47 protein-coding genes (1 of these 47 running past the window's edge) are annotated in these 57671 nt (G+C 69.4%); 24 read left to right on the top strand and 23 right to left on the bottom strand.

What is annotated here, in order from left to right; all coding sequences use genetic code 11:
• Positions 1-98: 98 nt before the first annotated feature.
• The 5 genes from ACT3T5_RS15200 to ACT3T5_RS15220 form a co-directional block, all read right to left on the bottom strand.
• Entirely contained in the window at positions 99-920 is an 822-nt protein-coding gene (locus ACT3T5_RS15200; protein ID WP_193118681.1) for a carbohydrate ABC transporter permease, read from the bottom strand.
• Position 921: 1 nt separating this feature from the next.
• Positions 922-1767, bottom strand: a complete 846-nt coding sequence (locus ACT3T5_RS15205) for a carbohydrate ABC transporter permease (RefSeq protein ID WP_444577532.1) — start codon at positions 1765-1767, stop codon at positions 922-924.
• Positions 1768-1910: 143 nt separating this feature from the next.
• On the bottom strand, positions 1911-3227 hold the full coding sequence (locus ACT3T5_RS15210) for an extracellular solute-binding protein (protein WP_443404179.1): 1317 nt from the start codon (positions 3225-3227) through the stop codon (positions 1911-1913).
• Positions 3228-3467: 240 nt separating this feature from the next.
• Positions 3468-4556 carry a Gfo/Idh/MocA family protein gene (locus ACT3T5_RS15215; protein ID WP_444577359.1) on the bottom strand — a complete coding sequence of 363 codons (1089 nt, stop codon included), beginning with the start codon at positions 4554-4556 and terminating at the stop codon, positions 3468-3470.
• Positions 4557-4612: 56 nt separating this feature from the next.
• Positions 4613-5794 carry a Gfo/Idh/MocA family protein gene (locus tag ACT3T5_RS15220; protein WP_444594799.1) on the bottom strand — a complete coding sequence of 394 codons (1182 nt, stop codon included), beginning with the start codon at positions 5792-5794 and terminating at the stop codon, positions 4613-4615.
• 99 nt (positions 5795-5893) lie between these two features.
• On the opposite strand from ACT3T5_RS15220, the gene ACT3T5_RS15225 reads away from it, so the two are divergent.
• Together ACT3T5_RS15225 and ACT3T5_RS15230 are read left to right on the top strand one after the other, a co-directional pair.
• Positions 5894-6559 (top strand): maleylpyruvate isomerase N-terminal domain-containing protein, encoded by a 666-nt coding sequence (locus ACT3T5_RS15225; RefSeq protein ID WP_444594800.1) that lies wholly within the window; start codon positions 5894-5896, stop codon positions 6557-6559.
• Positions 6560-6785: 226 nt separating this feature from the next.
• On the top strand, positions 6786-8357 hold the full coding sequence (locus ACT3T5_RS15230; RefSeq protein WP_444577355.1) for an aspartate:alanine exchanger family transporter: 1572 nt from the start codon (positions 6786-6788) through the stop codon (positions 8355-8357).
• 55 nt (positions 8358-8412) lie between these two features.
• Here the strand turns inward: ACT3T5_RS15230 and ACT3T5_RS15235 are convergent, their stop codons facing one another.
• From ACT3T5_RS15235 to ACT3T5_RS15265, 7 genes are all read right to left on the bottom strand, one after another.
• Complete coding sequence (locus ACT3T5_RS15235) at positions 8413-9492, bottom strand: Gfo/Idh/MocA family protein (protein ID WP_443336719.1); 1080 nt, start codon at positions 9490-9492, stop codon at positions 8413-8415.
• Between the two features lie 17 nt (positions 9493-9509).
• Positions 9510-10352 carry a ThuA domain-containing protein gene (locus ACT3T5_RS15240; RefSeq protein WP_444594801.1) on the bottom strand — a complete coding sequence of 281 codons (843 nt, stop codon included), beginning with the start codon at positions 10350-10352 and terminating at the stop codon, positions 9510-9512.
• Positions 10349-11560, bottom strand: coding sequence for a Gfo/Idh/MocA family protein (locus tag ACT3T5_RS15245; RefSeq protein WP_444594826.1), 1212 nt, complete (start codon positions 11558-11560; stop codon positions 10349-10351). The genes ACT3T5_RS15240 and ACT3T5_RS15245 overlap by 4 nt, the downstream gene beginning before the upstream one ends.
• Positions 11561-11885: 325 nt before the next feature.
• Complete coding sequence (locus ACT3T5_RS15250) at positions 11886-12698, bottom strand: carbohydrate ABC transporter permease (RefSeq protein WP_444594802.1); 813 nt, start codon at positions 12696-12698, stop codon at positions 11886-11888.
• A 1-nt stretch (position 12699) separates the two neighbouring features.
• Positions 12700-13563, bottom strand: coding sequence for a carbohydrate ABC transporter permease (locus tag ACT3T5_RS15255; RefSeq protein WP_444594803.1), 864 nt, complete (start codon positions 13561-13563; stop codon positions 12700-12702).
• 119 nt (positions 13564-13682) lie between these two features.
• Positions 13683-15011, bottom strand: a complete 1329-nt coding sequence (locus tag ACT3T5_RS15260) for an extracellular solute-binding protein (protein ID WP_444594804.1) — start codon at positions 15009-15011, stop codon at positions 13683-13685.
• Positions 15012-15193: 182 nt separating this feature from the next.
• Entirely contained in the window at positions 15194-16369 is a 1176-nt protein-coding gene (locus ACT3T5_RS15265) for an ROK family transcriptional regulator (protein ID WP_444594805.1), read from the bottom strand.
• Positions 16370-16570: 201 nt separating this feature from the next.
• Between ACT3T5_RS15265 and xylA the strand changes: the two genes are divergently transcribed.
• From xylA to ACT3T5_RS15285, 4 genes are all read left to right on the top strand, one after another.
• A complete protein-coding gene (gene xylA, locus ACT3T5_RS15270; protein ID WP_444577347.1) occupies positions 16571-17764 on the top strand; it encodes a xylose isomerase in 1194 nt (397 codons plus the stop codon).
• Positions 17765-18376: 612 nt separating this feature from the next.
• Positions 18377-19774: a xylulokinase gene (gene xylB / locus ACT3T5_RS15275; RefSeq protein ID WP_444594806.1), complete on the top strand. Its 1398-nt coding sequence runs from the start codon at positions 18377-18379 to the stop codon at positions 19772-19774.
• 269 nt (positions 19775-20043) lie between these two features.
• Positions 20044-22509, top strand: coding sequence for a beta-glucosidase (locus tag ACT3T5_RS15280; protein ID WP_444594807.1), 2466 nt, complete (start codon positions 20044-20046; stop codon positions 22507-22509).
• Positions 22509-23759: an endo-1,4-beta-xylanase gene (locus ACT3T5_RS15285; RefSeq protein WP_444577343.1), complete on the top strand. Its 1251-nt coding sequence runs from the start codon at positions 22509-22511 to the stop codon at positions 23757-23759. Before ACT3T5_RS15280 ends, ACT3T5_RS15285 begins: the two co-directional genes overlap by 1 nt.
• Here ACT3T5_RS15285 and ACT3T5_RS15290 read toward each other — a convergent pair.
• The gene (locus tag ACT3T5_RS15290; RefSeq protein ID WP_444577341.1) at positions 23710-24420 is read right to left on the bottom strand and encodes a DUF624 domain-containing protein; all 711 of its coding nucleotides are present in this window, start codon (positions 24418-24420) and stop codon (positions 23710-23712) included. The two genes, ACT3T5_RS15285 and ACT3T5_RS15290, sit on opposite strands and share 50 nt — an antisense overlap.
• A gap of 504 nt (positions 24421-24924) precedes the next feature.
• On the opposite strand from ACT3T5_RS15290, the gene ACT3T5_RS15295 reads away from it, so the two are divergent.
• The 4 genes from ACT3T5_RS15295 (at position 24925) to ACT3T5_RS15310 (ending at position 29839) form a co-directional block, all read left to right on the top strand.
• Positions 24925-26598, top strand: coding sequence for an ABC transporter substrate-binding protein (locus ACT3T5_RS15295; protein WP_444577340.1), 1674 nt, complete (start codon positions 24925-24927; stop codon positions 26596-26598).
• Positions 26599-26632: 34 nt separating this feature from the next.
• Positions 26633-27607, top strand: a complete 975-nt coding sequence (locus tag ACT3T5_RS15300; protein ID WP_444577338.1) for an ABC transporter permease — start codon at positions 26633-26635, stop codon at positions 27605-27607.
• Positions 27608-27615: 8 nt separating this feature from the next.
• Positions 27616-28542 (top strand): carbohydrate ABC transporter permease, encoded by a 927-nt coding sequence (locus ACT3T5_RS15305; RefSeq protein ID WP_444577529.1) that lies wholly within the window; start codon positions 27616-27618, stop codon positions 28540-28542.
• A 247-nt stretch (positions 28543-28789) separates the two neighbouring features.
• The gene (locus tag ACT3T5_RS15310; RefSeq protein WP_193118698.1) at positions 28790-29839 is read left to right on the top strand and encodes a LacI family DNA-binding transcriptional regulator; all 1050 of its coding nucleotides are present in this window, start codon (positions 28790-28792) and stop codon (positions 29837-29839) included.
• A gap of 66 nt (positions 29840-29905) precedes the next feature.
• Here the strand turns inward: ACT3T5_RS15310 and ACT3T5_RS15315 are convergent, their stop codons facing one another.
• From ACT3T5_RS15315 to ACT3T5_RS15325, 3 genes are all read right to left on the bottom strand, one after another.
• Positions 29906-31579, bottom strand: coding sequence for an ABC transporter substrate-binding protein (locus ACT3T5_RS15315; protein WP_444577337.1), 1674 nt, complete (start codon positions 31577-31579; stop codon positions 29906-29908).
• Positions 31580-32096: 517 nt separating this feature from the next.
• Positions 32097-33098 carry an acetylxylan esterase gene (locus tag ACT3T5_RS15320; RefSeq protein WP_444594808.1) on the bottom strand — a complete coding sequence of 334 codons (1002 nt, stop codon included), beginning with the start codon at positions 33096-33098 and terminating at the stop codon, positions 32097-32099.
• 24 nt (positions 33099-33122) lie between these two features.
• Entirely contained in the window at positions 33123-35243 is a 2121-nt protein-coding gene (locus ACT3T5_RS15325; protein WP_444594809.1) for a beta-galactosidase, read from the bottom strand.
• Positions 35244-35311: 68 nt separating this feature from the next.
• Between ACT3T5_RS15325 and ACT3T5_RS15330 the strand changes: the two genes are divergently transcribed.
• Positions 35312-35992: a hypothetical protein gene (locus tag ACT3T5_RS15330; protein WP_444577334.1), complete on the top strand. Its 681-nt coding sequence runs from the start codon at positions 35312-35314 to the stop codon at positions 35990-35992.
• Positions 35993-36384: 392 nt separating this feature from the next.
• Here ACT3T5_RS15330 and ACT3T5_RS15335 read toward each other — a convergent pair whose 3' ends face one another.
• The 3 genes from ACT3T5_RS15335 to ACT3T5_RS15345 all read right to left on the bottom strand — a co-directional run bounded on the left by ACT3T5_RS15335 (position 36385) and on the right by ACT3T5_RS15345 (position 40203).
• On the bottom strand, positions 36385-37386 hold the full coding sequence (locus ACT3T5_RS15335; RefSeq protein ID WP_443415707.1) for a LacI family DNA-binding transcriptional regulator: 1002 nt from the start codon (positions 37384-37386) through the stop codon (positions 36385-36387).
• 222 nt (positions 37387-37608) lie between these two features.
• The gene (locus ACT3T5_RS15340) at positions 37609-38505 is read right to left on the bottom strand and encodes an ATP-grasp domain-containing protein (protein WP_444577333.1); all 897 of its coding nucleotides are present in this window, start codon (positions 38503-38505) and stop codon (positions 37609-37611) included.
• Positions 38506-38562: 57 nt separating this feature from the next.
• Entirely contained in the window at positions 38563-40203 is a 1641-nt protein-coding gene (locus ACT3T5_RS15345) for a glycoside hydrolase family 30 protein (RefSeq protein ID WP_444577332.1), read from the bottom strand.
• A gap of 353 nt (positions 40204-40556) precedes the next feature.
• On the opposite strand from ACT3T5_RS15345, the gene ACT3T5_RS15350 reads away from it, so the two are divergent.
• Entirely contained in the window at positions 40557-42233 is a 1677-nt protein-coding gene (locus tag ACT3T5_RS15350) for an extracellular solute-binding protein (RefSeq protein WP_441461948.1), read from the top strand.
• Between the two features lie 6 nt (positions 42234-42239).
• Here the strand turns inward: ACT3T5_RS15350 and ACT3T5_RS15355 are convergent, their stop codons facing one another.
• Positions 42240-42887: a TetR/AcrR family transcriptional regulator gene (locus ACT3T5_RS15355; protein ID WP_444577331.1), complete on the bottom strand. Its 648-nt coding sequence runs from the start codon at positions 42885-42887 to the stop codon at positions 42240-42242.
• 50 nt (positions 42888-42937) lie between these two features.
• Here ACT3T5_RS15355 and ACT3T5_RS15360 point away from each other — a divergent pair, with 50 nt between their 5' ends.
• The 6 genes from ACT3T5_RS15360 (at position 42938) to ACT3T5_RS15385 (ending at position 48476) form a co-directional block, all read left to right on the top strand.
• Positions 42938-44143 carry a glycoside hydrolase family 5 protein gene (locus ACT3T5_RS15360; RefSeq protein ID WP_444594810.1) on the top strand — a complete coding sequence of 402 codons (1206 nt, stop codon included), beginning with the start codon at positions 42938-42940 and terminating at the stop codon, positions 44141-44143.
• Positions 44140-44595: a hypothetical protein gene (locus ACT3T5_RS15365; protein WP_444594811.1), complete on the top strand. Its 456-nt coding sequence runs from the start codon at positions 44140-44142 to the stop codon at positions 44593-44595. The genes ACT3T5_RS15360 and ACT3T5_RS15365 overlap by 4 nt, the downstream gene beginning before the upstream one ends.
• Before the next feature lie 6 nt (positions 44596-44601).
• The gene (locus ACT3T5_RS15370) at positions 44602-45165 is read left to right on the top strand and encodes an ABC transporter permease subunit (RefSeq protein WP_444594812.1); all 564 of its coding nucleotides are present in this window, start codon (positions 44602-44604) and stop codon (positions 45163-45165) included.
• A complete protein-coding gene (locus ACT3T5_RS15375) occupies positions 45165-46130 on the top strand; it encodes a carbohydrate ABC transporter permease (protein WP_441461954.1) in 966 nt (321 codons plus the stop codon). The genes ACT3T5_RS15370 and ACT3T5_RS15375 overlap by 1 nt, the downstream gene beginning before the upstream one ends.
• Positions 46131-46651: 521 nt before the next feature.
• Positions 46652-48289: a sodium:solute symporter family protein gene (locus ACT3T5_RS15380; RefSeq protein WP_444577527.1), complete on the top strand. Its 1638-nt coding sequence runs from the start codon at positions 46652-46654 to the stop codon at positions 48287-48289.
• 58 nt (positions 48290-48347) lie between these two features.
• Positions 48348-48476: a putative transporter small subunit gene (locus ACT3T5_RS15385; protein ID WP_444577328.1), complete on the top strand. Its 129-nt coding sequence runs from the start codon at positions 48348-48350 to the stop codon at positions 48474-48476.
• A 113-nt stretch (positions 48477-48589) separates the two neighbouring features.
• Here ACT3T5_RS15385 and ACT3T5_RS15390 read toward each other — a convergent pair whose 3' ends face one another.
• Positions 48590-49654, bottom strand: coding sequence for a Gfo/Idh/MocA family protein (locus tag ACT3T5_RS15390; RefSeq protein ID WP_444594813.1), 1065 nt, complete (start codon positions 49652-49654; stop codon positions 48590-48592).
• A 252-nt stretch (positions 49655-49906) separates the two neighbouring features.
• Here ACT3T5_RS15390 and ACT3T5_RS15395 point away from each other — a divergent pair, with 252 nt between their 5' ends.
• A complete protein-coding gene (locus tag ACT3T5_RS15395) occupies positions 49907-50266 on the top strand; it encodes a hypothetical protein (RefSeq protein ID WP_444594814.1) in 360 nt (119 codons plus the stop codon).
• Between the two features lie 156 nt (positions 50267-50422).
• On the opposite strand, the gene ACT3T5_RS15400 is transcribed toward ACT3T5_RS15395, so the two are convergent.
• Entirely contained in the window at positions 50423-51358 is a 936-nt protein-coding gene (locus tag ACT3T5_RS15400; protein WP_444577325.1) for an aldo/keto reductase, read from the bottom strand.
• A gap of 163 nt (positions 51359-51521) precedes the next feature.
• Here ACT3T5_RS15400 and ACT3T5_RS15405 point away from each other — a divergent pair, with 163 nt between their 5' ends.
• From ACT3T5_RS15405 to ACT3T5_RS15425, 5 genes are all read left to right on the top strand, one after another.
• Positions 51522-52784, top strand: coding sequence for an MFS transporter (locus ACT3T5_RS15405; RefSeq protein ID WP_444577324.1), 1263 nt, complete (start codon positions 51522-51524; stop codon positions 52782-52784).
• Positions 52785-52875: 91 nt separating this feature from the next.
• Complete coding sequence (locus ACT3T5_RS15410) at positions 52876-53325, top strand: DUF2871 domain-containing protein (RefSeq protein WP_444577323.1); 450 nt, start codon at positions 52876-52878, stop codon at positions 53323-53325.
• Between the two features lie 631 nt (positions 53326-53956).
• On the top strand, positions 53957-54949 hold the full coding sequence (gene glpX / locus ACT3T5_RS15415) for a class II fructose-bisphosphatase (protein WP_444594815.1): 993 nt from the start codon (positions 53957-53959) through the stop codon (positions 54947-54949).
• A 151-nt stretch (positions 54950-55100) separates the two neighbouring features.
• On the top strand, positions 55101-55790 hold the full coding sequence (locus tag ACT3T5_RS15420) for an NUDIX hydrolase (protein ID WP_444577321.1): 690 nt from the start codon (positions 55101-55103) through the stop codon (positions 55788-55790).
• 120 nt (positions 55791-55910) lie between these two features.
• On the top strand, positions 55911-57230 hold the full coding sequence (locus tag ACT3T5_RS15425) for a M20 family metallopeptidase (protein WP_444594816.1): 1320 nt from the start codon (positions 55911-55913) through the stop codon (positions 57228-57230).
• Here ACT3T5_RS15425 and ACT3T5_RS15430 read toward each other — a convergent pair.
• Positions 57214-57671, bottom strand: the final stretch of a protein-coding gene (locus tag ACT3T5_RS15430; protein ID WP_444594817.1) for an acetylxylan esterase. 571 nt of this gene lie beyond the right edge of the window; 458 of the gene's 1029 nt are visible here — the last part of the coding sequence; the start codon falls outside the window, past its right edge — the gene reads right to left on this strand; its stop codon occupies positions 57214-57216. The genes ACT3T5_RS15425 and ACT3T5_RS15430 overlap by 17 nt on opposite strands.

The following is a 57671-nucleotide window of genomic DNA, read 5'->3' on the forward strand; positions in this document are numbered from 1 at the left end:
CCGCACCCGGGGGGGCCCCCCGCCCACCGCCCCCGCCCCCCCCGCCGCACGACGTGGCCGGCTCCCGGACGCACGTCCACGGGAGCCGGCCACGAGTCCTACTTGCTGAAGCCGGCGGTGAGCCCGCTGATCAGCTGGCGTCGGCCGGCGATGTAGAGCACCAGGATCGGCAGCGCCGAGAGCATCACGGCCGCGAGCACGGCCGGGATGTTCGTGGTGAACTCGCCCTGGTATGCCCACAGCGACAGCGGCAGCACCCGCATCTCGGAGCTCTGCGTGAGCACCAGCGGGAACAGGAACCCGTTCCACACCTGCAGGGCGTCGTAGATGCCGACGGTGACGATCGCGGGCTTCGCGAGCGGCAGCACCAGGCGGCGGAACATCTGCATGTCCGAGGCGCCGTCGACGGTCATGGACTCGTACAGCTCCTTGGGCACATCGCGCAGGAAGTTCGTCAGGATCAGCACGGTGATCGGGATGGCGAACGCGACGCTGGGCAGGATCAGCGCCCAGAGGGTGTCGTAGAGCCCCAGCTGCACGATCAGGTAGTAGATCGGGATGATGGTCGCCTGCAGCGGGATCGCGATGCCCATGAGGAACAGGCGCTGGCTGAAGCGGGCCATCCGGGTGCGGCTGCGCACGATCACATAGCTGGCCATCAGGGAGGACACGACCACCGCCACGACGGTCACCACGGTCACGATGACGCTGTTGGTGAAGTAGCGCAGGAAGTCGTTCTCGAGCACGTAGCGGAACGGTTCGAGGGTGAACTCGCTGGGCAGCGACAGCGGGTTGGAGCTGAAGTAGTCCTCGCGCGGGCGGATGCTGGTGATCACGATGTAGTAGATCGGCACCATGATGACCAGGAGCCAGGCGAAGCCCAGGACGCCGCCGAGGACGTTCGGATTACGGGTTCTCATCTCAGGCGCCCTCCATCTGGCTTTCCATCTTGTCCGCGCCCGAGACCTTGTTCAGCCCGAGGGAGAGCAGCAGCCCCACGACGATGAGGATCACGGCGATGACGCTCGCGGGTCCCATCTGGTACGAGCGGAAGCCGGTCAGGTACATGTCCAGCGGGAGCACCCGCGTCGCATTGCCGGGACCGCCGCCGGTGAGGATGAAGATCAGGTCGAAGTAGGTCAGCGAACCCACCAGCATCAGCGTGGAGCTGGTGACGATCGTGTACTTCAGCTGGGGCAGGGTCACGGTGAAGAACTGCCGGGTGCGCCCGGCGCCGTCGAGCGTGGCCGCCTCGTACATCGACGTCGGGATCTGTCGCACCCCGGCCTGGTAGAGCAGGGAGTGGAAGGGCACGAAGGACCAGGAGATGACCATGATCAGCGTGTAGAACGCCAGGTTCGGCGAGCCCAGCCAGTCCTGCTTCAGGAAGTCGGCGTTGAACGCTCGGGACAGGCCGAAGTTCGGGTCCAGCAGGGCCTTGAAGGCGATGCCGGTCGCCGCTGCCGAGAACAGCAGGGGCAGGAAATAGAGCACCGAGAACGCTTCGCGGTAGCGCTGGTGACCGGCCATGAAGGCCCCCAGCAGCAGGCTCAGGGGGAACTGCACGACGAAGCTCAGGGCCGTCATCAGGAAGGTCAGCTTCATCGCGTTCAGGGTGACCGGGTTCTGGAAGACCGAGAACCAGGCGTCGAAGCCGGCGAACGACGGGGTGCCCAGGCCGTCCCATGCGAAGAACGACAGCACGACCACGCCCGCGAGCGGCAGCAGGGCGAAGACGCCGAAGAACGCCAGGGCCGGCGCCAGCATCCAGTTGCTCGGCGCGGTGCGCAGGCTCTTCCGAGCGGAGGAACGGGGGGACGCCCCCGGGGAGGGCGCGCGGCCCTCTCCGGGAGCGGACGGTGCAGCGGGCTTCGAGGCGGCGGGCCGTGGTGCTGGGGACTGCGCCGCGGTCATGAGTCCAGGGTCGCGTTCATCGCGCTCACGAAGTCGGCCGGCTTCTTCTCACCGAGGAAGATCTGCGAGAGGTTCGTGAGCAGCTCCTGGGCCGGGGCCGCGGGCAGCGCCTGGTCCCACGACAGCTGGAAGTGCGGAGCGTTGGTCACCATGTCGTAGGCGAAGGACAGGAACTTCCCGTCGTCGAGGTCGGGGAGCTTGTCCTCGAGATCCTTGACAGCCGGGATCGCGCCCATGCCCAGGAAGCTGTCCACCATGTCCTCGTTGAGGTTGAACTCGTTGAGGTACTTGATGGCGAGCTCCTGCACCTCCGGGTCCGCGTCGGCGGAGACGGACCAGAAGTTGGCGGGGTTGCCGACCACGTTGGCCGGGTCGCCGGTGCCGCCGTCGGCCGCGGGGAAGTTGAGGAAGCCGAGCTTGTCGCCGGCGACGAAGTCGGGGGCGTCCTGCTTGAACGTCCCGTAGACCCAGCTGCCCTGCAGGAGCATCGCGGCCTGGCCGGTGTGGACCAGGGCCGCATCGGCGCCCGCGTCCGCGGCGACGGATCCGAAGCTCGAGCCGAAGGCGCCGGCGTCCACCAGCTGCACGATCGACTCCAGGGCGGAGGTGATCGCGGGGTCGGACCAGGCGTCGGCCTCGCCGGCGAGCACCTTCTCGAAGACCCCTTCGCCGCCGATGCGGTCGGTGAGGTACTGGATGTACATGAGCTCGGGCCACACGCTCTGGCCGGCCAGGGCGATCGGGATGACGTCCGCCGCGACGAAGGTCTCCACGGCGGTCATCAGCTCGGCCCAGGTGGTGGGAGGGGTGACGCCGTGCTTGTCGAAGAGCTCGGTGCTGTAGTACAGGACCACCGGCTGGGTGTCGTTGTTCGGGACGCCGAACTGCTTCCCGTCGACCTCGCCGACCTTGGCGATCGAGTCGATCGAGCGCGAGAGGATGTCGTCGACCTTGCCGGTGAGGTCCACGACCGACTCGTTGGCGACGTAGTCCTCGAGCGTGCCTCCGGCCCAGTTGAAGATCAGGGTCGGCGCGTTGCCGGAGCCGATCGAGGTGCGGATCTTCTCCTTGTAGGAGTCGTTCGCGAAGAACTCCACGGAGAACGGGTCGTCGGGGTTCGCCTTGTCCCAGGCGTCGAAGGACCCCTGGTAGGTGTCCTGCTTGGCGCCGGTCAGGGCCCAGACGGACAGGCTCGATGGCGAGCCGCCGCCACCGGCGGGCTTCTTGCCGCCGCTGCACGCGCTGAGGGTGACCAGGGCGGGTACGGCGATCCCGAGGCCGGCGAGAGTCGCACGGCGGGTGACAGGCTTCATTGCTGCTCCAGTTCGCAAGTTCGGCGACAACGCCGAAAAGATTTCGGAAACTTCTGTCGAGAGTGTCACGGTATGCCCGGCCGCACTGTCAGGTCAAGCCAGTACCAGGCACCAATCGAACACCGAAAGCTGAATGAAAACACGTCGAGATGTTGACGGCATGAAAAAGCCGACGGTCGCTGTCCCGGAGGGGGCGACGACCGTCGGCAGGTGCTGTGTGCGGCGCGGGGCCGCGCGGGGTCAAGCGCCGGGCGCCCGCAGCACGCGGGCCTGTTCCTGGGCCTTCAGCGCCAGCTCCACGGCCTTGAAGGCGTGGTCCTGGGTCATGGCGTTCTCAGTGCGGTGCAGGACGTCGAGGATGAGCTCGCCGAAGAACGGGTAGCCCACCTTGCCGGTGGCATCGATGCGATGCTCGCCCTCGCCGTCGACCAGGATCACCTGGCCGCCGCCGTTGTCGGTGGTGACGTCGACGTACTTGCGCAGCTCCATGTAGCCCTCGGTGCCGAGGATGAACGTACGGCCGTCGCCCCAGGTGCGCAGCCCGGCCGGGGTGAACCAGTCCACGCGCACGAAGCCGGAGGCGCCGGAGGACAGGGCGATGTGGGCATCGCCGTAGTCGTCGAGCTCCGGATGGTCCGGGTGGCCGAAGTTGCCGATCGAGCTCGAGAGGATCTCGGCGTCGTCCGAACCGGTGAAGGTGAGCATCTGCTCGAAGTTGTGCGAGCCGATATCGGTGAGGATGCCGCCGTAGCGAGCACGCTCGAAGAACCAGTCCGGGCGGGTGGAGGGGTCGCCCATGCGGTGCGGGCCCATGCCCTGGACCTGGATGACCTCACCGATCGCCCCGCGGTCGATGTACTGGCCGGCGAGCACCGCGGCCTCGACGTGCAGGCGCTCGGAGTAATACACCATGTACTTCTTGCCGGTGCGCTCCACGGCGGCCTTGGCCTCGGCCAGCTGGTCCAGGGTGGTCAGCGGGGTCTTGTCGGTGAAGTAGTCCTTGCCGGCCTCCATGACGCGGATGCCCAGCGCGGCGCGGTCCGCGGGCACGGCCGCGGCGGCGACCAGCAGCACCTCGTCATCAGTGAAGATCTCCTCTTCGCTGCCGGCGATCTGCACCCCGGGGAACTGCTCGGCGAAGGCGTCGGCCCGTTCGGGCTGGGGGTCGTAGACCCACTTCGGGGTGCCGCCGGCGCCGATCAGGCCCTGCGTCATCCCTCCGATGTGGCCGTGGTCGAGATGCATGACGGCGAAGACGAACTCGCCGGGCTCGACGACAGGCTTCGGCATCGCAGCGGGGGCGTAGTTGGCTCCTTCGGAGACAGCCATGGGGGTCCTTTCAACGGGGTGGTCAGGAAGAGTGGTGGCGGGGTCGGGAGCCGCTGTTAGGAGGAGCCGCCCACGGTGATGGCGCCGTCCAGCGCACCCACCGAGGCGCTCTTCTCGAAGAAGTGCGGGGCCCGCTCCACGAGGGTGCCTGAGCGGTAGTAGGGGTCCTCCGGGGCGAGGGGCAGATCGACGGTGCGGCGCTCGATGGCGGAGGCGTAGATCGCGGTGACCAGCTCGACCGCCCGTCGGCCGTCCTCGCCGGTGATCATCGGCTCCGTGCCGGCCTCGATCGCGGTGATCACGTCGCGCAGCTGGGCGGCGTGCCCGGTGTGCTCGAGCGGCGGGACCGAGGCCGCGAAAGCCTCGAGCTCATCGGTGAGCGGGGGATTCCCGTCCGGCGTGGGGAAGCCGTTGGGCTGGGCGGTCTCGGCGACCACCTCCCACGGCTGGGAGACACGCGCCCGCTCGCCCTGGACCACGATCTCCTGGCGCTGGCCGTGGTGCACGACCGAGCTGGTCAGCTCCGCCAGGCCGCGCTCGTACTGCAGGATCGCGACGGAGAGGTCCTCGACCTCGGCGTTGGCGTGGGCGGCGTTGGTCATCATCGCGACCACCGCCTGCGGGGTCCCCAGCAGCCACAGGGCGAGGTCGATGTGGTGGATCGCGTGGTTCAGGGTGCAGCCGCCGCCCTCGGAGGCCCAGGTGCCCCGCCACCACAGGTCGTAGTAGGAGGTGCCGCGCCACCACTCCGAGGCGATCCGGGTGTGGGCGACGGGGCCGATCTTCCCGCTGTCGAGCACCGCCTTCAGCCGCATCATCTCGGTGCGGAACCGGTTCTGCGCGATGGCCGAGAGCAGCTTCCCGCTACGTCGCTGCGCCTCGAGCATCGCATCGCAGTCCTCGAGCGAGGGCGCCATCGGTTTCTCGACGATCACGTGCACGCCGGCCTCGAGCGCCTGCACCGTCACGGGTCGATGGGCCGACGGGGGAGTCGTCACGGAGACGAGGTCGAGATCCTCGGCCGCGAGCAGCTCGCCGACGTCGGCGTAGGTGCGGGCGTCGACGAGACCGAAGCGCTCGCGGGCCTCCTCCGCCTTCTCGACGGTGAGATCGGCCAGGGCCACGACCCGCACCTGATCGGCGGCGTCGAGATAGGCGCGGAGGTGGGCGTCGGCGATGGAGCCAGTACCGATGACAGCGACATTGAGCATGGGTGATGCCTTTCCAGCAGGGGGCATGCTGTGAAGTGTCCTGCACCACGCCCCGTGCGGCAGGCATGTGCCGGATGTTGCCAGGGACCGGGGCGCTCTGGGGAACGCGCTTGCTACCGTTCTGACGTGGACATCTTCTCCCAGACCTGGTCGGCCCTGTGCACCGCGGTCGCCGCCCTCCCGGACGAGGCGTTCGACGAGCCCTCCGGCTGTCGCGGCTGGCGGGTGCGCGACCTCGTCTCCCACCTGGTGATCGACGCGCAGGATCTGCTGATCACCCTCTCCACCCCGGCGGACACCGCCCCCACGCACGACGCCCTCAGCTACTGGACGCCCTCGGCCACCCCGCCGGACGGCACCGCCCCCGGAGATGCGCTCGTCGTACGGCTCGCCGCGGCATACGAGGACCCTGCCCTGCTGCGCGCACATCTCGACGACCTCGGCGCCGCCGCAGGCCGGGCCGCGCAGCTCGCCCATCCCGAGCTGCCGGTCGCCACCCAGGGGATGACGCTCACCGTGCGGGACTACCTCGGGGCGTACGTCCTGGAGGCGGTGCTGCACCACCTGGACCTGGCCGCGCATCTCCCGTCCGTCGGCCTCCCGAGCACGGAGAGCCTGGCGGCGGCCCGCGAGATGGTCGAGCGCCGCCTGCGGGTCCGGCTGCCCGCGCGCTGGGAGGACGCCGACGCGCTCCGCGTCGCGACCGGACGGCGGCCCGCCACCGCCGAGGAGCGCGCCGAGCTGGACGCGCTCGGTGCGAGAGGCCAGATGCTGCCGCTGTCGTTCGGCTGAGCGCGCACCGTCGGCCGTCCCGTCGTCGCCTCGTTCTGCCGTGCCGTCGTCCCGTCGTCTCGTCGTCGCCTCGTCCTGCCGTGACCTCTTCTCGTCGTGACCTCGGACATCTCCGATTCCCGGGCGGGCGGGCCGCGACTATCGTGGAGGGCCACTCCACACTGCGGTGCCCGCGCTCCACGCGCACCGGCCCGGTGCGCCCTGCCGGGCCCTGGAAAGGTTCACCGTGATCGACGTCCTCGAGGGGAGCCCGCTCCTCACGCTGTTCCTGGTCGTCGCCTCGGGAGCCGTGCTCGGAGCGATCCCCTTCGGCCGCGTGCGCTTCGGCGCCGCCGGCGCCCTGTTCACCGGCCTCGCCCTCTCGGCGGCCGCCCCGCATCTCGGCGCCGGGATGGACATCGTGCAGTCCCTGGGCCTGGCCCTGTTCGTGTACACCGTCGGGATCTCCGCCGGCGCCGCGTTCTTCAGCTCTCTGAGCAAGCAGCTGCCGCTGCTGGCCGCCGCCACAGCGAGCACCGTCCTCGCCGCCGTCGCCACGATCGTGCTGAGCCGCCTGCTCGGCCTCGCGCAGGACCTCTCGCTGGGCCTGTTCACCGGTGCGCTCACCGCCGCCCCGGCCCTGGATGCCGCCGGTCGCGTGACCGGCACGTCGGCCCCGTCGGTCGGCTACGCCTTCGGGTATCCGATCGGCGTGATCGTGGGGATCGTGCTGGTTTCCACCGTGGTCTCCCGCAGCTGGCCCGGCCGCAAGGACACCCCGGCGCTCGCCGGGACCAGCCTGGACTCCACCACCGTGCGGGTGCTGCATCCGGTGAACCTGCGCGACGTCCCGCAGTGGCACGAGCAGCAGGTGCGCTTCTCCTACCTGCGCCGCGACGGCCGCGTGCGCGTGATCGTGCCGGGGGAGGACCTCCTGGCAGGTGACGAGGTGGTCGCCGTGGGCATGCCCGAGGCGGTCGATGCCGTCACCGAGGTGCTCGGGGAGCGCAGCGACCGCCACGTCGCCCATGACCGCTCGCTCGTGGAGTTCACCCGCCTCACCGTGTCCAACCCCGATCTGGCCTCGCGGTCGATCGCCGAGCTGAACCTGCCGGTGCGCTTCGGGGCCGTGGTCACCCGCGTGCGGCGCGGCGACCTCGAGCTGCTGGCCCGCGACGACCTGGTGCTCGAGCCCGGGGACCGCATCGCCGTGGTCGTGGACCGCTCCAAGCTCGACGACGTCCATGCGCTGCTCGGAGACTCCGACCGCAAGGCCAGCGAGCTCGACGTGCTCTCCCTGGGCCTCGGGCTGGTGCTCGGCTTCGCACTGGGCCTGGTCACCCTGCCGATGCCCGGCGGCGGCAGCTTCTCCCTGGGGCCTGCCGCCGGGCCGCTCCTGGTGGGCATGGTGCTGGGCGCCCTGCGCCGCACCGGTCCCGTGGTGTGGGCCCTGCCCGGCAGCGCCAACATCACGCTGCGCCAGCTGGGCCTGCTGCTCTTCCTCGCCGGCCTGGGCCTGACCGCAGGGCCGGATGTCGCCGCGGTGCTCACCTCGCCCGACGCGTGGCGGGCCGCCGCGCTCTCGGCGATCATCGCCGTGCTGAGCTGTGTCGTGCTGCTGGTCGCCGCCCGCTGGATCCTGGACCTCTCCGCCCCGCGCGCGGCCGGCGCCGTCGCCGGGTTCCTCGGACAGCCCGCGGTGCTGGATGCCGCGAACTCCAAGAAGGCCGACGAGCGCATCGAGACCGCCTACGCCACGCTCTTCGCCTTCTCCATCGTCGTGAAGATCGTGCTGGTCCCGGTCATCTGGAACCTCTGAGCGGTCGCAGCGGCACGGCCTGGCACATAGACCGTGCCGCTGACGGACCAGATGCTCAGGCGGTGACGCGGACGTCCTGCAGCTCGACTGCCTCGGGACGGGCCACGGTGCTGGCGACCTCGACGCGGGCGCCGCTGCGCGCCGATTCGAGCACCGCGTTCATCACCTCGAGCACGTGCTGGCCGAGCTCGCCGCTGGCTCGCAGCGCCTCGCCGCGCACGGCCATGTCCTGCAACCCGATGCCGCGCGCGACGCCCTCGTAGCCGCCGGTCACGGGCAGGGTCTCCCAGTCCTCGCCGCCCAGCCGCTTGACCTCGACGTCGCCGTCGAAGCGGTTGGGATCCGGCACGGCGAGCGAGCCGGTGGTGCCATGGACCTCGATCGGATGGGCCGCGGTCGCGACGCCGTCGAAGCTCATGATGAGCGTGGTGAGCGCGCCGCTCTCATGGACCAGCACGCCGGTGACGTGCGTTTCCGTGGTGACGGGGATGATCTCGCCCTCGCGGGGGCCCGAGCCGATGGTGCGCTCGGTGCGCAGGCGGCTGCCCGCCCCGATCACCTCGGCGACCGGACCCAGCAGGGTGACCAGGGAGTGGATGTAGTACGGACCCATGTCCAGCAGGGGGCCGCCGCCGGGCACGTAGTAGAAGTCCGGCTGAGGGTGCCAGCGCTCGTGGCCCGGCGTGACCATGGTGGCCACGGCCGCGATCGGGGTGCCGATCTCGCCGGCGTCGATCGCGACCCGGGCGGTCTGGGTGCCGGTGCCGAGCACGGTGTCCGGCGCGCTCCCGGTGAGCACCCCGGCCTGGCGCGCCGCAGCGAGAACCTCGGCGCCCTCCTCGGTGGTCACCGCGAACGGCTTCTCCGAGTAGACGTTCTTCCCGCCGGCGATCGCCCGCAGGTCCACGTCGGCGTGCGCCGCGGGGATGGTGAGGTTCAGGACCGTGTCCACCTCGGGGTCGGCGAGGAGCTCGTCGACGCTCAGCACGCGCACACCCTCCCGCCCCTCGGCGGCGGCCTCGGCGCGGGCGGGATCGAGATCCGCGACCGCGACGAGCTGCACGTCCGGCAGCTCGTCGAAGCTCGCCAGGTACTGCCGGGAGATGACCCCGCAGCCGATCATGCCGATGCGCATCGGCGCTGCCGCCGCGCTCATCGGGTGGCTCCGTGCGCATCGTCCGAGCGCTCGCCGCCCTGTGCGGTCGCGGCGTGTCCGCCGGTGCGGTGCTCGCCGTAGGGTTGCTCGCTGCCGCGCGCCGCCCACAGCAGGCCGCGCTCGATCACCGTGCGGACGTTCGGATCCTCGAGCACCTCGACGCGGTGGCCGGGGGTGGAGACGAAGATCCGGCCCTCGCCCCACTGGCGCGTCCAGAGCGCGGGCGACGTGATGGGACGGTTCCACGCATCCCACTCGCGCACCTTCTGCGTGGTGGTCGCGAGCACGTCGATGTAGTCGTCGCTGAGCACCCAGTACTGCTCCGTGACCAGGTCGAAGTCGCTGATGCCCTGGGTGATGGGGTGCTCGGCGGCGGCCGGCAGCATGGTCACCGTGTAGGGCACGTAGTTGTCGGCCTGTTCGCCCGTGCGCTCATCGGGGTGCTTGCCCGGGTGGCAGCCGAACTGGCCGCCGATCAGGGTGAGGTAGTCGGAATTGTTGCGGTAGGAGTCGGCGATGCCGCCGTGCCAGCCGGCCAGGCCGGTGCCTGCCTCGACGGCCGCGCGCAGCCCCTCGAACTCCTCCTTCTCGATGGTGTTCATGGTGTTGCACTGGAGGATGAGATCGACCGTGGCCATGTACTCGGCGTCGGCATAGACCGCGGGAGAGTCCTCGATCCGTACCGTGAAGCCGTTCTCCTCGAGGAAGGGGATGAACAGGTCGGTCGCCTCGACCGGCTGGTGCCCGTCCCAGCCGCCGCGGACCACGAGGGCCGTGCGGTCGCTCGGCGGGGCGACGACGAAGGTGCTGGTCGAGGCGGTCGTCTGGGGGTCTGTCATCGGGTGCGCTCCTGCGACGTGGTGGTCTGTGAGGTCTGTGCGGTGGTGTCGGGGGCCGACGGGTCGACACCCCGCCAGCGGGAGCCGTCGGCCGAACTGGCCTCGACGGCGGCGAGGACGCGCTGCACCTGCAGCGCCTCCTCGAAGGAGGGGGAGGGGTCGGTGCCCTCGCCGATCGCCCGCACCAGGTCCGCGATCTCGTGCGTGAAGGTGTGCTCGTAGCCCAGGCCGTGGCCCGTGGGCCACCAGGCCGCGGCATAGGGATGCTCCGGCTCGGTGGTGAGCACGCGGGTGAAGCCCTGCCGGCCGGCGTCGGCCGTGGCGTCGTAGATCTCCAGCTCGTTCATGCGCTCGAAGTCGAAGGCGATCGATCCCGTCGAGCCGTTGATCTCCACGCGCATGGCGTTCTTGCGGCCCTGCGCCATGCGGGTCGCCTCGAAGGAGCCGAGCACCCCGCTGTCGAAGCGGGCGGTGAACAGGGCGACGTCGTCGACGGTGACCTGCTGGCGCTCGCCGGAGAGGTCGCCCTTGCCGCCGAGGCCCTGCATGTCCCCGGCGGCGGGGCGAGTGGGGACGACGGTCTCGAGGATGCCGGAGACCGCGCTGATGTCCTGCCCGGAGATCCACTGGGCGAGGTCGATGATGTGGGCACCGATGTCGCCGAGCGCGCCGGAGCCGGCCTTGTCCTTGTCCAGGCGCCAGGTCATCGGGGCGTCGGCGTCGGAGAGCCAGTCCTGCAGGTACTGGGCCCGCACCTGGCGGATCTCGCCCACGGCGCCCTCGGCGACGAGCTGGCGCGCGTAGGCCAGCGCCGGGGTGCGGCGGTAGGAGAAGCCGCAGATGCTGCGGATGCCGCGGCTGCTCGCCTCGGTCGCTGCGGCGGCCATCTCCGCCGATTCCTCGACCGAGTTGGCGAGCGGCTTCTCGCACAGCACGTGCTTGCCGGCGGCGAGGGCGGCCATCGCGATCTCGAAGTGTGTGTCACCAGGGGTGCAGATGTCGATGACGTCGATCTCGGGATCCTCGACGAGGTCCTGCCACCGGGTGGTGGTCTGCTCGAAGCCGTAGCGCTCGGCGGCCGCGACCAGGGCGCTCTCGGTGCGCCCGGCGAGGGTGCGCAGCACGGGGGTCAGCGGGAGGTCGAAGAAACGGTGGGCGGTGCGCCAGGCGTGGGAATGGGCGGCACCCATGAAGCCGTAGCCGACCATGCCGACGCGCAGCGGTCGGGGGGAAGGGGATGGGGCGGTCACTGCTGGTGTCACGACTCCTCGAAGAGCGGATGGTGGGGCGGGACCGGGGCCGTCCGGAACGGGTGCTCCGGACACTCCTGGCGGCCGACGAGCAGGTGGCGCAGGGTCGTGGTGGTGGTCTGCGCTCGGTGTCGACGGTGTCGACGGTGACTCGGAGAGGCCTCGGGGCGAGGCGGACCGGCCCTGGTAAGGGTCTTTAACTTATAAAGGGAACGGCGGCGGGTCAAGAGCGGCTCGCGCCATGGCGCGGCCGGGACCGGGCCCGTCGTCGGCGGGAGTCAGGTCATTTGCTGGAGCCGGCCGTCATGCCGCTGACCAGGTACCGGCGACCGAAGGCGTAGAGCAGGATGATCGGGATGGACGAGAGGATCACGGCGGCCATGACCACCGGGACGTTCGTGGCGTACTCGCCCTGGAAGCTCCACAGCGCCAGGGGCAGCGTGCGCTTGTCCGGGCTCTGGGTGAGGATCAGCGGGAACAGGAAGCCGTTCCATGACATGAGCGCCTGGTAGACGGCCACCGTGACGATCGCCGGCTGGCAGATGGGCAGCGCGAGGCGCCACATCTTCTGCCACTCGGTGCAGCCGTCGATGTCCATCGCCTCGAACAGCTCGCGCGGCACGTCCCGCAGCGCGTTGGAGATGATCAGGACGCTCAGCGGCAGGCCGAAGGCGATGCCCGGCAGCATGAGCGCGACGAGGGAGTCGTACATGTGCATCCGGATGATCAACAGGTAGATCGGGCCGATCGTGGCCTGCACCGGGATAGCCAGGCCCAGCAGGAACAGGCTCCGCACGGGGCCGAAGAAGCGATGGCCGCTGCGCACGATCGAGAACGACGCCATGAAGGCCATCCCGACCAGGGGGATCACCGTCCCGAGCGCCACGAGCACGCTGTTGAGCAGGTACATCGTGAAGTCCGCTTCGAGCACCGCGGTGAAGTTCTCGACCGCGAGCTTCGGCGAGGGCATCACCGGGTTCGATCCGAAGTAGGTGTTGATCGACTTCAGGCTCGTGATCACGACGAAGTAGAGAGGCAGGATGGCGATGACCAGCCAGAGCCAGCCGAAAGTGCCTCCGATCCAGTTCCTTCTCATCTCACGCTCCTTCCATCTGGCTGGCGGAGGCATCCTTGCCGCCGAGCCGCTGCACCGCGAGCGCCAGGCCCAGTCCGATGACCACGAGGATCACGGCCAGGCTGCTCGCGACGCCCATCTCGTTGCCGCGGAATCCGGTGAGGTACATGTCCAGCGGCAGGATCCGGGTGGACTTGCCGGGCCCGCCCTGGGTGAGCACGAAGATGATGTCGAAGTAGGTCAGGGCGCCCACCACCATCAGCGTCGAGCTGGTGATCAGCGTGTACTTGAGCTGGGGCAGGGTGATCGAGAAGAACTGCCGCACCCGCCCGGCCCCGTCGATCTGTGCCGCCTCGTACATCGTCTGCGGGATCTGCCGCACGGCTCCCTGGTAGATCAGCGTGTGGAAGGGGATGAACTGCCACGCGATGATCGCCAGCAGCACGATCCACACGAGCGTGGAGTCCCCGAGCCAGTTCTGCTTGAGGAAGCCCAGGTTCAGCCCGCTGGGGATGCCGAAGTTCGGGTCCAGCAGCGACTTGAAGGTGATCGCGATGGCCGCGGAGGAGAGCAGCATCGGCAGGAAGTACATCACCGCGAGGACGTTGCGGTACTTCTGCTGCCCGGCGAGGAAGGTGCCCAGCAGGATGCTCAGCGGGGTCTGCAGCAGCCAGGTGGCCGCGATCATGAAGAGCACCAGCAGCAGACCGTGCCAGGTGGTCTCGCGCGTCAGCGCGTCCTTCCAGCTGACGAGCCCCGTGAACTCGATCGCGCCGATGCCGTTCCATGACGTGAAGGACAGCACCACCACGCCGAGCAGCGGCAGCACCGCGAAGACCAGGAAGAAGAGCAGGGCGGGGAGGGCGAAGAGCACGTGGGAGGTCATCAGTCGCTCCCGCCGCGTTCGCCGGGCCGTCGACGGACTCTCGGCGGCGCCCTGCCCGGGCGCGCGGCGGCGCCCGGGCATCGACGTGACCGCCGTCGGATCGGCGGAGGACACCATGCTCAGGCCTCCAGGGTGGCGTTCATGTTCTCGGCGAATTGCTCGGGAGAGAGCTTCCCGAGGAACAGCTGCTCGGTGTTGACCAGGAGCTCCTCGGCCGCGGTGGGCTGCAGCGCCTGGTCCCAGGACTGGGTGAAGGAGGGGGCGTCCTGCATCGAGGTGTAGACCCACTGCAGGTAGTCGGCGTCGTCGCTCGCGGCGAGGGCCTCGTCCTGGCCCTTCACGACGGGGACCGAGCCGGATTCGATGAGCGCCTCCGAGACGGCGTCGGTCATGAGCCCCTCGGCGAAGAAGGCCTTCGCGACCGTCTTCTGCTCGTCGGTCGCCGTGGAGGACAGCGAGACGTAGCCGGCGGGGTTGCCCACGAGGTTCGTGAGCTCGCCCTTGCCGCCCTCGATCGTGGGGAAGGGCCCGTAGCCGAGACGGCCGTCCTGGACGAACGAGCCGCCCCCGGACTTCATGCCGCCGTAGGTCCAACCGCCGTGGAGCATCAGCGCGGCCTTGTCGGACCACATGAGCGCCTGGTCGGTGTTGGAATCGGCGGCCATGGACTCGAAGCCCTCCACGAAGGCCTTCGCCTCCAGCAGCTCCTCGACCTTCTTCCCCATCTCGACCACGGCGTCATCGAGCCAGGAGTCCGGCTCCCCGGCGGCGATCTTCGCGAACACCTCGGGCCCGCCGACGCGGTCCAGGAGGTACTCGAGCCACATCATCGAGGTCCACCGCGACTGGCCAGCCAGCGAGATGGCGGCGACGCCGGCTGAATGCGCCTTCTCGATGGTGCCGAGGAGGTCCTCCCAGCTCTCGGGGGCGGTGGCGCCGATCTTCTCGAGTACGGTCTTGTTGTGGAACAGGATGATCGGCTGGGCGGCGCCGGTGGGCATTGCGTAGATCTTCTCGTCGGCCGTGGCGGCGGCCCAGACGGACTCGATGAATCGGTCCTTGACCTCGGCGTTTTCGCCGAGCCAGTCGGTGAGGTCGTCGACCTGCTTCTCCTCCGCGTAGGTGCGCAGGCCGCCGCCGCCCCAGCCGGTGATGACGGTGGGCGCCTCACCGGCACCGATCGCGGTGCGGATCTTCTGCTTGTACGCGTCGTTCTGGAAGAACGTCAGCTCGATCGTGCCCTTGTCGAGCTTGTTGAACGCGGTGACGGTGTCCTCGGTGATGCCCTCGTTCGGCTGGCCGCTGAGGGCCCAGTAGCCGGCGGAGTCGCCGCCACCACCGCCCCCGGAGCCCCCGGGGCCCGAGGTCCCGCAGGCGGCGAGGCTGAGTGCGGAGAGCCCTGCGGCGGCGCCCAAGGCGGACCGGCGAGAAAGCTGGATGTTCTTCATGACCTACTCCTGATGTCGACGGTGACGGGGTGCAGCGGCCAGTGGGTGTGACGGGACTCACCGGGGTAAGTGTCGCTAACTTACAAACCGGGGGGCGTGCGGTCAAGACGGGATACGCAATCGATATCCGTGTCGGCGGGAGGAGGGTCGACGGGCCGACCGGGACCGCCGGCCGGGGGAGGTCAGCCGGCCAGGTTCGTCGACCGGGCGATCCAGTCGCCGGGGTGATCCAGGAGCGGGGAGATCGCCGCTCGCGCCGCGCCCCACAGCGCGGGCGCGGCGAGGTCGTCCGAGCGTTCGATGACGATCTCGTCGACCTCGGCGGCCAGGGCGTGGAGGTCCACGGTCTCGCGGATGAACGGGGCGATCTCCTCGGCGATCGGGCCCAGGTAGCCCGAGAGCACCACGGTGGAGAGATCCAGGATGTTCAGCGCGTTCGCGACGGCCAGGCCCAGGGAGCGGCCGATCGTGCCGATCACCTCTGCCCGGTCGGTGCTGCGGGATAGCTCCTCGACCAGCTCGTCGATGAGCACGTCCCGTCGCAGCCCGGCGCGCTCGCGCAGCGCGTGGTAGGACACGTACGCCTCGAGGCAGCCGCGGCGGCCGCAGCGGCAGAGTGCGCCGCCCGGCTCGACCACGGTGTGCCCGAACTCCCCGGCCCAGCCGTGGACGCCCTCGAGCACCTTGCCCTCCAGCACGATCGCCCCGCCCACGCCGGTGCTGCCGCGCACGTACATGAACGATTCGTCGGGCCGACGGGCGATCTCGGTGAGGACCGACAGCCGGATGTCGTTCTGCACCAGGACCGGCACGCCCTCGAGGGCGGGGATGGTCTGGAGCTCGCGCATGAGGGGGACGTCGTCCCAGTCCAGGTTGGGGGCGGAGAGCACGCTCTCCCCATCGGGCGAGATGCGCCCGGGCACGGCGACGCAGACCCCGACCAGTGTCGCCGGGCCCGCCTCGGCCCGGACCTGTTCGAGCAGTCGCGCGCAGGCCTGGACGGCCTCCGGGACGTTGCTCGCCGTGACCTCGAGGTATTCGGTGTGGGAGCTGAGCTCTCCGCCGGCCAGATCGATGCCGAGGCAGGAGATGTGCTCGGCGGCGATCTCGAGCCCGATGCCGAGCACCGTGTGCTGGGCCGGCTGCAGGGGCACCATCGGCCGGCCGCTGCCCTGGGAGACCGGGGCATGCTCCTCCACGAGACCTGCCGTGATCAGCTCTTCGATGAGCTTGGAGACGGTGGGCTTGGTGAGCTGGGTGGAGCGGGCGAGCGTGGCGCGGGAGACGGGGTCGGCCGCGTTCACGACGGCGCGCATGACGAGCGAGAGGTTGTGCTCTCGGAGGTGCGTCGATTGCATGGGGGAGGCCCTTCCGTCGTACGAACCCGCGGCGCCGTCTTGTGATCCGGCGACGAATCGTCGTATGTTAGTAACTCAAACATACTAAGCGGCTCGAGGATGCCCGTTCCGCAGAACTGCTGGATCGGCTCAGGGCATCGTAGTGCGACACCTCGCGCCGTGAGGGATCCCAGACTGCTGTCCGTACAGAGGAGTTCGACCATGACTGCACCCACCCCCACCCGCGACGACAAGTTCTCCTTCGGCCTGTGGACCACCGGCTGGCAGGCCCAGGACCAGTTCGGCGCCGCCACCCGCCCGCCGCTCGAGCTGAGCGCCCACATCCGCAAGCTCTCCGAGCTCGGCGCCTGGGGCTTCACCTTCCACGACAACGACGTGATCCCCTTCGACGCGACCCCCGCGGAGCGCCAGACGATCATCGACCAGCTGAAGTCCGTCACCGACGAGACCGGCCTGGTCATCGAGATGGTCACCACCGACACCTTCGCCCACCCGGTGTTCAAGGACGGCGCGTTCACCTCCAACGACCGCGACGTGCGCCGCTTCGGCCTGCGCAAGGTCCTGGCCAACGTGGACCTCGCCGCCGAGCTCGGTGCGAGCACCTTCGTCATGTGGGGCGGCCGTGAGGGCGCTGAGTACGACGGGTCGAAGGATCTCTTCGCCGCGCTCGAGCGCTACCGCGAGGGCCTGGACACCGTGGCCGGCTACATCAAGGACAAGGGCTACGACATGCGCATCGGCCTCGAGCCGAAGCCGAACGAGCCCCGCGGCAACATCTTCCTGCCCACCGTGGGCCACGCGCTGGCCTTCATCGAGCAGCTCGAGCACGGCGACATCGTGGGCATCAACCCCGAGACCGGCCACGAGCAGATGGCGACCCTGAACTACACCCACGGCCTCGCCCAGGCGCTGTGGAGCGAGAAGCTCTTCCACATCGACCTCAACGGCCAGCACGGCCCGATGTACGACCAGGACCTCGTGTTCGGTCACGGCGACCTGATCAGCGCCTTCTTCACCGTGGACCTGCTCGAGAACGGCTTCCCGTCCAAGCCCGGCGCCTACGAGGGTGCCCGTCACTTCGACTTCAAGCCCTCGCGCACCGAGCACGAGACGGGCCAGTACGACTCGGCCGCGGCCAACATGGAGATGTACCTGATGCTCAAGGAGCGCGCCCTCGCGTTCCGTCAGGACTCGGAGGTCCAGGAGGCGCTGTCGTACTCCGGCATCGACGAGCTCGCGCAGCCGACCCTCGCCGAGGGCGAGTCCCTCGCGGACCTGCTCGCGGATCGCTCCACCTTCGAGGAGTTCGACGCGGACAAGGCCGGCGAGCGCAACTTCGGCTTCGTGCGCCTGCAGCAGCTGGCCATGCAGCACCTGCTCGGCTTCCGCGCCTGATCCGGTGGGGGCGGGGCCGTTCGGGCGAGTCAGCCCGGCCGGCCCCGCCCCGCTCTGCTGTTCCGCCCGGGCCCGTGCGGCCCCGTTCCGCTGTTCCGCCCGGGCCCGTGCGGCCCCGCCTCGCTCTGCTGTTCCGCCCGGGCCACGTGGCGTGGCCGTCGCATCCGGTGTCGGTATGTGTGCATGCTTCCCGTATGCGGGCCTGCCTGCACACATACCGCCAGTCGAGGTGAAGGTGGCCCGTTCTCCCGGGTGGGCTCGGGCACGGCCTGCGCGGCTCGGCCCTCGCATCCGGTGGCGCTATATGTGCACGCTCCCTGTATGGAGGCCTGCCTGCACGCCTGCCGCCCGTCGATGCGCGGGCAGCCTGTTCGTCCGGCGCCTGGATCCCGCAGTTCCCTCCGTTCCCGCCGTTCCTCGAGTGACGCGCGGCGGGTGTCATAGCCTGGTGGGGCAGTCGTAGCGCGCCTCTCGAGCTTTCCGTCCGCCGTCGGACGGCCCAGCGCCGCGACCTCTCGCATGACCACGACGCAGACGACCATTCGGCACTCATGACGCCACCCGCATTCGCGGCCCACCCGCTCCCGACGCCCACGACGCAAAGGACCCCCGATGGCACCCACGGTTCTCGGAATCGACTCCTCCACCCAGGCCACGAAGGCCCTTCTCGTCGACGCGGAGACCGGGGTGGTGCTCGAGGAGCGCCGCGCCGCGCATCCTGACGGCACCGAGGTGGACCCGCGCGCCTGGCTCGACGCGGTCGACGAGGCCGCCGGCCCCCTGCTCGAGCGGGCCGACGCCGTGTCCGTGGGCGGCCAGCAGCACGGCATGGTGCTGCTCGATGCTCAGGGCGAGGTGGTGCGTGACGCGCTCCTGTGGAACGACACCCGGTCCGCTCCGCAGGCCGAGGCCCTGATCGAGGAGATGGGTGGCGCCGAGGCGTCCGTCGAGGAGATCGGCAGCCTGATGGTCGCCTCCTTCACCGCCTCGAAGCTGCGCTGGGTGCGGGACAACGAGAGCGAGAACGCGCAGCGTGCGGCGAGCGTGCTGCTGCCCCACGACTACGTCTCCCGTCACCTGGCCGGCGGGGGAGAGGCCTTCACCGACCGCGGCGACGCCTCCGGCACCGCGTACTACTCCACCCGCACCGAGGAGTGGAAGCCCGAGCTGGTCGAGCTGGCCCTGGGCCGTTCACTCGACCTGCCGCGCCTGCCCGGGTCGCCGCAGGAGATCATGGCACGCACGCCCGGGGGCGCCGCCATCGCCGCCGGCACCGGAGACAACATGGGGGCGGCCCTGGGGCTCTCGCAGAGCGAGGGCGACGTCTCCGTCTCGATCGGCACCTCCGGCGTGTGCGCGATGGTCAGCCCTACTCGTCCGAACGACGCCACCGGCTCGGTCACGGGCTTCGCGGACGCCACCGGTCGCTTCCTGCCGATGGCCACCACGATCAATGCCGCCCGCATCCTCGAGGCCGGCCGCGCCCTGCTCGGCGTGAGCCATGAGGAGATGGCCGAACTCGCCCTGGCCAGCGCGCCCGGCGCGCACGGCGTGACGCTGCTGCCCTACTTCGACGGCGAGCGCACCCCGAACCGTCCCGAGGCGCGTGCGACCCTCACCGGCATGAGCACGTCCACCACCCGGGAGGACATCGCCCGCGCCTACGTTGAGGGCCTGCTGTGCTCGCTGGCCGACGGCATCTCCGCCCTCGAGGACATCACCGGCACCGCAGCCGCCGGAATCACCCTGATCGGTGGCGCGGCCCGCAGCCAGGCCGTGCAGCAGATCGCTCCGGCCATCTTCGGGCGCGCGGTGACCATCGCCCCGGCCGCGGAATACGTCGCCCTCGGCGCCGCGCGTCAGGCCGCCTGGGCTCTCTCCGGCGAGCAGGAGCCGCCGACCTGGGAGCTCACCGGCAGCCGTACCGTCGAGGCGGAGCCCACCCCGGAGGTGCTCGGTGCCTACCGCGAGCTCAAGGACCGCACCGCGGACTGGGCCGCCAAGGGCTGATCCCGGACCGGCGCCGACCGCACCCTGGTACGCCGGCGGCACGACGGCCCTGTGGCCGGCGGCCCGACGAAGCACCCCATCTGAAACTTTCAGGTGGGGTGCTTCGTCGTTCGGTCGCGACATCACTCTGTGACCGGGCATTGACCACCCCCAGGTGCCTGCTCTAGCCTGAGCAGAACCGAAAGTGAACAGAAAGCTTTCAAAAAGTGCCTGAAACTCGAGACGTGCGGGAACGCCGCCGTCTCGTCGGCCGTGCGAAGGAGCACCTCATGACCGTTGCCCCGTGGAGAGACCCCAGCGTGAGCGTCGAGCAGCGCGTGGAGTCGCTGCTGGCCGATCTCAGCCCCGAGGAGAAGATCGCCCAGCTCGGCAGCTATTGGAAACGACCCGAGATCGGGGACGCCGAGGGCTTCGCGCCCATGCAGTCCACCTTCGATGAAGGCCGCGACCCCTTCGAGGACGCCGTCCAGAACGGCCTCGGGCACATCACCCGCGCCTTCGGCAGCGCGCCCCTCACCGCCGAGGAGGGCGTGTCGAACCTGCGCCGCCTGCAGAGCGCCGTCACCGCCGGCTCGCCGCACGGCATCCCGGCGATCGCCCACGAGGAGTGCCTGACCGGGCTCATGGCCCATGAGGCCACCACCTACCCCGCCGCGATCGCCTGGGGAGCCTCCTTCGCCCCCGAGCTGATCGGCGAGATGGCCGCACGCATCGGGTCGGACATGCGCGCGATCGGCACCCACCACGGTCTGTCCCCGGTGCTGGACATCGTGCGCGACTACCGCTGGGGCCGCATCGAGGAGACGATGGGCGAGGACCCGTATCTCACCGGGATCCTGGCCACCGAGTACGTGAAGGGTCTGCAGAGCTCCGGGGTCATCGCGACCCTGAAGCACTTCGCCGGCCATGCCGCCTCCCGCGCGGGCCGCAACCATGCGCCCGTCTCCATCGGCCTGCGCGAACTCCACGAGATCGACCTGGTGCCCTTCGAGATGGCCGTGCGCCTGGGCAAGGTCCGCTCCGTGATGAACTCCTACGCCGACATCGACGGCATCGCCCCCGCCGCCAGCCGCTGGCTGATGACCGAGCTGCTGCGGGACACCTGGGGCTTCGAGGGCACCGTCGTCTCCGACTACTGGGCCGTGAACTTCCTGCAGTCCATGCACCGCGTCGTGGAGACCACGCGCGACGCCGCCGTGACCACCCTGCGCGCCGGGATGGACGTCGAGCTGCCCGAGACCAACACCTTCCCCGAGCTGCTGGACGCCATCGAGGCCGGCGAGCTCGAGGTCGAGGTGCTCGACGCCGCCGTGCGCCGCGTGCTGCGCCAGAAGGTCGAGCTGGGCCTGCTGGACCCCGAGTTCGATCCCGCCACCACCGGCGGGGCCATCGACCTGGACCCCGCGGAGAACCGCGAGCTCGCCCGGCGCGTGGCCGAGGAGTCCATCGTCCTGCTGCGCAACGAGTCCGCCGTGCTGCCGCTGGCCGCACCGGGCCGCATCGCCCTCATCGGCCCCAGCGCCGTCGAGCCGCGCAGCTTCCTGGGCTGCTACAGCTTCACCAACCACGTGCTCTCCCGCCTGGAGGACAACGGCACCTCGGTCGCCGTGCCCTCGCTCGCCGAGAGCCTGGCCGCCGAGTTCCCGAACTCGACGGTCACCACGGTGGCCGGGACCGACTTCACCGATACCTCGACCGACGGCATCGCCGAGGCCGTGACCGCCGCGGAGGCCGCGGACGTCGCCGTGCTCGCCGTGGGGGATATCGCGGGCCTGTTCGGCGCCGGCACCTCCGGTGAGGGCTGCGACGTCGCCGACCTGCAGCTGCCCGGTGCCCAGCACGAGCTCGTCGAAGCCGTGCTCGGGACCGGCACCCCCGTGGTGCTGGTGCTGGTCACCGGGCGGCCCTACGCGCTCGGCGCCTACGTGGACCGCTGCGCCGCCATCGTGCAGGCGTTCATGCCCGGGGAGGAGGGCGGCAGTGCGCTCGCCGGTGTGCTCTCCGGGCGCGTGAACCCCTCCGGTCGCCTGCCGATCGGGATCCCCGGCGGCATGGGCGGCCAGCCCGGCACCTACCTCGCCCCGGTGCTCGCCTGGGTCAGCGACGGCATCTCGAACATCGACCCCCAGCCGCTGTTCCCCTTCGGCTTCGGGCTCGGCTACACCCGTTTCGAGTACTCGGACCTCGAGCTCTCCGCCGCGGAGATCGCGGCTGACGGCACCGTGGAGATCGCGGCCACAGTCACCAACGCCGGTGACCGCGACGGCAAGGAGGTCGCCCAGCTCTACCTCAGCGATCCGGTCGCCTCCGTGGTGCGCCCGCTCAAGCGCCTGGTGGGCTTCACGAAGATCGCCCTCGCCGCCGGGGAGAGCGCCCGGGTCACCTTCCGCCTCCACGCCGACCGCACCTCGTTCCTCGGCCAGGACTACCAGCGGATCGTCGAGCCCGGCGAGTTCCGCGTGCGGGTGGGCTCCTCGAGCGAGGACATGCGACTCGAGGAGTCCTTCCGGATCACCGGCGCGGTGCGCGTGGTCGGCGACGGCGAGCGGGTGCTCGACACCCCGTCCGACGTCGCACGGCTGCGTGGCGGGCAGATGCCGTCGCCGTCCGCGTCGGTCGCCGCAGGAGCGCCCGCCGGCACTGCTGGCACGCCCGCCGACACCGCAGGCACGCACGTCGGCACTGCTGTCGGGGGCGCCGGTACCGCCGCCGCGAGCGTCCCCGAGGGGCTCTGATGGCGGCCCCGTCGGCCGCATCGGCGCCCGGCGACCGGCTCGAACCGATCGAGCTGCAGGTCGTGGACGCCGACGGCGCGCCGCGCCCGGGAGCGTCGGTCACGGTGGAGCAGGCCCGGCACGCCTTCGGCTTCGGCTGCACCGCCTTCGCGCTCGCGCAGCCCGGCGACCAGGCCGCCGCCGAGCTCGAGGGGCTGTGGCTGGACCTGTTCGACACCGCCACGCTGCCCTTCTACTGGCGCTGGTACGAGCAGACCCCCGGGACCACGGACGCGGACCGCCTGCGGGCCCTGGCTGCGCACCTCCGCGACCGCGGCGTGCGGATCAAGGGTCATCCGCTGCTGTGGCACACCCTCGCGCCGACCTGGCTGCAGGAGAAGGACGATCAGGGCGTCGAGGACGCGATCCGCGCGCGGATCACCCGGGAGGCGAGCGAATTCGCCGGGCTCGTCGACCAGTGGGATGCGATCAACGAGACCGTCATCCTGCCCGTCTTCGAGGCCGAGGAGAACGCGGTCACGCGCCTGGCGCAGGCCCGCGGCCGGATGCACGTCATCCGCCTCGCCTTCGAGACCGCCCGCGCCGCGGACCCCACGGCGCGCCTCGTGCTCAACGATTTCGACCTCACCCCCGCCTACGAGGACGTCATCGAGGAATGCCTCGAGGCCGGCGTGCAGATCGATGCGATCGGCCTGCAGACCCACATGCATCAGGGGTATCGGGGCGAGGAGCAGATCGCCGAGGTGCTCGAGCGCTTCTCCCGCTTCGGTCTGCCCCTGCAGATGACCGAGACAACGCTGGTCTCGGGCGATCTCATGCCCTCCCACATCGGCGATCTCAACGACTACGTGGTCGACTCCTGGCCCTCGACGCCCGCGGGCGAGGAGCGCCAGGCTGATGAGCTCGTGCGCCACTACCGCACCGTGCTCGCGCACCCGGCCGCGGAATCGCTCACCTACTGGGGGCTGGACGACGCCTCCGCCTGGCTCGGCGCCCCCGCGGGCCTCGTGAGGGCCGAGGGGACCCCGAAGCCGGGCTATCACGCCCTGCGCGAGCTCATCCGCGATCAGTGGTGGGTGCATCGCGCCGAGCATCGGGCCGACGAGAACGGCATGGTCCAGCTGCAGGGATTCGCCGGGGACTACACGGTCGAGACCGACGGGCAGGTCCACGAGGTCACGGTGCCGCGCGGGGGACTCCTCACGCAGCAGGTGCCGGCGCCGGCTCCTGGTCGTCCGCGTCGGGGCTGACGAAGCGCTCTCGGAGGAGCCGGGCGACCGGTTTCTCCGAGTGCCACAGGGCCACCGTGAGCAGCGAGCCGGCCAGCAGGAGCATGAAGCTCCCGACGAAGTGCACGAGCCCGAGGGTGAGCACCCCGAGCGAGACCAGGGCCAGCGTCGAGAGCGGCTTCGTGAGCAGGGTGAACATCGAGAGCCGCAGCACGTCCACGACGCGGAAGCGGAAGTTCGACACGATCGTCAGGGCCCGCACCAGAACCAGCAGCACCAGCGCCCCGAGCACCAGGAAGGCGGCGTTGAAGCTCGCCGTGCCCAGCTGGGTCCCGAAGGTGACGTTCGCCGTGAGGATCCCGAGCACGAGCACCGCCGGAACACCCACTTTGAGGCTGTCCAGCAGGTTCGCCCGGTATCCGTGCAGGAAGCGCGAGGCGGGCACCAGGTCGCGGTCCTCGGACCGCCGGCGCCAGGCGTAGAGCGCCGCGGAGACGGCCGGCACCACCGGCAGGGCGGCGATGACCAGGAGCAGGGCGTTGCGAGGGTCCGCCGACAGCATCGTCCACACGAGGATCATGGGGGAGCTCGCGAGAACCAGGAGCACGTCGATCGCGACGAGCCAGTAGACCCACTCGGTGACACCGGTGAGCACGCTGCGGTTCTGCCGTGCGGGTGACATCGGGCCTCCTTCGAGGGCGTGATGGGCTGTCGGGCTACCCGGCGCCCCCTACAGTATTGCGCCGAAAAGAGAAACTTTCGCTCTCTCAGGCCCCGACGATGCGCAACTGTTACCTGCGTTTCAGGCCCTTCGGGAGAGCGCTCTCTCGCACATTCACGAGAACGTGCTGGTGAATGCCATGTCGGCGCGAGCGTCACTGGGGTTCTCACGTGATACCCAACCTCTTGACCAGCACGCTCGTGCCCGCTAGGTTAAGTTTCACACCGAAACTTCAGCGAAAGTATTGGTGCGCTTTCCTGCCGCACGATGACGCGCGGCAGTCAGCCCTACGGAACAGGGTGCGGTCGATCATCGCCGCCCTGCTCCCTCGAGAACCGATCCGGATGCCGCCCAGGACGGGCGCAGCATCACTCCATCGGACTCAGCAGTGCCAGCAGTTCATGCTCCACCCGTTCAGCCGGCCGCTTTCTGCGGTACGGCCATGATCTCGACGAGGAGACGGCCATGACGACGTCGCACCCCTTCCATCTCTCGCAGACCCGCCGCAGTTTCGTGGGACTCTCCGCAGCGGCCTTCGGGACGCTCGCTCTGGCCTCCTGCGGCTCCGACTCCGGAGAGGAGGTCGACGTCGAGTCCCAGAACGTGGGAGCGATGGAGAATTACGCCGCGGACACGCAGTTCACGGCCGCTGAGCCGTTCGAGGTCAGCATGCTGTGGACGGACTGGCCCGAGGTTCCCGTCGAGGACTCCTGGCGGATCTTCGATCTCATCAAGGAGCTCACGAACGTCGACGTCACGCTGACGCACATCCCGTTCAGCGATGCCACCGAGAAGCGCAGCCTCCTCATCAGCGCCGGCGATGCGCCGACCCTGATCCCGCTGGTCTACACCGGCGAGGATTCCCCCTTCGTGTCCTCCGGCGCCGTCGTGCCGCTGAGCGACTATGCGGACAAGATGCCCAACTTCCAGAAGTACATCGAGGAGTGGGACCTCGCCGACATGATCAACAACCTCAAGCAGGCCGACGGCAAGTACTACATGGTGCCGGGCCTGCAGGAGGTCTCCGTCCCGGTGTTCAGCCTGGTCATCCGCAAGGACATCTTCGAGGAGGTCACCGGCGCTGTGCCCAACACCTGGGAGGAGGTCCACGAGGGGCTCAAGCTCATCAAGGAGAAGTACCCCGACTCCGTGCCGCTGGCAGATGGCTTCGAGGCGCAGTCCATGCTCAACTACGCAGCCCACGCCTTCGGGACCAAGGCCGGCTGGGGCTTCGGCGACGGAGCGATCGAGGGGAGCGACGGCAAGCTCACCTACGTCGCCACCACCGACGAGTACAAGCAGCTGGTGGACTACTTCCGCGGACTGGTCGAGGACGGCCTGCTGGACAAGGAGTCCCTCACCGCCTCGAACGACGGCAGCGGCGCAGCGGGCGTCGACGAGAAGTTCGCCAAGGAGCAGTGCTTCGCGGCCTCGGGCTCCTCCGGCACGGCGATCGAGTTCGCCACCGCGCTGAACGAGACCGTGGGCGACGGGAACTTCTCCGTCGCGCTCATCCCGCCGCCCGGCGGTCCCGCCGGCGACAAGGTCGAGCCACGCAACTTCTGGCACGGCTTCATGCTCAGCTCCGAGATCACGAAGTCGGAGAACTTCCTGGCCACGCTGCAGTTCGTCGACTGGCTCTACTTCAATCCCGACGCGCGCGACATGCTGCGCTGGGGCGAGAAGGACGTGACCTTCACGAAGGCGGACGACGGCACGATCGAGCTCGACAAGGGGTACTCGCTGGACGACTATGCGCTGAACGCCGGTGCCGAGACCGATATCAAGGTCGACCTCGGCTTCTCGACCTTCCCGGCCGAGTCCACCGAGTCCCGGGCGCTCAAGGAGTCCTACAGCACGCCCGAGTTCGTCCAGTACATCGACGACGTGCTGACCACGCGGACCCCGCGCGAGCCGTTCCCGCCCACGCCGATGGACGAGACCGAGCTCGAGCAGGCCTCGCTCCTGGCGACCCCGATCAAGGACGCCGTGGACACCGGGACGCTCCAGTTCATCATGGGCGAGCGCGACATGAGCGAGTGGGACGCCTTCGTCGGTGAGCTGCAGGCGGCCGGTGTGGACCGGTACCTCGAGCTGCTCAACACCGCACGGGACCGCTTCGTCGAGGCCAACGGCTGAGCGGGGCTGATCAGCAGACGGAACGGGTGATCACATGACCCTGGCACAGACACGGGACGTCGCGGCGCAGGAGCCTGCGCCGCGACCCCCGGCCCCGAAACGCCGACCGGGAGCGTGGAAGCGGGCGCTGCGGCGCGACTGGCCGCTGTACACCTTCGCAATCGCGCCCCTGATCTTCCTGGCGATCTTCCGCTACCTGCCGATGCTCGGCAACGTCATCGCCTTCCGCCGGTTCCGGCCGGGCGGGAACATCTTCGGCGACGAGTGGGTGGGAATGCTCTACGTGGATATGTTCATCCATGATCCCGCCTTCTGGAACGTCTTCACGAACACCGTGATCATCGGCGGCATGACCCTCGTGGTCTGCTTCCCGCTGCCGATCATCCTGGCGCTCATGCTCAACGAGGTGCGTCGGACGCATTTCAAGAAGATCGTGCAGTCGATCAGCTACCTCCCGCACTTCCTCTCGGTCGTGATCGTGGTGGGCATGGTCTACCAGCTGCTGTCCCTGCAGGGGACGGTCAACCAGATCACGGAGGCCTTCGGCGGGGACGCCGTCTCGTTCCTCCAGAAGCCCGAATGGTTCCGCTTCATCTATGTGGCCTCCGAGGCCTGGCAGACCGTCGGCTGGGGCACGATCCTGTACCTCGCCGCGCTCACCGCCGTGGACGACGGCCTCTACGAGGCATCGCGCATCGACGGGGCCAACCGCTGGCAGCAGACCTGGCACGTGACGATCCCGGGGATCCGGCCGACGATGGTCACGCTGCTGATCCTCAACATCGGCAACTTCCTCAACGTCGGGTTCGAGAAGGTCCTGCTCCTCTACAACCCCATGACCTACTCGACCGGAGATGTCATCTCGACGTACCTGTACCGCGTCGGCCTGGTGTCGAACAATCTCAGCTATGCGGCGGCCATCGGCCTGTTCCAGGCGATCATCGGATTCGCGATGGTCATGTCCGCCAACTTCATCTCGAAGCGATTGGTGGGGACGAGCCTGTGGTGATCGAAGCAATGGCCCCGGACACGCCCCGCAAGGCGCCCGTCGCGGCCCGGACGTCCCGTATCAAGGACTCCACCTCGTACAAGGTGTTCACCGTCGTCAACATGACGGTCCTGGTGCTCATGTGCGCCCTGATGCTCTACCCGTTCGTCATGCTGCTGGCGCAGTCCTTCAGCTCGGCGGGGGCGATCAACGCGGGCAAGGTGAGCATCTTCCCGGTCGACTTCAACATCGACACCTACAAGGCCGTCGCGAACAACGGCGCCTTCTGGCGCAGCTACGGCAACACCGTGGTCTACACCGTGATCGGCACGACCATCGCGATGGTCCTGACCACCTCGTACGCCTTCGTGCTGTCCAAGAAGCACCTCAAGGGCCGCGGTCTGCTCATCGGCATCGCCGTGTTCACGATGTTCTTCAACGGCGGCATCGTCCCCAACTACGTCCTCATCTCCTCCCTGGGGATGAAGAACACGATGTGGGCGGTGATCCTGCCGCCGGCGCTGTCGGTCTTCAACCTCCTGGTGATGAAGGCGTTCTTCGAGAACCTGCCCACCGAGCTCGAGGAGGCCGCGCATATCGACGGTCTCACCTGGTTCGGGATCTTCTTCCGCATCGTGCTGCCGCTGTCCAAGGCGGTCATCGCCACGATGGTGCTGTTCTACTCGGTGCAGTACTGGAACGACTGGTTCGCCGCGTTCCTGTACCTCGACAAGACGGATCTGTTCCCGGTCACGCTGTTCCTGAGGAACCTGATCGCCGGGGCCTCGACGGCAGCCTCCGAGGGGGCTGCGGCGTCCGGCGGCAGCGTCAGCGACATCAACGCCAACATCCAGTCGGTGACGATGATCCTGATCCTCATCCCGATCCTGAGCGTGTACCCGTTCGTGCAGCGGTACTTCGTCTCCGGCATCATGCTCGGCTCCGTCAAGGGCTGACGCGACCGTACGAGCTGGCGTGCTGGCGAACGTGCGAACGTGCGAGCGGGCGGTCGATCCTCGGATCGGCCGCCCACTCCTCGGAGTGACTGACGATCTCTGCAGAAAACATCCGAAAGCATGATCGAAACTTCGATCAGAGTTTAGGCTGTGGGGCGGGTGCCCTGCGATGAAGGGTGTCCGGCACGGTTACCCTCGGGTGATCGGTGCCGACGAGGGCTTCGTGTCGAGAGGTGAGGGTGTGGACATGCCAGAGGATGCTGCCCGGCAGGGCCGGGTCACCCTGAAGGACGTCGCCGAGAAGGCGGGGGTCTCGCTGGCGACCGCCTCGAAGGTGATGAACGGTCGCGCGGACGTGCGCGACTCCACGCGCCAGGAGGTCGCCGAGGTGGCCCGAGAGCTCGGCTATCAGCCGAAGCGACGCGATACCGACCGTCGTCGCTCGGTGATGATCCACTTCGACACGCTCACGAGCCCGTACGCGCTGCAGGTGCTCGAGGGTGCGGAGCGCGCCGCCCGTCGGGCCGACGTGGACCTGCTGGTCATCAGCGTCGACGAGCGCGGCGAGGGCTATGCCGGGCCCACGCGCGCGCAGATGGCGGACATCGCAGCGCGCGGCATCGAGGGTCTCATCGCCGTCACCTCCCCGATCGGGACCCAGCATGCCCGCTGGAGCAAGGACCTCAAGCTGCCGCTCATCGCCGTGGACCCCGTGACGATCGGCCCGGACACCAAGGGCGTCGTCACCATCTCGGCGACCAACTGGGAGGGCGGGTCGCTCGCCGTCCAGCACCTCCTGGACCTCGGTCACCGACGGATCGGCATCATCGGCGGGCCCGAGGGCTCCGTCCCCGCCCGGCAGCGGGTGCAGGGCTATCACAGCGCCCTCGCGCAGGCCGGGATCCCGGTGGACCCCGCGCTCATCCAGCACGGATCCTTCGGCTACGAGGACGGCCAGCGCAATGCCGAGAAGCTGCTGCGGCTGCCCGAGCCTCCCACCGCGATCTTCGCCGTCGCGGACACCCTCGGCGTGGGCGCCCTGCGCGCGGCCCGGCAGCTGGGCGTGAGCGTCCCCGAGGAGCTCAGCGTGGTCAGCTTCGACGACACGATGATCGCCAGCTGGACGCATCCCCAGCTCACCGCCGTGCGTCAGCCGCTGTTCTCGATGGGACAGGTGGCCGTGGAGCGGCTGCTCGCGCTCTCCTCGGACCCGGGGCTGTTCGCCCACCCGTTCAAGCTCGAGACGCACCTGGTGCAGCGGGAGTCGACGGCGCCTGTCTCCCCGCAGGGTTCCTGACCACCGGCCGTGCACCGCGAGCGAGGCGCTCGCGGTGCACGGGCCGGAAGGGCGCGAGCGGGGGACTCAGCCCTTCTTCTCGACGAACCGATCGCGTGCGGTGTTGATCAGGTCCACGTAGGCGGGCAGGCCGGCGGCCTCGAGCTCCTGGCCGAACGCCTCCCACTCGCTCATGTCCCGTTCCCCCATGATGAACTGCAAGGTGGCGGTGTCCACGGCGTCCTTGATCGGGGTCGCCATCAGCGACGCCTGCTCCAGCTCGCCCTCCTCCAGCGGGGCGGGGGCCCAGGGCGGCATCGATTCCAGACTCTCGAGCACCCCGTCGATATAGGCGGTGAAGTCCTCGGAGTTGTAGGACTGCTTCAGTGATCGGGACTCGGTGGCCTCCGCCAGGTAGGTCGAGAAGCCGAGATCCTTGAGGATGTCGGTCCCGGCGCCGGTGTTCAGCTCGAAGCTGTCCAGCGAGTACCCCTCGTTGAGGGTGATCTCGCCGTCCTCCGCCTTCGTGTAGGTCTCGCCCTCGACACCCCATCGGGTCATCTCCCGGGCGTCGGGGTTGAAGTACAGCCAGTCCATGAACTGCAGGATCGCCAGGAAGTTCTCCGACGAGGCGATCTCGGAGTTCAGCATGAACCCGTGCCAGAAGTTCCGGGGCCCCATGATGTTCCCGCCAGGACCGGCAGGCGGCGGGATGAGCTGCAGCTCGTAGTTCCCCTTGCCGAGGGTCTCGTCCATGGCCTGGGCGAACTCGAAGACGGTGCCCGAGGAGCCTGAGGCGGCGAAGCAGGTCTCCTTCGCGAACTTCGCGTCGATGCTCGCGGCGCCGCTGCCGTCGTTCGCGGCAGTCAGGGACTCGGGGTCCAGAAGCCCTTCCTCGACCAGGCTCCGGTAGTACTCGACCATCGCCTTGTACTCGTCGGAGGTGGCCGCGTACGTCATCGGGCCGTCGTGGCCGCCCATCATGCCGTCGCCGAAGCCCCAGCCGGCGCGGGTGTTGAAGGCGTAGCCGCCGTAGTTGATGAGCGACTGGCCCTCGAAGCCGTCGGCCAGCGGCAGCGAGTCGGGGTACTTCTCCTTGATCGCCGTGAGCCCCTCGTGGACCTCGTCCCAGGTGGTGGGGATGCCGATGCCGATCTCCTCCCAGACGTCCTTGCGGATGATCAGGGAGAAGGAGGGGACCCAGACCTCCTGCAGGCCGGGGAGCATGTAGTACTTCCCGTCGGCCTGGCGGATGTTGTCCAGCATCTCTCCGAGGTCCCATTCCTCGACGTACTTGCGGAAGTTGGGCATGTGCTCGATGTAGTCGCTCATCGGCAGGATCGCGCCGGAGGAGACGAACTGGGTCTCGTCGCCGCGATAGATCAGCGGGATCACGCTGGGGGCGTCCCCCGCGCTGAGGAGCAGGCTCCGCTTCTCCACGTTGTCGCTGAAAGGGACGTGCGTGAGCTCGAGCTCGACGTTGGTGAGCTCCTTGATGCGGTCGAACACCTGCCAGGTGTCCTGCACGGGGTTCTCGGGCCAGTCGGTCCACAGGATCGACAGCGTGATCGGCTCCGTGGCGGTGAACTGCTGGTCCGCCTCGAAGGACTCCATCGCCCCGACGTCCAGGGTCGAGGGATCGGCGGCGTCCTCGGGGGAGCTGCTGCCGCACGAGGCGAGCGCGAAGGTGCTGAAGGCCGCGGCGCTGAGGCCCACGAAGCTGCGCCGGCTGGTGAAGGGGCCTGGGGTCGGACGGGTCATGAGGGACTCCCGGTGTGGCTCGAAGGTGTCGATCAGCGAGGAGGGCCCATCGCCGCTCCCCGGGGCACGGCCGGCGCGGAGGTGGCGAGCCGTGGACTGCGACGGCCGACGGTGGCGTCACTGCCACCGTCCGACGTCCCCTGAAGACAACTAGAAAGTTTCCGAAAATGCAGGAATCCTATTCAGGTGAGTTGAGGGTAGGGAATTCGGCGGTGCTCGTCAAGGGTTCGCACGATGTGCATGGTGGCGGGGTTGTCAGCGGCGTGGCCTTGGCGTATCGCGGCGTGCACGGTCGGTGCCATGAGAAATGTTTCTAGAAAACTTTCTACAACGCGTCGGTCTTGCAGAGAACATTTAGCCGCTCGATATGGTGCCCGGGTGACGGAGACCTTCGGTCGTAGCGGTCATAGTGGTCGTGCCGGTCGTGCCGGTCGTCCAGACCTGCTCGGTCGCCCCGGTCGCCCCGGTCGCCCCGGTCGCCCCGGCCGTGCCTCTCGCCCTGCTCCGGCCAGCCGGGTCAGCGAGCAGTCGCCTCGGCCGGCACCCGGTCGCGCAGCCAGGCCAGCTGGATCATGCTCTGTGTGGCCGCGCCGCCCTCGTGGTTGTTGAAGGGGTAGACCTCGATGTCCTTGCTCGGGGTCGCGCCGCTGAGTCCGGCGTAGTGGTTGTACGCCGCGAAGACCGTCGAGGGTGGGCAGGTCATGTCGCGCAGCGCCGCCGAGAAGAGCGTGTCGGCCCGGGCCCGGCGCGCGAGATGCACGACGTCGACGTACCGGAGCGTGTTCTCCACGGCCGCCTCGCGGCCTCGTTTCACGGCGAGATAGCGGACGATCTCCTGGTAGGGGTCGGCGTCGGTGATGTCCATCGCCCGACGGATCTGGCACAGGAAAGGCACGTCCGCCATCACCGCGTCGACGTCGGGCACCAGGCTGCCCGCGGCGATCGCGAGCCCGCCGCCCTGGCTGCCGCCCGTCACCACGACGCGCCCGTCGGCGCCCGGGAGCGCGCGGGCCGCATCGACCGCACGCGCGGCGTCGGTCATGAGCCGCGTGAGGTACGAGGTCTCGGGGGATTCGATGCCGCGGGTCATGGATCCCGGGGCGGCGGGTCCGGAGCCGACGGGATCCGGGGTGTCCCCGCCGGAGCCCCAGCGGCTGCCCTGGCCGCGGGTGTCCATCACCAGGTGCCCGTAGCCGGCGCTCGGCCACAGCAGATGCTCGATCGGCTCCGAGCGCCCGCCGCCGTAGCCGATGTACCGCACGACCACCGGGAGGTCGGCCTCGATGCCGGCAGGGCGCAGGTACCAGGCACGGATCGGGGCCCCGTCGTGCCCGTTGAAGGTGACGTCCCAGGTGTCCACCAGGGACAGCCCGGTCTCCACGGGCCGGATCTCGAGGAGCGGCTCGACGGTGCGGGCGCGATCCAGCGTGCCCGCCCAGAACTCGTCGAGGTCGGCCGGCTCGTCGAGCTCGGGGAGGTACTCGTGCAGAGCGGGGAGCGGGAGGTCGAACAGCGGCATCGGAGGCCCTTTCAGGACTGGGGTTCAGGACGGGGTGTGGGGGAGCAGGTCGAGCGGTGCGCCTGGTGCCAGGGCGATCACACCGACGTCACCGGGGTCGATTCTCACCCCGGAGGCGCCGTCCTGTCCGGAGATCAGCTCAGGTCCGTCGCCGCGCACGGTCACCGATTCGCTGCCGTGATTCAGCAGGAACACGTGATCGGGGCCGTCACCGCGCCGGCGCACGACCTCCAGGCCCTGCTCCGCCGCGCCGGTCAGCGTCGGGGCGATACCCAGGCGCTCCGCGGCCGACGCGAAGAAGGCGTCGCGGGAGTCCTGACGCAGCCGGGCGGAGAGGTAGACGGCGTGCCCGGATCCGCGGGCGCTGCTCGTGATCGCGGGGAGCCCGCGCAGCTCGCCCTGGGCGTGGACGGCGAGCACGTCCGCATCGGTGGTCTCCAGCAGCTCGGTCCACTCCTCGACGACGCTGCCGTCGTCCAGCGCGACCTGTACGCCGGCCTCGAGCGGGAGCATCTCCTGGACCCGCACCCCGAGCAGCTCGCGCAGCCGCCCCGGGTAGCCGCCCGGTTGGATCCGCAGCGAGGCGTCGGAGATTCCGGACAGGTACGTCACGATCAGCTCGCCGCCGGCCTCGACGTACTGCTCGAGCCAGGTGACCTGCTCGTCCGAGAGCGGGTACAGGCAGGGCACCACCAGCAGCCGGTACCGGCTCGCGTCGGCGCCCGGACGCACGAAGTCCACGGGGATCCCGGCGCGCCAGAAGGAGCGGTGGGTGGCTCGGACCTCGTCGGAGTACCGGATGGTGTCGCTCGGGAGGTGCGGGGTCTCCAGCGCCCACCAGCCGTCGGCGTGCCAGAGGATTCCGACCTCCGCCTCGACCAGGGGCCCGTCGGCCGGGAGCCGCACCGCCGGGGCGATCCTTTCGAGGATCGACCCGAGCTCGCACACGGCCTCGAAGCGTCGGGTGGACGCCCCGGCGTGCGGGACCAGCCCGCTGTGCCACTGCTCGGAGCCGCCGAGCGAGGCGCGCCACTGGAAGAACAGCGAGGACTGGGAGCCGCGCGCGATGTAGCCCAGCGAGTGGCGGATCATCCGCTGGGGGCTCTTGGGGATCGTGCGATCGCCCAGCGAGATCCCGGCTGCGTTCTGCTCCATGAGCACCCACGGGCCGCCGGACCAGGAGCGGGACAGGTCCGAGCCGTAGGCGACGTGGGCCTCCGCGTCCGGTCCGGTGGTGTCGAGATAGTGGTCCAGCGACACCACGTCGAGCTCGTCGGCCCAGCTCCACTGCTCGAGATGGTTCCAGGTGGGGAGCATGAAGTTGGTGGTCATCGGGGCGCTCGAGCCCGCGGCCCGGATCTCCTCGCGCTGCTCGACCATCGCCGAGCGCATCTCGTCGGAGCTGTAGCGCCGGAAGTCGATCAGCTGCGCGGGATTGTGCAGGTACTGGGTGGTGCGCGGCGGGGTGATCTCCTCCCAGTCGCCGTAGCGCTGGGACCAGAACGCCGTGGACCATTCCTGGTTCAGCGTCTCGAGGCTGCCGTAGCGGCGCTGCAGCCAGGTACGGAACGAGCGTGCCGCGTGCGGGCCGTGGTCGAGGGTCCCGTACTCGTTGTGCAGATGCCAGCCGCGCAGCCCCGGATGGCTGCCGTACCGCTCGGCGAGCATCCTGGCGATGCGCCGCGAGGCGTCACGGTAGGCGGGGGCGCTGACCGCATAGGTGTCGCGCGAGCCATGGGTCAGGCGCACGCCGTCCTCCCGCACCGGCATCGCGTCGGGGTGGGCGAGGGTGAACCACGGCGGCGGCGAGGCGGTGGGTGTGGCCAGGAAGAACCCGATCCCGGCCGCGGTGATCAGCTCGATCACCTCGTCCAACCATCCGGTGTCGTAGACCCCCTCGGCGGGTTCGAGGGAGGCCCACGAGAAGATCCCCAGCGACACGGTGTTGACCCTCGCGCGGCGCATGAGCTCGATGTCCTCGCGCCAGGTGTCGCGGTCCCACTGCTCGGGGCTCCAGTCGCCGCCGAACAGGAACGCCGAGGGGGCGAACGCGGCCGACGGGGCGGCTGGGGCCGACGGGACGGCGGGTATGTCCTGGGCAGACGGGCTCGTCGTCTCCCTGGCAGGGGCCTCGTGCGCGCTCATGCCGTGACCTCCTCGCCGCGCACGAGCTGCGCGGCGCGGGAGCCGGCCCGGGCGTAGACGCCGAGGGAGTGCACGTCGTAGGTGCGGGCGATGAAGCGGCCGCCTTCATCGACTGGCTCTACTCCCCGGCCGGCGTCTACGCGAACAGCAGCCAGACCATGGGTGCCGCCGGCCCCCAGGGCCTGACCTGGGAGCTCAACGACGACGGGAAGCCGGAGCTCACCGACTTCGGACGCGAGGCCCTCCTCGCCGGTGGCGCCACCGTGCCCGATGAATGGGGCGGCGGCTCGTACATCGACGGCACCTCCTGGCTGAACGTCACGACCGTGCTGGGCAACGACGAGGATCCGGAGACGGGCTACCCCTACAACTACAAGATGTGGGAGACCTACCAGGCGTCGGTCGCCAACCCGCTGACCGAAGACTGGGCGGCGAAGATGGGTGGCGCCTCCACGACGATGGAGTATCTGCAGGACAACGACATGCTCCTGGTCGGCACGGGCGCCAGCTATGTCGCGCCCGAAGACTCCTCCGAGGTCGAGACGATCCGCAACCAGGTCAAGGCCGTCATCGTGGAGAACTCCTGGAAGATGGCCTTCGCCGCGGACCAGGCCGAGTTCGACTCCCTGCTGAAGACCATGCAGGACACCGCAGAGGGCCTGGGCTACCAGACCGTCCTCGACGTCGACATGGCCAATGCGAAGGAGCAGAACACCCAGCGCGAGGCGATCGCCGCAGAGTTCGGCTGACCGCAGCGGTGCCCGGCAGCGGGACACCACCCGGAAGCGGGACACATGCCCGCGCACCTCGATCCCGGCGTCCGGTCCGGATGCCGCTCGAGATGCGCGACAGGCCGGCCGCGGCCGGGCGGTGGGCTCCTCCCCATGGCCGGGCCGCGGCCGGGTTCCAGTGCGACCTTCCAGCAGTTCTGCGTCAGTCAGAGCAGCTGGAAGGTCGCACTGGACGGTGCGGTGCGGTGCGGTGCGGTGCTGTGCTTTGGCGGCCCTTTGCGGCGCGGCGTTGTGCGACGTTGTACGTGCACGTGTACGTGTACGTGTACGTGTACGTGTACGTGTGCGTGTGCGTGTGCGTGTGCGGGGCGCAGTGCAGCGCAGACCACAGCGCGCAGAGCCCCCGGCGGTCAGGGGCGGGTGGTCGCGCGCGGGACGAAGGTGGGGCTGAGCAGCCGCGAGTGCGCGGGCACGTCGTGAGCGCTGAGCCGCTCGACGGCCATGGCGACCGAGGTGCGGCCGATCGACGGGATCGGCAGGTCCACGGCGGAGACCTCCCATGGGCCGTTCATCGCGACATCCGCCGGGGCGATCGCGACGACCTGCACCTCGTCCGGGTAGGCGATCCCGGCGCCGGAGATGGCGCGCCCCAGCATGGCCAGCGCGGGCTCATGGTGCACGACGAGCCCGTCGAACCGGGCGCCCGCGAGGATCTGCTCCTGCACGAAGGCGGTGATGGCCTCGGGGGTGGCGGGAACCTCGATGACCTCGCTGTCGAGACCGAGCTCGGCGCAGGCCATCGTGTATCCCAGGCGGGCGCGACGGGCGTAGGTCGGCACGGGCCCGTCGGGACCGGCCGACGGCGGCTTGAGCAGGGCGATCCGGGAGGCGCCCCGGCTGTGCAGCTCGCGGACGGCGAGCATCGCCCCGGCCAGGAAGTCGAAGTCCACGCAGGCCAGGCCGCCGGCGTTCTGTGGGTTGCCGATGAGCACCACCGGGCTGTGGAGCCTGGCGAGGGAGGGGATGCGCTCGTCGTCCTCGACGAGGTCCATGACGATGAGAGCATCGACCTTGCCCTCCTCGACGATCCGCAGCGTGCGGGCGCGGTCCTCGGCGGTGACCAGCAGGACGTCGTAGTCCTCCTCGTGGGCGGCGCTCAGGATCGAGCCGACGAACTCCATGATCACGTGATCGTCGACGTCGGGCCGTTGGGGCACGGCCAGGCCCAGCAGGGAGGTGCGCTTCAGGGCCAGGGCGCGCGCGCTCGCGGTGGGGTGGTACTGGAGCTTCTCGATCGCGGCGTCGATGCGGGTGCGCGTGGACTCCGAGATCGGACGCTTCCCGCTGAGGGCATAGCTCACCGTGCTCAGCGAGACTCCGGCTTCCTGGGCGATATCGGTCATCGTGGCCATCTGCGTTCCTGTCCGCCGCGCCGCCGTGAGGACCGGTGGGCTGTGCCTGCTCGACTGCTGCGGAGGTGCTCCGCGTCGCCTCTATTGTCTCGTGGCCGATGCGGAAAGGGGACCGTATCGACGAAGAATCACAGAAGCGCTTCGACGGGCGGCCGAGGGCATGAGAGGAGGAGTCGCGAGGCCGGAGTGGGTCGCGGATCCAGGAGGAGAGGGCCGGGCAGGTCAGATCCTCGCGAGGATCGCGTCGGCGAAGGTTTCCGTGACCTCGGGGACCAGAGGCAGGTTGAACAGCGGCTCGAAGAGCTCGGCCTCGAGCAGCACGAGTCCGTGCTCCGCGGAGTCCACGGTGTCGATGCGCCCGTAGAGCGGCGTGGACAGGCCGGTGACCTGGGAGATCGCGGACAGCGTGTGTTCAGCGAAGGCCTTCTCCTGCGCTGTGGCCTCCACGACCACAGGCCGCTCCTGATAAACGCCTCCGCGCAGCCCGCCGTCCTCGGCGAGCAGGGCGCCCTTGGAGATCGCATGGGTGAAGTGCCCGTCGACCGCGTAGAGCGCCTTCTCGTGCCCTGCGGACAGCTCGGGCACCTCGGGCTGCAGCATCGCGACGCCCCCGGACGTCAGGATCTGCTGGGCGAGGGCCAGCGCGGCGGGGTCCGTGGCCGAGAACAGGCCGACGAGCTGGGACCCTGCGCCGACGGTCGGCTTCACGACCACGCTCGCGGCCCGGCTCGCGAACTCCTCGAGGGCCCGCGAGAAGGAGTCGATCTCCCGGTGATAGGTCGCCGGGATGACCGCCACTCCTGCCCCCTCGAGCTGCGCGAGATACCGCTTGTCCATGTTCCAGCGCACCAGGTCGGGCTCGTTGAGCACTTGGCTGCTCGACGCGGCGAGGTCCAGCCAGCGCGCGAACTCCTCAGGATGGAGGGCGTAGTCCCACGGGCTGCGGATCACGAGCAGGTCGAAGGACGCCCAGTCGACATCCCTGCTGCGCCACGGGGTCATCTCCACCTGGACCCCGCGCCGGGTCAGCGCCTCCACGAGCGGCACCGCATCGAGGGAGGTGTCGGTCTCGATACCGGCGGGCTGCGGATGGGCGACGACGATGCCGATACGGGTCATGGGACCGAGCGTAGTGGGGTGGGCGGCAGTCGCCAGGACGCGGCATCGGCCATCGGATCACCGCCGCCCGCGCACCTGCTGACGCGACGTGAGCACGTAGGTCGCCAGCGTCCATCCCGGGAGCGCCGCGGTCAGCTCGCGATCCCCGCTCCGCACGGTGATCGTCCGAGCGGGCGCGTTGTTGTGGAGCACGACGACCACGGACTCGTCGGGACGTCGGCAGGCGACGTTCGGGAGATCCTCGGAAGCGGTCGAGGTGAGGACCGGTGACCCCGCAGGGATGAACCGGCTCAGGTGCGCCATCACGTACAGCTCGGCGTTCGGGGTGAGGTCGCCGGTGGCCTCGTCGAGCTGGAACAGACCGGTGCCGTTGGTGAAGGTCGCGGGCCCCGGTCCGCCGTCCTGATCGAGGACCAGGTTGAAGAGGATGACTCCGCGGTGATGGTGGCGCAGTGCCGGCAGGAACAGCTCGTTGGACATCCACCAGATCCCGTCGGCGAAATCGGCGTCGTAGGGCTTGGACGGATCCTGGGTCCCGCTCTGTTCGGTGAACCAGATCGGTGCGCTCGGATGCGCGTCATGCAGCGGGTCGACCGCGCTCGCGGCCCCGGCGTAGGCGTGGAAGGCGGACCCGACCCTGGCGGCATCCCCGTCGATGTCGACGCCACGGCGAGCGAGGTCGTCGAGCACATCCGAGGGGTAGTCGACCCGGTCCCAGTTGTGGTCATAGCTCAGGACCTTCGTCTCGAGCCCGCGCCGGTCGAGCTCGTCCAGCAGTCGCGCGATGATGTCGGCCTGGGCCTGGGGTGTCATCCCCATGCACGGGTACTGCGCGGTCTCGTGGAGGGGTTCGTTCTGCACGGTGAGCGCGTCCACGGTGAGGCCCGGGACCGCCTGTTCGTACTCCTCCGCGGTGCGCGCCAGGTACTCGGCCCAGAGCTGTCGCGTCTCCTCGTCGTCGTGGAGCCGGCCACCGACGAGGGACCCGCTGGTCTTCATCCAGGCCGGGGCGGACCACGGGGACATGACCACGGTGAGCGGGCCGGCGATGTCGACGATCTCGCGCAGCACCGGTAGGATCGTGTCCTCGTCGCGAGCGATGGAGAAGTGCGCCAGCGGGTCGTTCTCCGGCCCTTCCTGATCGGCAAGGGTGTAGTAGGTGGAATCGCCGGAAGCGGGGGCGAAGTCGCTGGTCCCGATGGGGATCCGGAGCGCTGTGAGCCGGAGCGGACCGGTCGGGGAGAACATCTCCCGCAGGAGCGCGAGCCGTCGAGCCGACGGCATCCGCAGCAGCAGCCAGGCCGCCGAGTGGGTCAGGGCCGGGCCGAATCCCTCGAGGGGGTGATGCTCCTCGTCGGGCTTCACCTCGATCGTCGCCTCGACCGTCGATCCGGCGTCGGCCGGCGAGGTCGCCACCTGCTCCCAGACGAGCTCGCGCTCGCCGTGCGTGGCGACGACTCCTCCGCTGCGATCGACGCGGTGGTGCTGCGGGAGCATTCCCATCCAGTCGTCGCCTCGACCGGATCGAGGTGTGCTGGCGGCAGGGTTCCCTGAGGGGTTTCCGGCGGGGGATCCGCCGTTCGAGCGGGCGGGGTCCGTGGGGGTCCCGGCCGCTGCGGCGGCCCCGGCGAAGGGGAGCGTCGCCGAGGAGACGCCGAGGGCGGCGATGACCGTCCGGCGGGAAGGGGAACTGGGCATGGGGAGACCTTTCTCAGGGCGTGCCGCCGCGGCTCTGCGACGACTGTTTCACTGCACGTCCAGGTCAGCGGCACGGTTCGGGGGAGCAAGGTGCGCTGTCGGGGGTGGAGTGGCGCCGACAGTAGCCCTGTGCCGGGATGGATGGACACCCCGCCGGGAGCTCTCGACCCCGCCGGAGACGACCTCCGCGCTGCGCAGTTCGCGCGCGCGAGGAGCCCCGGATCCCGTTACGTGATCGTGATGAGGTGCGCCTCAGCCGCTGCCGACGGCCCGGTATATGCTCCTCGACATTAACGTCTAACGCCCGTTAGGCGTTTGGCCGTACCGCGGCCCCGACCTCAAGGGAGAGCGTCATGACCCAGGTTCCGTCCCGCCAGTTCCGCCCCTCGCGCCGTGCCACCTTCGGCCTCGGTGCCACAGCCGTCGCCCTCACCGGCCTGGCCGCCTGCGGGTCCTCGGGCGGTGCGGGCTCCGGTGGTTTCGAGGAACAGGACGTCGCGCTGCCCACCTACGTCGAGCCGCCCGTTCCCGACGGCGGCATCGCCTCTGAGGTGGAGGGCATGCCGATGATCTTCACTGCGCCGATCGCGGAGTACTTCACCTCCGTCGAAGAACCCCCGGGCGGCGGCGAGGACCTCACCACCTTCCAGGTCCTCTGGGGCGCACCTCCGCGGCCGCGGGACAAGAACGACTACTGGCAGAAGCTCGAGGAGCGTCTGAACGTCACGTTCACGCCGACCCTCACCGCGGCCGACGGCTACAACGACAAGTTCTCCACCACGATCGCCTCCGGGTCCGTCCCGGATCTCTCGTTCGTGCAGGACACCGACGCGATCGGCCAGCGAGCCCTCTCCGACGGCGCCTTCGCGGATCTCTCCGAGGTGCTCTCCGGGGACAACGTCCTGGCGTGGCCGAACCTCGCCAACGTCTCCACGAACGCCTGGAAGGTCTCCTCCAAGAACGGCCACATCTACGGCGTCCCCAACGAGAATCCGTTCCTCACGAACTTCCCCCTTGTCCGTGCCGACCTGATGCGCCTCGCCGGCCATGAGTCGATGGGTTCGACTGCCGAGGAATGGCTGCAGGTCATGACCGACATCGCCGGTCTCGGGCAGGCGCACGGCAAGAAGTTCTGGGGAATGGCCACCATCGCCGGGAACGAGCAGGCCATGTTCGAGTGGATGTTCCGTGCGGGCACCACCTGGCAGCTCGACGACTCCGGCAAGGTCACCAATGTGCTCATGACCGACGCCTTCGAGCAGGTCATGGAGTTCGAGAAGAAGCTCTGGGACGCCGGCGTCGTCCACCCCGACGGCATCGGGGGTGAGCTCGGCGACCTCTTCACCACCGGCCAGCTGGCCCTGACCATCGACTCGTTCAACGGCTTCTTCGGGAATCCGATCATCGGGCAGGTCGTGGACTCGACCCCGGAGGCCGAGCCCGAGTTCTTCGTCCCGCCGGCGTTCGACGGGGGCGACATCGTCATCCAGCGCGACGACGGCTACTGGGGCATCGTCGCGATCTCCGCAGAAGCCGCGGAGGACGAGAAGCGACTGCAGGAGCTGCTGGGCGTCATCAACTACTGGCGCGCCCCCTTCGGCTCCGAGGAGGCACTGTTCATCGGCTCCGGCACCGAAGGCGTCAACTACGAGTTCGGCCCGGACCACGAGGTCGTCGGGCTCGGGGACGAGCAGGCCGATGCCGACCGCGCCGCGCTGCAGTGGCTCGGTGCCTTCAACTCACCGATCTACTCGATCAAGGCGACGCTCAGCGACTATGTCGACAACTTCAAGACCACCATGGAGCAGCTGGTCTCCTCGACGGTCCCCAACCCGGTGGCCGGCATCGTCGCGCCGAGCGCAGCGACCCTCAACGCGAAACTCGACACGCTCAACGAGGACTACCGCAACGGGTTCATCACCGGCCGTCGCCCGCTGAGCGAGCTCCAGGCGTACCGCGACGCCTGGCTGAGCGGCGGCGGACAGACCCTGTGCGACGAGTTCACCGAAGCGCTCGACAAGGCATCCTGATCGATGTCAGTCACCTCGCCGACCGGAGCGCGATCGAAGATCCGCGAGAAGGGCGCGCACGGTACGCCGCGTCACCGCAGCCATGTCCACAGAGCCCGGCTCCAGCAGGAACTGGTACTGCACACCGTCCATCACGGCGACGATCGCTGCGGCGGTCTCGAGCACGTCGTCCTCGGAGACCGACGGGTCGGCCACAGCGGTCAGCAGGGCGTCGCGCACGGGGGCTCGCAGTCCGCGGAAACGGTCGCGGAAGTAGTTCTGCGCCGGATGCCCTTCGGTGATCGATTCGCCGAGCAGCACCGCGTAGAGCTGTGTCAGACCGCTGTCGCGGGAGTTGGACTCCGCCGTCTCCCCGAGGTGGTCCAGCAGCGCCTGGCCGCCCTCGTCGAACGACGTCGTCCCGTCGTGGCGCGAGATCTCGTCGCGGTGGCCGAGGAGCTCCGTGAGCAGGGATTCCTTGTTGCGGAAGTGGTGCAGCAGGCTCGGCGCGGAGATCCCCACGTCCTCCGCGATCGCCGCCAGGGTCGCTCCGGCATAACCGTGCTTCCCGATGGTGCGCGCAGCCGATTCGAGGATCTCCGTGCGCCGCAGCGCGGAGCGGCGGGCTCGCGGTCCCAGGGGGACGGCGGTCGGATCCGTGGAGGTGCTGGACATGGAGCGCACACTAGCGCCTCGATCAGGGTCTCCCGGGCGGAGGCTCAGCGATGAGCGCGACCGCGTACTACCGCCGGGAGGGGCAGTCGATCGTCGCCCCGGACGGCGCACCGGAGTTCCGTCGCGGTATGGGCCTGGGAGGCTGGCTGCTGCCCGAGGGCTACATGTGGGACCTCCCGGCGCCGGTCGATTCCCCGCGTCGGATGGAGCAGTTCGTCCTGGAGCTCATCGGCCCTGAGCGGGCCGCGCGGTTCTGGAGCGAATACCGTCGTCGATTCATCACGGCCGAGGACATCGCGCTGATCGCCGCGGCCGGCTTCGACCACGTGCGACTGCCGATCAACGCCCGGATCATGTTCGACGGCACCGACCTGATCGACGAGGGCATCGCCCTCGTGGACCGCACCGTCGACTGGTGCCGGGACGAGGGGATCAGCTGCGTGCTGGACCTGCATGGCGCACCGGGCGGGCAGACCGGCGAGAACATCGACGACTCCCCGCACCGTCGGCCGGAGCTGTTCACCGATCCGGCCGCCTACGAGGAGGGGCTGAGGCTATGGGGTCTGCTGGCCAGCCGGTACGCCGACGAGCCCGTCGTCGCGGCGTACGACGTGCTCAACGAGCCCCTGCCCGAGAAGCACGAGGCCCTCGTGCCGAAGCTCGCGGAGTTCTACCGCGACGTCGTGGCCGAGATCCGCGCGGTCGACCCGAACCACCTGCTGTCGATCGAGGGCTGGAACTGGGCGACCCGTTTCGACGGCATCGATCAGCTGTGGGACCCGAACTCCTGCCTCCATTTCCACAAGTACTGGTCGGAGCCGAGCACCGACAGCATCCGTTCGATGCTCGACCTGCGTGAACGCCTGGACCTGCCGCTGTGGATGGGGGAGAGCGGTGAGAACGATGACCAGTGGTACACCGAGGCTTTCGGCCTGTTCGAGCAGCACGGCATCCCCTGGACCTTCTGGACCTGGAAGAAAGTCGATCGCCCCACGTCACCGCTGATCATCACCCGTCCCGATCGCTGGGACGAGGTCGTGCGCTGTGCGGCCGGGACGGGGCCGGCACCTCTGGACGCCGACGAGATCTTCGACCAGCTCCTCGAGCTGCTGCCCGCCGCTCGGTGCGCCGTGCGGCGGGCAGCTCTGGCTGCACTGCCGGGGATCTCCGCCCCGGCGGCCGACCTGCCCGACATCCGTCGCTCCGGCACCCATCGCGACATCCCTCAGGACCATCAGGAAGGACAGATCCAATGAGCATCGGAGCACGGGGCGCCGAGGACGCGGTGATCGCCCAGGCGGTCGTCGACATCCCCGTCGAGACCCCGCAGAGCCCCCGCCGTGACCGGCCGAGCCAGACAGGGACCGCCGTCAGGAGGAAGTCCCGCTGGCAACGGATGAAACGCGAATGGCAGATGTATGTGTTCATCGTGCCCGGCGTGCTGTTCTTCCTGCTGTTCGCCTACGTCCCCCTGGCCGGCAACGTGGTCGCGTTCCAGGACTTCTCGGCCTTCCGAGGCATCTTCGGCTCGCAATGGGTCGGACTGCAGAACTTCGCCCACCTCTTCACCGACGACGAAGTCATGCGTGCTCTCGCGAACACGGTGATCATCTCGTTCCTGCAGATCGCCTTCGCCTTCCCGGCGCCGATCATCCTGGCGCTGTTCCTGAACTCCCTTCTGGGCGAAGGCATCAAGCGCGTCATCTAGACCGTCGTGTACCTTCCCCACTTCATCTCGTGGGTGATCGTCATCGCGATCTGGCAGAAGATCCTCGGCGGGGCGGGCCCGATCGCCCAGTTCTTCGAGCAGATCGGGATCCACGGCGTGAACATCATGACCAATCCCGAGACCTTCAAGATTCTCGTGGTCAGCCAGGTCATCTGGAAGGACATCGGCTGGGGCACGATCATCTTCTTCGCCGCCATCTCCGCGATCCCCACGGAGCTCTACGAGTCCGCGGCGACCGACGGGGCGGGGTCCTGGCGCCGCATGTGGCACATCACCCTGCCGGGCCTCGTCCCCGTCATCTCCCTGTTGCTCATCCTCACCGTCGGCAATGTGCTGACCGTCGGGTTCGAACAGCTCCTGCTGCAGCAGCCCGCCGTCGGCGCCAACGCGGCGCAGGTCCTGGACACCTTCGTCTACTTCCGCGGCATCGCGGGCGGGGACTGGGGCTTATCTGCTGCAGCAGGCCTGCTCAAGGGCGTCATCGCCACTGTCCTCGTCCTCCTCGCGAACCGCATCGCGAAGCGCCTCGGAACCGGAGGGATCTTCTGATGGCTGTCCTCGACCAGATCGACCAGATCGACCAGATCGACGAGCCCGCACGCGATCATCGGCCCCGTGACGGGGGCCGGCGCCGCACCACGGGCCGCCCGCCATGGATGGGCACACCCTCGCCCACCACGCGCGCCCTGAAGGTCGTGGTCATCGCGATGATCGGGGTGGTGATGCTCTACCCGTTCCTGTACGTCATCATGTTCTCCTTCGCGGATGCGGGCTCCGTGACCTCCGGGCAGCTGATCCCCACCTCGTTCTCGACGGTCGCGTACGAGTCGATCTTCGCCGGCGGGGTGGTGACTCGTTCGCTGCTGGTGACTGCAGGAGTCACGCTCGTCGGCACCACGCTGTCGTTGTTCTTCACCGCGATGCTCGCCTACGGGCTCACCCGGACCCGGGACGTGCCCTTCGCCAAGGGCGCGATGGTTCTCGTGCTGTGCACGATGTTCTTCGGCGCCGGGATCATTCCCAACTACCTGCTGATCAAACAGCTGGGGCTGCTCGACAGCTACTGGGCGCTCATCCTCCCGGGCCTGATCAGCGCGTTCAACATGATCGTCATGCGGAACTTCTTCATGGAGCTCCCGCAGGAGCTGCTCGAGTCCTCGCGGATCGACGGGGCCAGCGAGTTCCGCATCTTCTTCTCGATCGTGCTCCCGCTGTCCAAGGCCGTCCTCGCCGTGATCGCGCTGTTCTATGCCGTCGGGTACTGGAACTCGTTCTTCAACGCCCTGCTGTACATCAACGACACCACGAAATGGCCGATCCAGCTGGTGCTGAACCAGTACGTGGTGCAGGGCAGCGCACTGTCCGATCTGCAGGCTCCGGACCGCCCCGCTCCGCCCGCGCAGACCGTCCAGATGGCGATCGTCGTGGTCGCCACCATCCCGATCCTCCTCGTCTACCCGTTCGCCCAGCGCTTCTTCACCAAGGGTGTGCTGACCGGGGCGATCAAGGGCTGACCCGCGCCGAGGTGACCCCCCAGCGGTCACGCAGTCACCGCTCGAATGCATGTTCATGCGGAACTGCGGTCATGTGATGCGGGACGCAGTTTTGTCGGACAATCCTTTTGGTGCTCTGACCTGCGCAACGTGACATCCCAGTGACTTCCCAGGTGGCGGGGTGTGCATAAGTGTGCGACTCTTCCCAAGGTCCTATGTGTGGTTGTGACGTGCAGGACCGAGTCCCGAGAGGACTCGGGTCCCGCCGCGGCCGTTGTGGTTCACATCCTCGGAGCAGATGCGTGGCATCGCCCGGGTCGATGTCGGACGGCCACCACCACGGGGCTGCTTGCCGGTCGGCCCGACGTGGGGAACCACCCTGGACTCAGCGCCACAGCGCGCGTCGTGGAGGACCGGACGAACGAGAGACCGGTCTGTCTGCGACGAAAGGAAGTCCTGTGCCACCTGAGTCACCGGGGGAGATCTCCCAGCTCGGCATCATCGGCGTGATCCTCCTCCTGCTGCTCTTCTACGGCGGCACGATGTGGATGTCGGTCGCGATCTCCCGCAAGAAGGAGAACGCCGACGACTACATGACCGCAGGCAACCGCATCGGCTTCGGGGTCTCCGCGGCGTCGATGACTGCGACCTGGATCTGGGCGTCCTCGATGTACGCCTCGGTGACGGCCGGCTACACGTACGGCGTCTCCGGCCCCATCCACTACGGGCTATGGGGCGCCCTGATGATCCTGTTCATCTACCCCTTCGGCAAGCGGATCCGGAAGGTCGCGCCCAAGGCGCACACGCTGGCCGAGGTCATGTACGCCCGGCACGGCCGCTCCTCGCAGCTGATGCTGGCCGGCTCCAACGTGCTCGGCTCGGTCATCTCGCTGACCTCGAACTTCATCGCGGGTGGCGCGATCATCGCGATGCTGTCCCCGCTCAGCTTCGGCACCGGCATCGTGATCATCGCCGCCGGCGTGCTGCTCTACACCCTGTGGTCGGGCTTCCGCGCCTCGGTGCTGACGGACTTCGCGCAGGTCATGGCGATGCTCGGCGCGGCCGTCATCATCATCCCGGCGGTGTTCTTCGTCGTCGGCGGCCCGCAGATGTTCGCCGACGGCGTCGCCGCCGGCCACGTCACCCCGCAGCAGGAGAGCTTCTTCTCCTCCGAGGCGTTCATGAACCAGGGCGCCCCGTACATCGCCGCGGTGCTCGCCTATGCGATCGGCAACCAGACCATCGCGCAGCGTCTGTTCGCCGTGCGCGAGGACCTCATCAAGCCCACCTTCATCACCGCGACCATCGGCTACGGCGCGACCGTGATCGGTATCGGCATGCTCGGCGTGCTGGCGCTCTACCTGGGCGTCGAGCCCATGGGCGGGGACGTCAACAACCTGCTGCCGCAGATGGTCGGCACCTACCTGCCGGTGGGCCTCGTGGCTCTCGCGTTCATCATGATCATCGGCTCACTGTCCTCCACCGCGGACTCGGACCTGTCGGCCCTGAGCTCGATCGTCATGACCGACATCTACGGCCAGTCCGTCGGGCGCAAGAAGGTGGACCCGAAGTTCATGCTGCTGATCGGCCGGATCACGATGATCGTGGCGACCGCTGCGGCCCTGTTCTTCGCCACCGCGAGGTTCAACATCCTGGACCTGCTGGTCTTCGTCGGCGCCCTGTGGGGCTGCCTGGTGTTCCCGGTCATCGCCTCCTTCTACTGGAAGAAGGTCACCAACAAGGCGTTCACCGTCTCGGTCATCGTCGCGCTCGTGGTGTTCCTGCCGGTGCGCTTCACGCTCATCCCGCTCACCGGGGCGTGGGGGTACGCCGTCGAGGCGCTCGCGATCCTCGGCGTCGGCGTGGTGCTGGGGATCATGGCGTTCGGCTTCTTCGGACTGCGCCCCGCTCTGATCATCGGCATCGTGGCGACCGTCGCGGTCCTGCCGTTCGGCTTCGGCTACCTGCGTGACTACGAGACGCTGACCGGCTCGCTCGTCGCCTACTCGGTCTCGTTCCTGGTCTGCTACCTGATGAGCGTCAGGTCCTCGCAGAACTTCGATTTCGCGGTGATCGGCAAGATCACCGGCGACTTCGACGACGAGGACGACGCCGACCAGCCCTCCGGGGCGGAGGGCAATCCTCCGGCCGACGAGATCCCTGCCCCGGCCGGACGCTGACCGACCATCCGCGCGGCGGAGCCCCACGCCCCGCCGCACCCTGAGAGAGGAGAGCCCTATGACTGCTCTGCTGACCGTTTATGTGCTCATGTGGCCCGTGCTGGTGTTCGGCGTCCTGTTCGCGATCGCGCGCGGCTTCGCCAAGGATGTCAAGGAAGCCCGCGCCGAGGGGCGCCCGGTCATCTGACCGACGGCCCCATCGCACGTGCAGCGCCCGTCGGCCCCGGAGAGGGCCGACGGGCGCTGCACGTCTGCGTGCGTGCGCTGCGACGGCGGCGACGGTGCGGGGAGGGCGCGGGCTCAGTTCCCGACGCCGCTGTGGGCGTAGGCGTCCTTGAGGATCTGCAGCGACCCCATGGCCTCGGCGGGGCCGATCCAGAACGGCTCGGGGGCGTCGAGCGAGGCGTAGAAGTCGCGGATCAGCTCCTCGTGGGAGACGCCCCAGTAGGAGCGCCCACCGGCGGTGGCGACCTTGTCGGAGAAGGTGTCCACGCGGCCGTCGGCCCAGCGGACGGTCAGGCCGCCGCCGCGCCCCGAGCGCACCTCGAGGTAGGCGTTCTCGGTCTCGACCTCGAACTCCACGGGTCGGGCGACGGGCGCCGTGAGGGTCGCGTAGAACGTGGTGGTGATGCCGGAGGCATGGTGCAGCACGAGATCCGCGGTGTCCTCGACCTCGGTGACCCCCGCGAACTTCTTCTGCGAGACGAGGCCCTCGGTGCGCTCGACCGGGCCGAGCAGCCACTGCACGAGGTCCAGGGTGTGGATCGCCTGGTTGATGAGCAGGCCGCCGCCGGCGGTCTCCCAGCGCCCGCGCCACGGCTTGGCGGCGTAGTACTCCGCGGTGCGGCTCCACACCACCGAGGCCCACGCCCCGCGCACCTCGCCCAGCTCGCCGCTGCCCAGCAGGCGTGCGAGCTCCCGGCTGGCGCGGTTGTGGCGGTTCTGGAAGCAGATGCCGATCTTCGCGGCCCCCTGGCCGCCGTCGGCCCGAGGGACGGTGGGGGTGCGTCCTGCGGTGGCGGACCCGAGCGCCTCCACCAGGCGCGTGCCCTCGGCCAGGGTGTGGGCGAGCGGCTTCTCCTGGAGCACGTGGACGCCGCGCCCGAGAGCGGCCAGCGACGGGCCGACGTGCTGGTCGTGCGGGGTCGTCACATGCACGGCGTCCGGTCCCAGGGCGTCGATCAGCTCCTCGACGCCGGCGAAGGTCGGCAGGCCGGTCGCGGCCGCGGCGCGCTCGCGGGCAGCGGGATCGGTGTCGGCGATGCCGACGAGCTCCAGGCCGTCGATCGCCCCGATCGCCCCGACATGGACGACGGACACGTCGCCGTACCCGACCAGTCCGATACGCCTGTCGCGCTGAGCCATGAGCTGGGCCTCCTCGCCGCTCCGATGCGGCACGTGGGTGGGAATCCGGATGGGAATCGTGCTCCCATCCTGGTCTGTCCGGGCGGTACGCGGTAGGGGTTGCCGCGCGGTGCCTGCGGAGGGGGAGTGCTGGCCGATGGGGAGTTCTCCCCGAGCCATCCTCCCCATCGCAGATCCCGGGCCGACCGGAGAGGATCAGCGGTGACGACGGGCCGATGCGGCGCCCGTCCCTGATGAGAACGAGGAACTCCGATGACTGCGAAGGACGCACAGCCCCTGCTCCCCGAGCCGACCACCAGCCTCCGGGACATCCCGGCTGCGCTGTACACCGGGCTGGTCATCGGGGTGCTCGGCTTCGTCGTCTCCATCTCCAGCACCGCGACCACCACCGTCAACGGGGTCCAGACCACCTGCTCCTACCAGGACTACGGCGCGATGATCGCCGCTGCGGTGTGCCTCGTGTGCGCCGTCGCCGGCATCGTCCAGCGCCGGAAGCATCCGTACCAGTACCCCGTCAAGCAGTGGATCGTGATCGCGTTGGCCGGCGTTCTGACCGTGCTCGCCGTGGTCCACGCCCTGCGCGGCCTCGCCGTGATCGGGGGCCCGTGCTGAGCACGGAACCCCGGGGCGAGAGGCTCTGAGGCGACGGAGCCGACGAGACAGAGCTGAGGCGACGGAACCCTGCACAGCGCAGGGTTCCGTCGCCTCGGTGCTGTCTGCTCTGCCGGCCCCATCTGCTGGTCACGGCGGGTCAGGCCGTGGCGCGGATCAGGGGACGATCCAGCCGGCGGCGCGGAACAGCTCGTACCACTCCGGCCGGGTCAGCGGGATCTCGGACCCGGCGGCGGAGTCCGTGACGCGCTGCGGGGTGGTGGTGCCGAGCACCACCTGCATCTGCGCCGGGTGACGCGTGATCCACGCGGTCGCGATCGCCTCGGGGGCGACGTCGTACTTCGCGGCGAGGCGGTCGATGACCGTGTTGAGCTCCGCGTGCTCCGGGTTGCCCAGGAACACGCCGTCGAAGAACCCGGCCTGGAACGGCGACCAGGCCTGCACGGTGATGTCGTGCAGGCGGCAGTAGTCCAGGATCCCGCCGCCGTCGCGGACGATCGCCTGGTCGGTGCCCTGCATGTTCGCCGAGACGCCCTGCGCGATGAACGTGGAGTGCGTGATCGACAGCTGCAGCTGATTGGCGACGATCGGCTGGTTCAGGTGCTTGGCGAGCAGATCGATCTGGCGAGGGGTGTGGTTGGAGACGCCGAAGCTGCGCACCTTGCCGCTCGCATGCAGCTCGTCGAAGGCACGGGCGACCTCCTCGGGCTCGACCAGTGCGTCGGGACGGTGCAGCAGGAGGATGTCGATGTAGTCGGTCTGCAGCGCCTTCAGCGACCCCTCGACGGACTCGATCAGATGCTCGTAGGAGTAGTCGAAGTACGGGCCGGAGGGCACGATGCCAGCCTTGGTCTGGAGCGTGACCTGGTCCCGCTCCGACGAGCTGAGCTGCATCGCCTCGGCGAAACGAGCCTCGCACTGGTGCAGCTCGCCGCCGTAGACGTCGGCGTGATCGAGGAAATCGATGCCGGCGTCGCGAGCGGTGCGCACCAGGGTGCGGATCTCGTCGTCGGACTTCTCGGAGATGCGCATCAGCCCCAGCACCACGTTGGGTGCGGAGATATCGGTGTGCGGCATGGCGATGTGCTTCATGAAGTGACCTCACGGGGCAGGGGACCGGCGGCGTCGCCAGGGGCAGCGGCGCCGGGAGAGAGCCTATGCCCGCTGGCCGCCGCCGTACATGGCATTTCGTGAGCGTTCCCGACCCGCGGGATGCAGGTGCGCCGCGAGGCGGTTCCTCCCTAGGATCGACACGGTGACCACGCCCTTCCCCACCTCCCACGTTCCGCCCACCTCGCCGCGGCGGGCGAAGGCGGGCGCGCGGATCACCTTGACGCTCGCCTCGCTCGCGATGCTCGGCCCGTTCACCATCGACACGGTGTTCCCTGCTTTCACCAGGATCGGCGCGGAGTTCGGCGGGGACGAGGTCGCCCTGCAGCAGCTGGTCTCGGCCTATCTCGCGGCGTTCGCGGTCATGTCGATCTTCCACGGCCCGCTCTCCGACGCTCTGGGCCGGAAGAAGGTCATGATCGGTGGCCTTGTCATCTACCTGATCGGCATGTTCGGCTGCGTGCTCGCCCCCAGCATGGGCACCCTGATCCTGCTGCGCGTGCTGCAGGGGATGAGCGCGGGCGCCGCCACGATCGTCTCCCGCGTGGTCATCCGCGACATGTTCTCGGGATCCGAGGCGCAGCGGCTGATGGCCCAGGTCATGATGATCTTCTCGGTCGCACCCGCGGTCGCCCCGATCTTCGGGGGCTGGCTCCTGCTGCTGGGGGACTGGCGGTGGGTGTTCGCCGGGGTCGGCGTCTACGCGCTGCTCGTCCTGGTCCTCACCGTGCGGCTGCCCGAGACGCTCCCGCCCGAGGCCCGCACCCCGCTGCGCGTCCGCTCGCTGCTGGGCTCCCTCGCCCATGTGGCCCGTTCACCGGTGATGCTGCGTGTCGCCGCGGCCTCCGCCTTCGGGTTCGCCGCCCAGTTCCTGTTCATCGCCGGGGCGTCGATCGTGGTGGTGCGGCTGCTGGGGCTCGGCGAGCGGGACTTCTGGGTGCTGTTCATCCCGCTGATCATCGGCATGCTCTCCGGGGCCTGGGTGGTGGGCCGGGTCGCCGACCTCATGGACCGCAGCAGACTGATCACCTTCGGGTTCGTCGGCACCGTCGTCACCACCATCGTGAACCTGGTGCTGGTCTCCTTCGCGCCGGAGTTCACCGGCGGCCTGAGCTGGGGCCTGCTGCTCGCCGTCATCGGACCGATGCTCATCGCGTTCACGGTCGCCCTGCTGTTCGCGCCGATCCAGCTCGAGGTGCTGGACCTGTTCCCGCACGAGCGCGGCGCCGCGGCCTCACTGGGCACCTTCTTCGGCCTGGTCCTCAACGCCCTGCTCGCCGGGTTGATCGCGCCGCTGGTCACCACGGGCCTCGTGGCGCTCGGTCTCACGTCCCTCGCCTTCGCCCTGCTCGGCGGCGGGTTCTGGGCCTGGCACCTCCGGGCCACCCGCCAGCGGGTCGCCGTCTGACAGCACGGCCCTCGCTGCGTGGCCCGGGCCACCACGGCGATCAATCCTTCGGTTGATCCCCAGGTCAGCCCGGAAATCTAAAGTCGAAGACATGAACAAGCTCCTCAACACCGCCTTCGCGTACATCATCCTCGGCCTCGCCTCCGGACTCTTCTACCGCGAGTTCACCAAGGCCACCGACAACCTCGGCACCCACACCCAGCTCAACACCCTCCACACCCACCTGCTCGTCCTGGGCATGGTCATGTTCCTCGTGGTCCTCGCCCTGGATGCGGTGTTCTCCCTCAGCGGCCGCCGCTCCTTCTCGGTCTTCTACTGGACCTACAACGTGGGCCTCGTGGTGACCGTGGCGATGCAGGCCGTGCGCGGCTTCCTCACCCTCGACGGTCAGGATCCCGCCACCACCAGCGCCGCCATCCCCGGCATCGCGGGCCTCGGCCACATGCTCCTGACCGTCGGCCTCGTGGCCCTGTTCATCGCCGTGCGCGCCGGCATCAAGGACCGCACCGCAGCCCTCGAGAAGAACACCGTCACCGCCTGACCTCTCTCGAGAGCGCACCCGCTGGCGCCTGGTGTGCAGGTGTGGCCCTATACGGGCTGCCTGCACACCAGGCGCCATTGGTTGCATGGGCCAGTGGATGCGTAGGAAAGGGCAGCGAGGGCGCGACTGGCGCCATGTGTGCAGGCTCCGCCCTCTACGGGCTGCTTGTACGCCAGGCGCCAGTGGATGCGTGGAGACGGGCTGCTTGTACACCAGGCGCCAGTGGATGCGTGGAGACGGGCTGCTTGTACGCCAGAGGTGCCGGTGGATACGCAGAGGCGGCAGCAGGCGCACGAACAGCACGCCCCGAGACCGCATCCCGAGACCGCATCCCGAGCCAGCACCCCGGGCCAGCTCCCCGGGACCTCACCCTGGGCCAGCAGGGCTCCTGCCTGTTCCAGCACCTGACCAGAGGCCCTGCACGGACATCCTGCACAGAGGCCCTGCACGGACATCCCGCACAGAGGTCGTGCACAGGCGTTCTGCACAGCGGATTCACCCGCAGTCCTCCCAGCGCTGACCGTCCGCCGGGTAGAGTCCGAAGGACCCGCACCGCATCGTCCGGCCCGTCACGATCGGGCATCCGGAGGCGCGGGATGGATCGACCCCGACGACGACGACGGAGGCCTTCATGACCAGCCCTGCCAGCACCCCAACCGCCCCGGACCGCAACCTCGCCCTCGAACTGGTCCGTGTGACCGAGGCGGCCGCCATCGCCGGCGCCCGCTGGGTGGGCGCGGGGGACAAGAACCGGGCCGACGGCGCGGCCGTCGATGCCATGCGCACCTTCATGGACACCGTGCGGATGAACGGCACCGTCGTGATCGGCGAGGGCGAGAAGGACGAAGCGCCCATGCTGTTCAACGGCGAGAGCGTCGGGGACGGCACCGGCCCCGACGTGGACGTCGCGGTCGACCCGATCGACGGCACCCGCCTCACCGCGCTCGGCTACAACAACGCGCTCGCCGTGTTCGCCGTCGCGGAGAAGGGGAGCATGTATGACCCGTCGGCCGTGTTCTACATGGAGAAGATGGTGGTGGGGCCCGAGGCCGCCGAGTACGTCGACCTGCGCCTGCCGGTCGCGCAGAACGTCTCCCTGGTCGCGAAGGCCCTGGACAAGCCGGTCAGCCAGGTCACCGTGTGCGTGCTCGAGCGGCCGCGCCACGAGCCCCTGGTGCAGGAGATCCGCGACGCCGGCGCACGCGTCAAGTTCATCATGGACGGCGACGTCGCCGGGGCGATCGCGGCCGCGCGCGGCGCCGGGGTGGACATGCTGCTGGGCACCGGCGGGACCCCCGAGGGGATCATCGCCGCGTGCGCCGTGAAGGCCACCGGAGGGATGATCCAGGGCCGGCTCGCCCCGATCGACGACGCCGAGCGGCAGAAGGCGGTCGACGCCGGGCATGACCTGGACCGGGTGCTCACCACGTCGGACCTGGTCACCACCGACAACTGCTACTTCGCAGCGACCGGCATCACCGATGGCGACCTGCTGAAGGGCGTGCGCTACCAGCGCGATCACCTGATCACGGAGTCGATCGTGATGCGGGCCCAGTCCGGCACCGTGCGCATCGTCGAGGCGGAGCACCGTGCCGAGAAGTGGGGCCGCTGGATCTCGGAGTGAAAGGGTCCGCCCGCCTGCCCGAGGGTCGCGGCAGGACCACCGGGCAGGCCGGTTCCCGCCGGTCCGCGACGGGCGAAGACGGCTGAATTCGTTCTGTGACACGCACTTCAGTAGTAGTCAAGCTGACCATAACCACCCCTAAGGTGACCGTATGGCCTCCCCCGTTGAAGACATCCGCGTCGCCGTCGACCTCATCGTCCTGACCCTGCGGGCCGATGCCCTCAACGTTCTGCTGGTCCAGCGCGAGGACGACCCCCACCGGGGCGCCTGGGCGCTCCCGGGTGGATTCATCGAGCTCGAGGAGGACCTCGACGACGCCGCCTACCGCGTGCTCGCCGACGAGGCCTCGCTGGGCAGCAGCGCCGTGCACCTCGAGCAGGTCCGCACCTTCGGCACCCCGCATCGCGACCCCCGCGCCCGCGTCATCTCCGTGGCCTTCATGGCCCTCGGCGCGGATCTCCCGGATCCTCAGCGCGGCGACGACGTGGCCGACGCCCGCTGGTGGGCCATCGAGGAGCTGGCCGACATCGACCTCGCCTTCGACCACGCCGAGGTGCTCGCGTGCTCCATCGAGCGCGCTCGCGCCAAGCTCGAGTACACGACGCTCGCCGTGACCTTCCTGCCCGAGGATTTCACCATCTCCCAGCTGCGCGGGGTCTACGAGAGCGTGTGGGGCACCACCCTGGACGCCGGCAACTTCCATCGCAAGGCCACCCGCACCGAGGGCTTCCTGCTCGAGCTCGACAAGCACGCCGCCCCCACCGGCGGCCGCCCCGCACGTCTGTACTCCGCAGGCCCCGGCACCTCTCTGGTGCCGCCCCTGCTGCGCGCGGGGGAGTGAACCGGCGTCCCCTGCTGCGCGCGGGGGAGTGAACGGCGGTGGGCCGCGATCGCCTCCGGGTGATCGCTCCGGGGTGAGCACCCCGGGGGCCGACGCCGCAGACCATGGCAGGATCGACCCGTGACCCTCGACGCCGCCCTCACGCACCCCGACCCGCGCAAGACCGCGATCGCCGCTGCCTTCGCGGCCCGTCGGGAGGACGTGCTCACCGTCGCGCGGGCGATCCACGCCGACCCCGAGACCGCCTTCACCGAGCAGCATGCCCATGACCGCTGCGCGGACCTGCTGGAGGGCGCCGGGTTCACGGTCGAGCGCGGCGTGGCCGAGCTGCCCACCGCCTTCCGCGCCACCCTCGGCGCCGGCTCCCTCGTCGCAGCGCTGTGCGTGGAATACGACGCCCTGCCGGAGATCGGCCACGGCTGCGGGCACAACCTCATCGCCGGCGCCTCCCTCGGTGCCGCCCTCGCCCTGGCCGACGTCGTCGACCAGCTGGACGTGACGCTGCTGGTCATCGGCACACCGGCCGAGGAGCATGGCGGCGGGAAGCAGCTGCTGATCGATCGCGGCGTGTTCGACGGAGTGCACCTCGCACTCATGTCCCACCCCACCCCGCACACGGACACCTATGACGTGCTGGGCTCGACGAGCCAGGCCGTCGGCCGCTGGCGCGCCACCTACACGGGCCGCGGGGCGCACGCCGCCGCGAACCCGACCGACGGGATCAACGCGAACGACGCCGCCGTGGTCGCCCAGGTCGCCGCCGGTCTGCTGCGCCAGCGGGTCAAGGACGGCCAGCGCCTGGCCCTGGTGCCCCAGCAGGGCGGGGTCACCAACATCGTGCCGGAGACCGCCGTGGTCGACTTCGAGTGCCGGGCGCTGACGATGCCCGAGTTCGAGCAGCTGCGCACCCAGCTCGTCGCCTGCTTCGAGGCCGGGGCCGTGGCCACCGGATGCACGCTGGAGATCGAGGCCTCCGAACCCCTCTACGAACCGCTCCAGCAGGACGAGGTGCTCGGCATCTCCTGGAACGAGGCGATGGCCGCCCTGGGTCGCCCGCTCGCCGGATCGCTCGGCGTCATGGCCGCCTCCACCGACATGGGCAACGTGTCCCAGCGGGTGCCGGGCCTGCACCCCTTCGTGGGCATCACCGGGGCGGGCGGCGCCCTGCACACCCGCGAGTTCGCCGCGCACGCCGCGAGCGAGGAGGGTTACCTCCTCCTGGATGACTGCGCGGTCGCGATGGCCTGGGTGATCCAGGACGTCGCCACCAGCCACACCCGACGCACGCTGGTGATCGAGCGGGCGGCCCAGCTCGCGGCGGAGCACCAGGGGCGTTCCGCCGTGCCCCGCAGTTCCGTGCCCCGCAGTTCCGGGCCCCGCAGTTCCGGGCCCCGCAGTTCCCTGCCCCGCGACTCCGAGCCGCTCAACGCCCCTCGCTGAGCCCCTCGAGGAACTCCAGCTGGCGGCGCCTGTGCTGCCACTGCCCGTGCTCATGCCCGTCGAACGGGTAGGTGCGCAGGGACTTCCCGGCACCGGCGTAGGCCTGGTAGGCGGCCAGCACTCCTGCCGGTGGGCACACCGGGTCCAGCATGCCGACCGCGAACAGGGCGGGGGCCTGCGCCCGGGAGGCGAAGTGCACGCCGTCGAAGAACGACAGCGTCCGCAGCACGGTCTCCTCGTCCCCGCGCCTGGTGCGCAGGTAGTCGCGGATCTGGGTGAACGGTCCGTCGGAGGCGGTCTCCACCGAGCGCGGGATGTCGCACAGCAGCGGCACCTCCACCAGGGCGCCGGAGATGTCCTCGCGCAGCGCCGCGGCGGCCAGGGCGGTCGCCCCTCCCTGGCTGCCGCCGGAGACGACGAGCGGTCCGGCCCCCGAGCCCT

Origin of the sequence: Brachybacterium sp. AOP3-A1-3, assembly GCF_052378285.1 — a bacterium.
GTDB lineage: Bacteria > Actinomycetota > Actinomycetes > Actinomycetales > Dermabacteraceae > Brachybacterium.

Coding starts and splice junctions, on each gene's coding strand:
- ACT3T5_RS15200 (WP_193118681.1), bottom strand. CDS start 920: ATGAGAACCCGTAATCCGAACGTCCTCGGCGGCGTCCTGGGCTTCGCC.
- ACT3T5_RS15205 (WP_444577532.1), bottom strand. CDS start 1,767: ATGCTGGCGCCGGCCCTGGCGTTCTTCGGCGTCTTCGCCCTGCTGCCG.
- ACT3T5_RS15210 (WP_443404179.1), bottom strand. CDS start 3,227: ATGAAGCCTGTCACCCGCCGTGCGACTCTCGCCGGCCTCGGGATCGCC.
- ACT3T5_RS15215 (WP_444577359.1), bottom strand. CDS start 4,556: ATGGCTGTCTCCGAAGGAGCCAACTACGCCCCCGCTGCGATGCCGAAG.
- ACT3T5_RS15220 (WP_444594799.1), bottom strand. CDS start 5,794: ATGCCCCCTGCTGGAAAGGCATCACCCATGCTCAATGTCGCTGTCATC.
- ACT3T5_RS15235 (WP_443336719.1), bottom strand. CDS start 9,492: ATGCGCATCGGCATGATCGGCTGCGGGGTCATCTCCCGGCAGTACCTG.
- ACT3T5_RS15240 (WP_444594801.1), bottom strand. CDS start 10,352: ATGACAGACCCCCAGACGACCGCCTCGACCAGCACCTTCGTCGTCGCC.
- ACT3T5_RS15245 (WP_444594826.1), bottom strand. CDS start 11,560: ATGGTCGGCTACGGCTTCATGGGTGCCGCCCATTCCCACGCCTGGCGC.
- ACT3T5_RS15250 (WP_444594802.1), bottom strand. CDS start 12,698: ATGAGAAGGAACTGGATCGGAGGCACTTTCGGCTGGCTCTGGCTGGTC.
- ACT3T5_RS15255 (WP_444594803.1), bottom strand. CDS start 13,563: ATGACCTCCCACGTGCTCTTCGCCCTCCCCGCCCTGCTCTTCTTCCTG.
- ACT3T5_RS15260 (WP_444594804.1), bottom strand. CDS start 15,011: ATGAAGAACATCCAGCTTTCTCGCCGGTCCGCCTTGGGCGCCGCCGCA.
- ACT3T5_RS15265 (WP_444594805.1), bottom strand. CDS start 16,369: ATGCAATCGACGCACCTCCGAGAGCACAACCTCTCGCTCGTCATGCGC.
- xylA (WP_444577347.1), top strand. CDS start 16,571: ATGACTGCACCCACCCCCACCCGCGACGACAAGTTCTCCTTCGGCCTG.
- xylB (WP_444594806.1), top strand. CDS start 18,377: ATGGCACCCACGGTTCTCGGAATCGACTCCTCCACCCAGGCCACGAAG.
- ACT3T5_RS15280 (WP_444594807.1), top strand. CDS start 20,044: ATGACCGTTGCCCCGTGGAGAGACCCCAGCGTGAGCGTCGAGCAGCGC.
- ACT3T5_RS15285 (WP_444577343.1), top strand. CDS start 22,509: ATGGCGGCCCCGTCGGCCGCATCGGCGCCCGGCGACCGGCTCGAACCG.
- ACT3T5_RS15290 (WP_444577341.1), bottom strand. CDS start 24,420: ATGTCACCCGCACGGCAGAACCGCAGCGTGCTCACCGGTGTCACCGAG.
- ACT3T5_RS15295 (WP_444577340.1), top strand. CDS start 24,925: ATGACGACGTCGCACCCCTTCCATCTCTCGCAGACCCGCCGCAGTTTC.
- ACT3T5_RS15300 (WP_444577338.1), top strand. CDS start 26,633: ATGACCCTGGCACAGACACGGGACGTCGCGGCGCAGGAGCCTGCGCCG.
- ACT3T5_RS15305 (WP_444577529.1), top strand. CDS start 27,616: ATGGCCCCGGACACGCCCCGCAAGGCGCCCGTCGCGGCCCGGACGTCC.
- ACT3T5_RS15310 (WP_193118698.1), top strand. CDS start 28,790: ATGCCAGAGGATGCTGCCCGGCAGGGCCGGGTCACCCTGAAGGACGTC.
- ACT3T5_RS15315 (WP_444577337.1), bottom strand. CDS start 31,579: ATGACCCGTCCGACCCCAGGCCCCTTCACCAGCCGGCGCAGCTTCGTG.
- ACT3T5_RS15320 (WP_444594808.1), bottom strand. CDS start 33,098: ATGCCGCTGTTCGACCTCCCGCTCCCCGCTCTGCACGAGTACCTCCCC.
- ACT3T5_RS15325 (WP_444594809.1), bottom strand. CDS start 35,243: ATGAGCGCGCACGAGGCCCCTGCCAGGGAGACGACGAGCCCGTCTGCC.
- ACT3T5_RS15335 (WP_443415707.1), bottom strand. CDS start 37,386: ATGGCCACGATGACCGATATCGCCCAGGAAGCCGGAGTCTCGCTGAGC.
- ACT3T5_RS15340 (WP_444577333.1), bottom strand. CDS start 38,505: ATGACCCGTATCGGCATCGTCGTCGCCCATCCGCAGCCCGCCGGTATC.
- ACT3T5_RS15345 (WP_444577332.1), bottom strand. CDS start 40,203: ATGCCCAGTTCCCCTTCCCGCCGGACGGTCATCGCCGCCCTCGGCGTC.
- ACT3T5_RS15350 (WP_441461948.1), top strand. CDS start 40,557: ATGACCCAGGTTCCGTCCCGCCAGTTCCGCCCCTCGCGCCGTGCCACC.
- ACT3T5_RS15355 (WP_444577331.1), bottom strand. CDS start 42,887: ATGTCCAGCACCTCCACGGATCCGACCGCCGTCCCCCTGGGACCGCGA.
- ACT3T5_RS15360 (WP_444594810.1), top strand. CDS start 42,938: ATGAGCGCGACCGCGTACTACCGCCGGGAGGGGCAGTCGATCGTCGCC.
- ACT3T5_RS15365 (WP_444594811.1), top strand. CDS start 44,140: ATGAGCATCGGAGCACGGGGCGCCGAGGACGCGGTGATCGCCCAGGCG.
- ACT3T5_RS15375 (WP_441461954.1), top strand. CDS start 45,165: ATGGCTGTCCTCGACCAGATCGACCAGATCGACCAGATCGACGAGCCC.
- ACT3T5_RS15380 (WP_444577527.1), top strand. CDS start 46,652: ATGTGGATGTCGGTCGCGATCTCCCGCAAGAAGGAGAACGCCGACGAC.
- ACT3T5_RS15385 (WP_444577328.1), top strand. CDS start 48,348: ATGACTGCTCTGCTGACCGTTTATGTGCTCATGTGGCCCGTGCTGGTG.
- ACT3T5_RS15390 (WP_444594813.1), bottom strand. CDS start 49,654: ATGGCTCAGCGCGACAGGCGTATCGGACTGGTCGGGTACGGCGACGTG.
- ACT3T5_RS15395 (WP_444594814.1), top strand. CDS start 49,907: ATGACTGCGAAGGACGCACAGCCCCTGCTCCCCGAGCCGACCACCAGC.
- ACT3T5_RS15400 (WP_444577325.1), bottom strand. CDS start 51,358: ATGAAGCACATCGCCATGCCGCACACCGATATCTCCGCACCCAACGTG.
- ACT3T5_RS15410 (WP_444577323.1), top strand. CDS start 52,876: ATGAACAAGCTCCTCAACACCGCCTTCGCGTACATCATCCTCGGCCTC.
- glpX (WP_444594815.1), top strand. CDS start 53,957: ATGACCAGCCCTGCCAGCACCCCAACCGCCCCGGACCGCAACCTCGCC.
- ACT3T5_RS15420 (WP_444577321.1), top strand. CDS start 55,101: ATGGCCTCCCCCGTTGAAGACATCCGCGTCGCCGTCGACCTCATCGTC.